A 57,671-nucleotide genomic window follows, 5' to 3' on the forward strand; every position below is an offset into this window, starting at 1 on the left:
CTGGGCAGTAAAGGTTTGGCAGCTTGCCAAAGCATCGGTTTAAACGTGATTGCCAGTGCAGTAAATTTGGGCGATACGCCTAAAATGGAATTGTTGCTGGGTCCGTTGACTGAAATTTTCCAACGCTACGAAAAACATGAATTAGATGTGATTCACTTGGTGTATTCCGGTTTCGTGAATACCATGCGCCAAGAGCCACGTATGGAAGTATTGCTGCCTATCGGTCAAAACGAGATTGAGCAAGTCAATCCCGATTCTCCATATGGTTGGGAATACCGTTATGAGCCGAGTCCTGTTGCTGTATTGGAATATCTGGTTCGCCGCTATTTAGAATCTGTGGTTTATCAAGCATTGGCTGATAACATGGCATCTGAACAAGCCGCGCGTATGGTAGCGATGAAAGCCGCTACCGACAACGCAGGCAATGCCATTAAAGAGCTGCGCTTGGTGTACAACAAATCGCGTCAAGCTGCGATTACCACAGAATTGTCAGAAATTGTTGCAGGTGCAGCGGCTGTTTAGGCCGTCTGAAACTGTACAGAAAATAGGATACGATAATGAGCCAAGGCAAAATCGTACAAATTATTGGTGCCGTAGTTGACGTGGAATTTCCACGCGATGCTATCCCGCACGTTTACGATGCCCTGAAATTGGACGAAACCGGTCTGACCCTGGAAGTGCAACAACTTTTGGGCGACGGCGTGGTACGTACCATTGCAATGGGTAGTTCAGACGGTTTAAAACGCGGTATGACCGTAAGCAATACCGGTTCTCCGATTGCTGTACCTGTGGGGCAGGCAACATTGGGCCGTATTATGGACGTATTGGGTAATCCAGTTGACGAAGCAGGTCCTGTGACTGCTGCTGAAACCCGCGCGATTCACCAGTCTGCACCTAAATTCGACGAGCTTTCAGCTGCAACCGAATTATTGGAAACCGGTATTAAAGTGATTGACTTGCTTTGTCCGTTTGCCAAAGGCGGTAAAGTAGGCTTGTTCGGTGGTGCCGGTGTGGGTAAAACCGTAAACATGATGGAATTGATCAACAACATCGCCAAAGCGCACAGCGGTTTGTCTGTGTTTGCCGGTGTAGGTGAGCGTACCCGTGAAGGTAACGACTTCTACCACGAGATGAAAGATTCCAACGTATTAGATAAAGTAGCCATGGTTTACGGCCAGATGAACGAACCTCCGGGTAACCGTTTGCGCGTTGCTTTGACCGGTTTGACTATGGCCGAATACTTCCGTGACGAAAAAGACGAAAACGGCAAAGGTCGTGACGTATTGTTCTTCGTAGACAATATCTACCGCTACACTTTGGCCGGTACCGAAGTATCTGCATTGTTGGGTCGTATGCCGTCTGCAGTAGGTTACCAACCGACTTTGGCTGAAGAAATGGGTCGTTTGCAAGAGCGTATTACCTCTACGCAAACCGGTTCGATTACTTCTATCCAAGCCGTTTACGTACCTGCGGATGACTTGACTGACCCGTCTCCGGCAACAACCTTTGCCCACTTGGATGCAACCGTGGTATTGAGCCGTGATATTGCTTCTTTGGGTATTTACCCTGCCGTTGACCCATTGGACTCTACTTCACGTCAATTGGATCCGATGGTATTGGGCCAAGAGCACTATGATGTTGCGCGCGGCGTTCAGTCTACTTTGCAAAAATACAAAGAATTGCGCGACATTATCGCCATTCTGGGTATGGACGAATTGTCTGACGAAGACAAACTGACTGTAATGCGTGCCCGTAAAATCCAACGCTTCTTGTCACAACCGTTCCACGTTGCTGAAGTATTTACCGGTTCTCCAGGTAAATATGTGGCATTGCGTGACACCATCGCCGGCTTTAAAGCCATCTTGAACGGTGAATACGACCACTTGCCGGAACAAGCGTTCTATATGGTGGGCGGCATCGAAGAAGCAGCCGAGAAAGCGAAAACCTTAAACTAAGGAGGCCGGCATGAGCATCATGCAAGTTGAAGTGGTCAGTAGCGAACAAAACATCTATTCAGGCGAAGCCAGCTTTGTGGTGGTTCCGACTGTACAAGGTGAGCTCGGTATTTACCCGCGACACGAGCCGATCATGAGTTTGGTACGTCCCGGTGCATTGCGTTTGACCGTGCCGGGTCAGGCTGAAGAAGTGTTGGTTGCTGTTTCCGGCGGTTTGTTGGAAGTGCAGCCTGAGAAAATTACCGTATTGGCAGACGTTGCTGTCCGCAGTGCGGAGATGGATCAGGAGCGTGCCGAGCAAGCTAAGAAAGCAGCGGAAGACCGTATTTCTAAGGCGCAAGACGATGAATCTTTGGCAAAAGCACATGCTGCTTTGGCCGCAGCCATCGCCCAGCTCAAAACCTTGGATTATCTTCGTTCGCAAAAAAACAAATAAGCATTTTTTGCTTCAAAAAAGCACGGTGGAAACCGTGCTTTTTTATTGCCTGGATGTTGATTGACTGTGTTCAGCAGGCAAGATATCAAACAGCGGCTTATTTTTACCGGATTATGGAATGGTCGGTTTAAGTAAATAATACAGCGTTGAAGCATGCTTATGCAAAGGGTGTGGGCTATTGCTGCCCTTTGTTATTTTTATTTTAAATGATTATATATAAATTTATTGGCCGCTTTGATCTAGGGCAATCAATCAAATATAAGGTTTGACATCTAGTGATATGGTTAAGAATGCCGATATGGCTTAGGTTTTGATCAAAGCCGGTATGTATATTACATACCGGCTTTTTGTTGGAGACAGTTATCGTGAGAGGCCGGCCGACAGAGTCATGTTACTTAATAGTTGTTAAAAAATCCGGTAAGGCGGATAAATTCGGCAAAATTGCTAAGTGAGGACTGGTGCGCAGTCTTTCTGCCGAATGTGCGCCGGTGGTGACCGCAATCGCCGGTGCGCCTGCGTTGGCGGCCATGTCCAAATCATGGGTGGTGTCACCAATAACCACGGTTTCAGACGGCATCAAACCGAGCTCGTCACATAATTTCAACACCATGTCCGGCGCGGGTTTCGACGGCTGTTCGCTGGCGCAGGTGGTGGCCAGCCAAAAGTCGGCTGTGCCGGTTTGGGCGATGGAATTGTCCAAACCCGTGCGGCCTTTACCGGTGGCCACGGCCAGCCAGTAGCCTTGTGCTTTCAGCGTTTCCAAGCAGGGGATGGCATCGGGGAACAAGGTCATGTTGCGGTTGTTCGGATTTAAGTGATGTGCGGCATAGGTTTCCATGATTTCTTCCTGCTGGCGCAAGTTCAAATCCGGTGCAAGATGGCGCACGATGGTCGGCAGGTTGTAGCCGATAAGTGGACGGATCTGGTCGGCTTCAGGCGCGGCGTGGCCGTTTACGGTAAAACTTTCCTGCACGGTGGCGATAATCGGCAGGGTAGTGTCGGCCAGCGTGCCGTCCCAATCGAAAATAACGAGTTTCGGTTTCATAATCGGTTCCTTTTTATTTTCAGACGGCCATGAAATCATGGGCAACAAGCATTTAAGGGATGGTGCAGAATGTTCAAGGCCGTCTGAAAAACCCATCCCATTTACTTATATTTTGGTACCGCGCGGCCATATAAACGGCCCAACAAACGGCATAACCGGCAGCATAATCAGGTCGCCGACAATGGCAAATGGCGTCAGAATAATTGTCGAGGCAAGACCTGTAGCAGTTAGCCCGACGTCACCTTTTTGGCTTTCAACACGGACGACTACCGGCGTTTCAAAACGGTATTCAGAAGGCAGAGGGGTCTTCATGGCGTATATTTTCCCTTGGGTGCCGTTATAGCATCGAGTGTAAAGCAGTTTTTGCTGTTGTGTGGCAGGGGTGGTGGCAAGTTTGAAGCCTAATTGGGTTAATACTGCCGTTTCACGTTTTTTTAATGCTGGATTGGTGTTCGGTTCAAAACGGTAAGCCAGACAGATACGCTCCTTGCCATCAACATGATCAGAATAGGCTGAAAAGGTATCAGGGTTTGAGATGTATGAGTATATCCCTAATTTTTTTGGGCGGTTTTCGCGATTGACCACTTCAAACTGTTTGCTCAATTCTGTTGTCCGTAAGACTTTGACCATCTCGTTGTCGGGCGTAATGTCGGTCACATAGGCCGTTTTTTCCGCCAGCATCACCAAGCGGTTGGGCGGCAGGTTTTTGCTGTCGGGTTTGGTGAAACCGAAAGAATAGATGTTTTCATCTGTGATGACGGTTTCAGGCACCGCGTCGATGTTCTCCAATGCGCGGTTGGTTAAGTAGCAGCCGGAAAGGGCAAATGTGGCCAATACAGCGACCGATAGCTTGGATAATGTGGATTTTTTCATGATGCGTCTCCTTTGTCGTGTTTGTTTTGTTCAGACGGCCTGATGCTGATTGTCCAACATCACGATAAATTGCGTCAATTCTTGCGGCAATTCGGCTTTTAAAACCAGCTTTTCGCCCGTGAGCGGATGGTCCAAATGCAGCTCGGATGCGTGCAGAAACATGCGTTTGAGGCCGAGCTTTTGCAGGCGTTTGTTGGCTTGGTAGTCGCCGTAGCGTTCGTCACCGGCGATGGGGCTGTGTTGCGACTGCATGTGCACGCGGATTTGGTGGGTGCGGCCGGTTTTGAGCGTGGCTTCAACCAAGGTCAGCGCAGATAGGCCGACTTGGTGCAGCAGGCCGTCTGAATAGCGTTTGAGCACTCGGAAAATGGTGTGCGCCGATTGGCCGTCGTCACTCACGCGCACCATTTTTTCGCCTTGTGCGCCGGTGTATTTGAATAATGACAGTTTGACGTGGAAACGGTCGTTGTTCAGACGGCCTACACCCAGTGCCAGATAGATTTTTTTCGGGTGGTCGTTGCGGATCATTTCGTGCAGTTTCACCAAGGCGCTGCGTTTTTTGGCAATCATGAGCAGGCCGCTGGTGTCTTTATCAAGGCGGTGCACCAATTCCAGATATTTGGCTTCGGGGCGTGCTTGGCGGATTTGTTCGATCACGCCGAAGCTCACGCCGCTGCCGCCGTGTACCGCCACGCCGGAAGGTTTGTTGATGACCAACAAGGCATCGTCTTCATAAACAATCTCGAATTCGCGGGCAGGGGCGGCGGTTGTGTTTTCAGACGGCCTTTGTTTTTCGGCAATGCGGATGGGTGGAATGCGCAAAATTTGGCCGGCTGCGATGCGGGTGTCGGGCTTGCAGCGCTTTTTATCCAGCCGCACTTCACCGGCGCGGATAATGCGGTGGATATGGCTTTTCGGCACGCCCTTGAGAATTTTTATCAGATAGTTATCAAGACGTTGGCCTGCTTCGTGTTCGCTAAGGGTGATTTGGCTGACTGAATCTTTGCGTATTGGGTGCATTTTCTCTATAATCCAAACATTCGTTTTCACCGTTTTGTAAACGGGCGCGCGGCATGAAGTTGCAGCCGCCGCTGCCGCAGGGAAAATCCCTTTCGGAAAACGGATTTACTGTTAAAAATAGATTTTATATTAAAAACGCACTCTACAAAGCATTTCCTTCTGTTTATGCACAGCCAGTAAACGGAAGAGCGTAATTAAGTTTGAATTGATTTGCCCATCTCACAGAGCATAAGACGAACGGATTTTCAGGGTTTTACCCCGCCGCGCAGCAATCTGAAGAATAACAACAGGCAAACGATGAAGAAGATGACGGCTACCTGATTTATGCGGCTTGATGATGTTCAATCCGCGCTTGATTTTAGGCCTGACATACTGAAAAGATGGTATACAGGCGGCGGTATCTTTTATTTTACGATACCGAATTGTTCTTTATGACCTTCTTTATCCGAACCCGACCGCACATGACCGTATTTTTTCAGACGGCATGAAACCTTGCGGAAATTCAACTCAAAAACTGATTACATCAGGACAAACAACCTGCTTACCAAGTTTTCAAGTAAGCAGCGTGTCCCGCCTCGTGAGTGCCAGCCGGCTGCGTGAGGCCGTCTGAAAAGACGGTGCAGCCCAACGAGGTTACTATCATGAAACGTATGTTATTTAATGCAACGCAAGCCGAAGAGCTGCGCGTTGCGATTGTCGATGGCCAAAATCTGTTGGATTTGGACATCGAAACGCTGGGCAAAGAACAGCGCAAGGGCAACATCTACAAAGGTGTGATTACCCGTATCGAGCCGTCGTTGGAAGCGTGTTTCGTTGATTACGGAACCGACCGACACGGCTTTTTGCCGTTTAAAGAAGTGTCGCGTTCGTATTTCCAAGATTACGAAGGCGGCCGCGCCCGCATTCAAGACGTGCTCAAAGAGGGCATGGAAGTCATCGTGCAGGTGGAAAAAGACGAGCGCGGCAACAAAGGCGCAGCCCTGACCACGTTCATCAGCTTGGCCGGACGCTATTTGGTGTTGATGTCGAACAATCCGCGCGGTGGCGGTGTATCGCGCCGTATCGAAGGCGAAGAGCGCGCCGAACTGAAAGCCGCTATGGCCGAATTGGACGTGCCGCGCGGCATGAGCCTGATTGCGCGCACCGCCGGCATCGGCCGCAGTGTGGAAGAATTGCAGTGGGATTTTGATTACCTGCTGAAACTGTGGCGCGCCATCGAAGAAGCAGGCGAAGCGCATAAAGATCCCTATTTGCTGTTTATGGAAAGCTCGCTGCTGATTCGTGCCATCCGCGATTACTACCGCCCCGACATCGGCGAGATTTTGGTCGACAATCAAGAAGTGCACGACCAAGTTTCTGAATTCATGAGCTATGTGATGCCGAACAACGTAGGCCGTCTGAAACTTTACGAAGACCACACGCCTTTGTTCTCGCGTTTCCAAATCGAACACCAAATCGAAAGCGCGTTCTCACGCAGCGTCAGCCTGCCGAGCGGCGGCGCGATTGTGATTGACCACACCGAAGCGCTGGTGTCGATTGACGTCAACTCCGCCCGCGCCACACGCGGTGCCGACATTGAAGACACTGCGTTTAAAACCAATATGGAAGCGGCCGAAGAAGTGGCGCGCCAAATGCGTTTGCGCGACTTGGGCGGTTTGGTGGTCATCGACTTCATCGACATGGAAAACCCGAAACATCAACGCGATGTCGAAAACGTGTTGCGTGACGCGCTGAAAAAAGACCGCGCCCGTGTGCAAATGGGCAAATTGTCGCGCTTTGGCCTGCTTGAATTGAGCCGCCAGCGTTTGAAACCGGCTTTGGGCGAAAGCAGCCATGTGGCTTGCCCGCGTTGTGCCGGTACCGGCGTGATTCGCGGCATCGAATCGACCGCGCTGCACGTGTTGCGCATCATTCAAGAAGAAGCCATGAAAGACAATACCGGCGAAGTGCATGCACAAGTGCCGGTGGATGTGGCGACCTTCCTGCTGAACGAAAAACGCGCCGAGCTGTTTGGCTTGGAAGAGCGTTTGGACGTATCTGTATTGCTGATTCCAAACATTCATCTGGAAAATCCGCACTACGAAATCAGCCGCATCCGCACCGATGATGTGGAAGAAGACGGTGAGCCGAGCTACAAACGCGTGGCCGAGCCAGCAGAAGACGAAAACGCCAAACCGTTTGGCAGCGAGCGCGCCAAAGCCGCCCGCCCTGAACCTGCGGTCAAAGGCGTGCAACACACCCAACCTGCGCCGACCGTAGCCGAGCAAAAACCGGCCACTTGGTGGGACAACTTCAAAGCGTGGTTGGGCAAAATCTTTGGTGGCGCAACGACTCCTGCCGAGCCTGAAAAACCGGCGGAAGAAAAAGCCGAAAAGCGCCAAGCCAACGGCAACCGCAACGGCAACAACAACCGCCGTCAGCAAAACCGCCGCCAAAACCCGCGCCGCAACAAGCGCGACGGCAGCAAGGTAGAAGTGCAAGAAGTCAGCGCCGAAGCCAAAGAAGCCAAAGCTGTTGACAGCAAAGCCGACAACAAGGCCGAAGCCAAAGCAGAAGGCAAGGACAACAACCGCAACCGCCGCGAGCGCAACCGTTCAAATAAAGAAGAACGCAACCAAGTAGCCGCCGCTCCAGTTGCCGCCCTGACCGATATGCCGTCTGAAACTGCCGAGCAAGCTGCACCGGCTGCCAACAAACGCAGTCGAAACAACCGCAATGCCAACAAAAACGTAGCCGTTGAAACCGCAGCAGAAAACGCCGTGGTTGAAAATGCTGCCGTAGAAAACGTGGCAGAGGTTGTTGAAACCGCACCGGCAACTGAAAAACAGCCGCGTGAGCGCAACAACCGCAATCAACGCGATCGCAACAACAACCGCAATCAGCGTGACCGCCGCAGCAGCAACAAAAAACGCAATATTCCGTCTGCCGAGAAAATCGAGCATTATCTGAATATCGCCGATTCAGCGGACAAAGTACGCTTTGCCGTGGCGCATGTGTTTGGTGAAACCGTGGCGCAAACGCCGGTAGCGATTGCCGTGCCGAGCGAGCCGGTGGCTGAAGCGGAAGACAACGCACCATTGGTGGTGGTGATTCCGGAGCCGGTTGAGGCCGAAGCCGTGACTTTCGCCATCGAAACTGAAGCGCCTGAAGCGGAAGCCATCCGTGTGGAAGAAAGCACCGATGACGAACGCGCCATGATCGATAACGCAGTCGGCAACGTAACCGCTGCCGTGACTTCCGTATTTGCGATTGAAGCGGCCGATGAGTTACTGCCGATGACTGCCGTGCCGGCTGAGCAAGAAGCTCAAGCCGTGGCGGTCATGGAAGACGAGCTGATTGCGGCCAAGGCTTCTAAAGAAGTTGAAGCGGCGGTGCAAGAAGTGGTGGTGAAAGAGCAGGCCGTAGCGGTAAAAGCTGCCGAAGCCATGCCCGCATTGGGTAACTTGGTGTTTGTCGAAACCAATCCTGATGCCGTTGCTGCCTTGGCTGCCCAAGAACAACCGGAACAAGAATACGGTTTGCGCCGCTCCGATGTGCCGAAAGTGGAAACTGAAAACGTTGAAGTTGAGATGATTTTGGTGGAAACCCGCAAAGATTAAGCAATCAATCTTGGTAAAAGCCCGATGGTGAACATCGGGCTTTTTTGTTTTTGATGATAGATCACAGGCCGAGACTTTTGCAAAACTGATGAATCATTAATAAAAACCAAAACTGCCGTCATTCTCACGCAGGTGTGAATCCATTTTTTTGAACATGACAAACTATTGAATAAAATAGGCTTATTAAATTCTGAGATGGATTCCCACCTGCGCGGGAATGACGTTGGTTTTGTATGTGCAAGCTTTATAAAACAATCAATATCGAATTTGCATGTCGTATTTTTACCATTTTTGATGTAAACACGCAGTCAACAGTTGTCAGGATAAATTGAGTAAATATAGAATATAATTATTATCATTTATTTAAAATTAGTTGATATTTGGGAGGAAAAATGTTCCGCCACAATTTAACCGCTGCAGCCGTGTTGGCTGCATTATCATCTGTTGCCTTTGCCGCCGAAACCGAGCAAGCGGTGGATTTGGAAACCGTGCATGTTTCCGGCCAGCGTTCTTATAATGCCATCGCAACCGAAAAAGACGACGAATACAGCTCATCGGCCGTGACCGTCGGCACCAAAATTCCGGCATCTTTGCGCGATATTCCGCAATCCATCAGCATTTTGACCGACCAGCAAATCAAAGACCGCGATGTCGATACCTTCGACCAACTGGCGCGCCAAACGCCGGGCATGCGCGTGTTGGCCAATGACGACGGCCGCTCTTCCGTGTATGCGCGCGGTTATGAATACAGCGAATATAATGTCGATGGTTTATCATCGCCGATGGCCAGTATTTACGGCACCATGCCCAATCTGTTTGCTTTCGACCGCGTGGAACTGATGCGCGGCCCGAGCGGCTTGTTCGACAGCAGCGGTGAAATGGGTGGGATTGTGAACTTGGTGCGTAAGCGTCCGACCAAAGATTTCCAAGCCCATGTCGGTGCGGGTGGCGGCACTAAAAAGCAATATAAAATCGAAGGCGATGTGTCAGGCCGTCTGAACGCTGACGGCAGCGTGCGCGGCCGTATCATGGCGCAAACATTCGGTTCTTCACCGAAATCGGCAGAAGACAACAACCATCACGAAACGGTTTACGCCGCGCTGGATTGGGACATCAACCCAAACACCACCTTCGGCTTGGGCTATCTTTATCAGCAGCGCCAAATCACACCCGACAACGGCTTGCCGACCTATACCGACAAAACCACTCTGCCGGTGACGCATGACGTGTTTGTCGGCGCGGATTGGAACGATTTCAACATGAAAAGCCATGATGTGTTTGCCGATTTGAAACATTATTTCGACAACGGCGGCTACGGCAAAATCGGCATGCGTTATGCCGACCGCAAATCAGATTCTAATTATGCCTTTGGTCTGAGCGGTGTCAATCCTGCCAATAATACGTTTAATGCCACCGGTTTGGGTTTGGAAGCCGAACAAAAAGCGTTTACCGTTGATGCCAGCTACAGCCAGCCGTTTGCATTGGGTGCGACGGCCAATGAATTTGTCGTCGGTATGGATTACAAAACCGTCGATTCAAGAACGGAGCGCGGCCAATACCACAACGGCACACCGCTTCGCCGCGGCATCGACTACCGCGATCTGTCGTCTATTGGCTATGAAGATGTTTTGGCGACCGCACGCAGCAACGGCAGCTTGAATCATATTATTTCAGACAACGAAACCCGCGAACTGGGCGCATACGGCAAAGTCGTGTTCCGCCCGATAACCGATTGGTCGCTGATTGCTGGCGGGCGTGTCGGTCATTACAAACAGGAAAACTCAGGTTACAACCGCAGCTTCTCCCGCAATACCCGCCAAATGGCGACATCAACTTCAGCTTCCCAAGGCAGTCAAACCAAATTCACCGGCTACTTAGGCACGGTATGGGATTTCTCCGACACCGGCAGCCTGTATGCCAGCTACTCAACCTTGTTCCGCCCGCAATCGGAAACCGGTGAAGACGGCACACCGCTGAAACCGCGCGAAGGCAATCAATTGGAAGTGGGCTACAAAGGCAGCTACCTGAACGACCGACTGAACACACGCGTGTCGCTGTATCGTTTGCAGGATAAAAATGCAGCGGCAACCGTTGCCGGTTCGAGCTATTCTCTGCCGCTGGCCAAACGCGTGATGCAGGGTGTGGAAACCGAAATCAGCGGCGCGATTACGCCGAAATGGAACATCCATGCCGGTTACAGCTATTTGAACAGCAAAATCAAAACGCCGTCTTACGCGTCAACCAGCGGTGATTTGTTCTTCCTGTTTATGCCGAAACACACGGTGAATTTGTGGACAACTTACAAACTCACGCCAAAATTGACCGTCGGCGGCGGAGTCAACGCGATGAGCAAGTTTGAGTCGAACCAAAACGTAAAAACCGGCGGCTATGCCACCTTTGACATGATGGCCGGGTATCAAGTGACGCCTAAATTGAAGGTGCAGGTCAATGCCGACAATATTTTCAACCGCAAATACTATACCCGTGTGGGTACGGCCGGTACATTTAACATCCCGGATGCCGAACGCAGCGTGATGGCGAATGTGCGCTATGATTTTTAATGTGTTGAAATAAACAAAGGCTGAGACCTTTGCAAAACTCATGAATCATTAATAAAAACCAAAACCGCCGTCCTTCCCGCGCAGGCGGGAATCCATCTCAGAATTTAAGAAGCCCATTTTATTCAATAGCTTGCCATATTCGAAAATGGATTCCCGCCTGCGCGGGAAGGACGGCGGTTTATGTATGCTGGCTTTTGAAGGAATTTTGCAAAGTCTCAGGCTGTCTGAAATTTCAGACAGCCTTTTGATTAAACTACTTGATTAAACGACAAATTCAGAAGGCTTAAATATCAGTTTCTAAATAAACCACTTGGGTTTGCAAGTATTCTTCCAAACCATGTTTGCCGTCGGCACCGCCGATGCCCGATTTTTTCCAACCGGCGTGGAAACCTTGCATGGCTTCAAAGTTTTCGCGGTTGATGTAGGTTTCACCGAATTGCAGGCGGCGGGTGACGTAGAAGGCTTCGTTTAAATTGGTGGTGTACACCGAGCTGGTGAGGCCGAATTCGCAATCATTGGCCAAACCGATGACTTCGTCCAGCGTTTCAAACGTTGCAATCGGCAATACTGGGCCGAAGGTTTCTTCTTTCATGATGTCCATGCTGTTGTCGACATTGGTTAGCACCGTCGGCTCGAAGAAGAAGCCTTTTCCTTCGGCGCGTTTGCCGCCACAAGCCAAAGTTGCGCCTTGCTGCACCGCGCGTTCGACTTTTTCGGCCACCGATTTTACCGCACGCTCTTCAATCAGCGGGCCCATTTCCAGCGCGCCGGTTTCTACTTCGGCCGGATTGCCAAAACGCACGCCCTGCATGGCGGCAATCATTTTTTCAGTAAACGCGTCTTTCACGCTGTTGTGCACATACACGCGCTCGGCGCAGTTGCAGATTTGGCCGGTGTTGCCCACGCGTGAAGCCAAAATCGATTTCACCGCCAAATCCAAATCCGCGTCTTTCAACACGATGGCAGGGGCTTTGCCGCCCAATTCCAGCGACACTTTGGTGATGTTTTGCGAGGCGGCTTCCATCACTTGGCGGCCGGCTTCAACCGAACCGGTCAGGCTCACCATATCGACTTGCGGATGCGCCGACAAGGCATTGCCGATTTCCGCGCCTGCACCGTTCACCACGTTGAACACGCCGGCAGGTAGGCCGACTGAATCGACGATTTCGGCAAAAATATGGCAGTTAATCGGGGTGACGCTGCTCGGTTTTACCACGATGGTGTTGCCGGTGACCAAAGCTGGACCCATTTTGCGGGCAATCAGGAAAAACGGGAAATTCCACGGCAAAATGCCGGCAATCACGCCCAGCGGACGCTTAAACAGCAAAATATTTTCGCGCGGACGGTCGCTTTGGATAATTTCGCCTTCGTAACGGCGCGCCCATTCGGCCTGATAATCCAGATAATCGGCGGTGAACATCACTTCCACGCGTGCCAAGTCTTTGGTTTTACCACCTTCAGCCACGATGGTATCGGTTAGCTCGTCGGCGCGCGCACGAATGCCGTCGGCGATTTTACGCAGATACGCGCCACGTTCAACCGCCGGTGTGCGTTCCCATTCGGTTTGCGCCAAACGTGCCGCCGCAACCGCACGGTCAACATCGGCCGCGCTGCCTTTCGGCTCTTTGGCAATCACTTCTTCGGTCGATGGGTTTAATACATCGCGCCATTGGCCTTGAAAATCGTTTTCAAAGCGGCCGTTGATGTACATCGCTAATTGTTTCATGCGTTTCTCCTGAGGTTGTAGTTGGATGTAATTAAAGTGTAGAAAATAATGCCGTCTGAAACAAGCAAAAAATGATGGCGGCTTGTCTGTAAGTGTTAATATTTTGATTTTAAACAAATCATTTGATGAGGCCGTCTGAAAACAAATCGCAGGTAAATCGTTTATAATAGAAATGGATTCGCCGTCACCACATTTTCAGACGGCCTGAATGAAACGAATAATAGAGGACAGTCAAAACATGGCAAAAGAGCAGTTAAATCCCATGATTCTGCCGGATTCAGACGGCAATTTCGGCAAACACGGCGGAAAAATCGGCCATCCCGAATTGGCCAAGGCTTTAGAAGAATTAAACACCGCGTTTCACAACATCATCGGCGATGAAGATTTCATCAACGAGATGAAACGCCTGCAGGCAACTTATGTCGGCCGCCCAAGCCCGATTTACCATGCCAAAAGCCTGTCGCAACGCGGCGCACAAATTTTCTTGAAACGCGAAGACTTAAACCACACTGGCGCTCACAAAATCAACCACTGCATCGGTGAAGCGTTGTTGGCGAAAAAAATGGGCAAAACCAAGGTCATTGCCGAAACCGGTGCAGGTCAGCACGGCGTGGCGCTGGCAACCGCTTCAGCTTTGGTCGGCTTGGAATGTGAAATCCACATGGGCGTGGTCGATATCGCCAAAGAGCATCCGAATGTGTCACGCATGAAGATTTTGGGCGCGAAAATCGTGCCGGTGTCTGCCGGTGCGGGCACGCTGAAAGAGGCGGTGGATTCGGCGTTTGAATCGTATTTGTCGCAAATGGATACGGCTATGTTTGCCATCGGCTCGGTGGTAGGCCCTGCGCCTTATCCGGAAATGGTGGCGTATTTCCAATCGATTGTCGGTCACGAAGCGCGCGAACAATTTGCCCAACAATACGGTGGCTTGCCCGATGAAGTGGTGGCCTGTGTGGGCGGCGGCTCAAATGCCATCGGCTTATTCAACGCCTTTATCGACGATGAATCGGTCAATCTGGTCGGTGTCGAACCTGCCGGCGAAGGTCTGGACAAACCCGGCCGCCATGCGGCAACCATGGCCAAAGGCACATTTGGCAACATTCAAGGCTTTAACTGCTATTATTTGCAAGAAGAAGACGGTACACCGGCCGCCGTGCATTCCATCGCATCCGGTTTAGATTATCCGGGCGTGGGGCCACAACACTGCCTGCTGAAAGACAATGGCCGCGGCCGCTATGAATGCGCCACCGACCAAGAATGTTTGGATGCGTTTTTAACCCTGTCGCGCGAAGAGGGCATTATTCCGGCGCTGGAGTCGTCCCACGCCATTGCCTACGCCTTGCGCCGCGCTGCCGAGCTCGATAGCAGCAAGCGACTGCTGGTGAATTTGTCCGGCCGCGGTGACAAAGACATTGATTATGTGTTGAGTAAAATCGAGGTTTAATGATAAGAATAGGCCGTCTGAAAGTATATTTTCAGACGGCCTCATCTCACCCAAATCCCCTAAGTCTAACCATCAGAGAAAGGAAAGATCATGAGCATTCTCACACGCACCGTCAGCTACACCGACAGCACCGGCACCACCCTGCAAAGTCATTTCGCCTATCCGGCACAAGGCGAAAAAGCCGCCGCCGTGTTGGTCGCCCCCGAATGGTGGGGCTTGAGCGAACACGCTAAAAACAGCGCCGAGCGTTTGGCCGAACAAGGTTATGCCGCACTGGCCACCGATTTATACGGCAATGCCATGCTCACCGGAGATGCCGCCGTGGCCGGTGAAAACATGATGAAGCTGGTGAATAATCCCGAGTTGCTGGCCGAGCGCACGCAACTGGCTTTAGATGCCTTAGTGGCACAAGCCGAAAGCGACGGCGAGCGCTTGGTGGCCATCGGTTTCTGCTTCGGCGGCCGCGTGGTATTGGAAGCCGCCCGCAATGGTGCGCCATTGAAAGCGGTGGCGAGCTTCCACGGCAATCTCACGCCTTCCAAACCGGCGGAAAAAGGCGCGATTAAAGGCGAATTGCTGATTGAACACGGTGAGCTGGATACCTTGGTGACCATGGAAGATGTTGAAGCCTTCCGCGCCGAAATGGAAGCCGCCGAAGCCCGTTTCCACATTGATGTGTTCCCCAATGCCAAACACGGCTTCACCAACCCGAAAGCCACCCACAACGGCGAGCGCAATGGTGTAGATTTAGGCTACCAGCAAGAAGCGGCTGAGCAATCATGGCAAAATATGCTGGATTTGTTCAAACGCGTGTTATAAAGTAATATTGATTTATAATATCAACAGGCCGTCTGAAATTAGGCGGCCTTATATCAAAAGGGAGAAACCAAATGAACAAAATCACATGGGCAGCGCTTGCGCTGACCTTAAGTGCGCCTGCTTGGGCGCAAACACCGGTGGAAATCGTGCATCGTTTTTATCCGAAAGTTTATCGGGCGCAAAGCTGTTTTGTGGCGCAGAAAGATGATGCTTTTTACTGCATGAAGCAGGTGAAAACCGAAGTGCGCGATACGGCTTCCGGCCGGCTGATGTATTTGCTGTTTGCCGGCGACCGATTTAATTTTGCCACCGGCAAACCCGACGGCAGCCATGTTGAGTTAGGGTTGGCCGGTATGTTTGTGCTGAAATTTTTATCGGGCAACGATTGGGAATTGGTGGCCGCCAAGCCCAAAGCTTCAGTGGGCTCGTTTGGCAACGCACCTTCCGCTGATTTGTGGACGTTTCACGAATTCGGCCCCGGTCGTTGGGGCTTTTTAACCGAGCATAGTGATATGCACCAAGGTCATGCCGGCAGCGCTTATGTTGTGTATGCCCACAACGGCAAGCGCATCAGCGAAAGCTGGTTCACCGCCAGCTACAACAATTTGGGTGCGTATGGCGATAATTGTGAAATGTATCGTGAGGAAGGCGCCAAAGCCATGCGTGAATGCCGCGCCAAATTGAGCGATCTTGAGAGCAAAATCAAAATCCGTCGCGATTTGCCCGCAACCAACGGCTTTTATCCGCTACAGCTGACATTATCCGGCTATGAAGGCCGCAAAACCTACCGCAATCAGGCTTATGTTTTGCCGTTTAATGCCAAGAAAAATCAATATCTCCAGCCGAAAAACTATCCTTTGCGCGACAAAGAATATTGATAGAGAATGTCTTCAGACGGCCGATCCATCTCTCAGGCCGTCTGAAAAAGATTCATGCAACTGTGCTAGTTCAATAAAGAGGAAAAACATGAAACGAGAAACCATCGCCCTGCATGCCGGCTATCATTCCGACCCGACCACCAAAGCTGCTGCCGTGCCGATTTACCAAACCACGTCGTACACCTTTGATGACACCCAACATGGCGCCGATTTGTTTAACTTGGCCGTGCCGGGTAACATCTATACCCGCATCATGAACCCGACCACTGCCGTGTTGGAAGAGCGTGTGGCCAAGCTCGAAGGCGGCATCGCCGCATTGGCCGTGGCCAGTGGTATGGCGGCGATTACCTATGCCGTGCAAACTTTAGTGGAGGCGGGCGACAATATCATCACCACCAAAACACTCTACGGCGGCACCTACAATTTCTTCGCCCACAGCCTGCCGCGCCAAGGCATCGAAGTGCGCTTTATCGATGCCGACAAGCCCGAGCAAATCGCCGCGCTGGCCGATGAGCGCACCAAGCTGGTGTATTGCGAATCCATCGGCAATCCGGCGATTAACGTGGTGGATATTAAAGCCTTTGCCGAAGCCGCCCACGCACAAGGTTTGCCGCTGATGGTGGATAATACCGTGCCGTCTCCGGCTTTGTTCCGCCCGATTGAACACGGTGCCGATATCGTGGTGCAATCGCTGACCAAATACATCGGCGGCCACGGCACCACCATCGGCGGCGCGATTATCGACGGCGGCCAATTCCAATGGGCCGGCAATCCGCGTTTCGACAAAATTTTCAACCAGCCCGATCCGTCTTACCACGGCGTGAACTACACCGAACACTTCGGCGCCGCAGCCTACATCGCCCGCGCCCGCGTGGTGCCGCTGCGCAACACCGGTGCCGCTTTGTCGCCGCAAAGCGCGTTTTTACTGCTGCAAGGCTTGGAAACGCTTGCCCTGCGCATGGAACGCCATTGCGAAAACACCGTGAAAGTGGCCGAATTCCTGCAAAACCACCCGCAAGTAGAATGGGTAAATTATCCTGCACTGGCCGACAGCCCGTATAAAGCCTTAATCGACCGCGACTACGGCGGCAAAGCTTCAGGCTTGCTCAGCTTCGGTATCAAAGGCGGCCGCGAAGCCGGTGCCAAATTCATCGATGCGCTGCAACTTTTCTTGCGCTTGGTAAACATCGGCGATGCCAAATCACTCGCCACCCATCCAGCCAGCACTACCCACCGCCAGTTAAACGATGAAGAACTTGCCGCCGCTGGTGTTGGTGTCGACATGGTGCGTTTGAGCGTGGGCATTGAGCATATCGACGATTTGCTGGCTGATTTATCGCAAGCGTTGGAAGCGGCGAAGTAATGTGTTGAATAAATAGTAGGCCGTCTGAAAAGCCATTACGGGTAGGGTGGGTGTGAACCCACCATGATGTTTAATCCGCAATGGTTGAAAGAGGGAATGGAAAAAGGTGGGTTGACACCCACCCTACCAAATCAAAAGGCCGTCTGAAAGCATAACTTTCAGACGGCCTTTCTATCGCTTATTTAATATCCTACTATTGCGCTTTACGCTTATCCCACCACGCAAACAGGTTGCCCAATACTGTGCCGGATACCGAGTGCCATACACAGGCGACGGCGGTAGCGACGGCAGCTTCGGCATTGGTCGGGAAGAATTTTGCACTCAAGCCCGTGGCCAAACCGGCGTTTTGCACGCCCACTTCAAGGGCCAGCGTGCGTTTTTTCGCCGTCGTCATGCCGAACAATGCGCCCGAGTAGAAGCCCAAGACATAGCCGACAATATTGTGTGCGGCAATCGCCAATACCATCACAAACGCTGATTCCATAAAGCGGTGGCCGTGTACTGCGGCCACGCCGCCGACAATGCAGGCAAAGGCCAGCACCGCTACCCCCGGCATAATCGCACGCACTTCGGCAAACCAGGCTTGGCGTTCAAACAGCATATTGCACACCGAACCGATCACCACCGGCAGCAGCGTCACCAATACCATGAATTTAAACATCGCCCAGCCGTCCATCTCGACAGTTTGTCCGACCAAATACATCATCCACAAAGGTGTCATCACCGGCGCCAACACAGTCGAAACCGTGGTCATGCCGACAGAAAACGCCACATCGCCTTTGGCCAAAAACGCCATGATGTTGGAAGATACCCCCCGGGGCAGGTGCCGACCAAAACCAAGCCCAAAGTCAGGCCGGGCGACAGGTTGAAGGCTTTGGCAATCGCCAGCGCCACCAGCGGCATAATGGTGTATTGAGCAATCGAGCCGACAAAAATATCAAACGGGCGTTGCGCCAAAATGCGGTAATCGGCTTTACCCAAGGTCATGCCCATGCCGAGCATGATGATGCCCAACACCAAAATTTGCGTGTCGCCCTTTACCCAGGCAAAGGTGGCCGGTTCGATAAAGGCGATGATGGAAGCCAAAATAATCACCGGTGCAGTAAACCGCGTCAGTTGGTGGCTGATGGCAGCAAAAATCGACATTTAGTTATCCTTATAATGAGAAAAAATCGGTAAGGCGGTTTTTAACAGATTTTTACTGTGTTTAGCAAATACATTACGGCCAAAATATGCGGCAAATAGGTAGATAAATGCGCATAATCTACTGTTTATTACCATAATATTTCATCAATCTATCAACGAAATCAGGCCGTCTGAAACATAATGGTTCAGACGGCCTTGCAATTGGCGTTTACAGGCTAATTTTTCAGATGGCCTGATAAAATTTACAGAGAAAAGTAGTAGAATGTAATTCATTATTGGTAATGCATAAGCATACCGCAACTGAAAAGGAGTGTTTTTATGAAAACCATCACTGCCGCCGCATTGGCCGCTTCGATTACCCTGTTGGCTGCCTGTGCCCAAAGTGGCAACAGCCACAGCCATCATCATCACGGTCACCACCATCACCATGCCGACATGAGTAAAGCCGTGACCTTTGAGTGCAACAACGGCATGACGGTCAATGTTGAAAACTTAGGTCAAGACAAAGTGAAACTCACTGTAGAAAACCGCAGCGCCGTATTGACCCAAGCTTCCGCTGCTTCGGGCGAACTTTACACCGGCACCACCGGCCTGTGGGGTACGGGCGCGGAATGGCACCAAAAAGGCAGCGAAGCCCACTTTGAATACACCGGCCTGCACGGTGCCAAAGGCGCAACCGCCTGCTACTTGCGCAAATAGTATTCTTACAGCATATATGCTTTAAAAGAACAGTTTAAAGGCCATCTGAATCCGATTCAGACGGCCTTAATTGATTTGGATTGGCATTACTTCTGGTCATTACCGGCCACATCGTTGACCACATCTTCCACAAATTGCTCGACCGGATTGATGCCCGACTGCTCACGCACGATTTGACGTTGCTCATCGGTCAACGGCTCATACACTTCCGTTGCCGCCCGCTCACGTGCTTCTTCACGCTTGCGGTCTTGCTCGTCAAAGCTCTCGTAGGGTTGCGGTTTGACTTGGCTCAAATCCACTTTATCGTCTTTAAACAAGCTCATGTCTCACTCCTTTGCAGTGTCGTTGGGATCAGGATTGAGTGTAAACACATAAGATTGGGGTGGCAAGTAAGGATGGGTAAAGGGATGATGCCGTCTGAAAATCATGCCGGGCGGCGGGCTTTCCTTGCGGCCCTATCTTCTTATTCCTCCAGCCCTAAGGGGCTTTGCGCATTTTCCACCAAGCGTTTATCCAACTGTTTGCCTGCTTTTACCCCCAGCAGGCGCAGTTTTTCAGCGCGGTTGACCAAGTTGCCGCGGCCTTCGGTAAGCTGTTTGTAGGCCGTCTGAAACTGGTTTTGCGCTTGCTCGAGGTTTTTGCCCACGCCGTCTAAAGTGGTGACAAAGCCGACAAACTTGTCATACAGCTTGCCGCCTTCTTCAGCAATCGCCAGCGCGTTTTGGTTTTGCTGTTCGTTGCGCCAGATATTGGCAACGGTGCGCAGGGTAGCGAGCAGGGTGCTGGGGCCGACCAGCATGATGCGTTTGTCGAAACATTCTTGAAACAGGTTGCCGTCGTGTTGCAGCGCGAGCAGGTAGGCCGGCTCGACCGGAATAAACATAAACACAAAATCCAGCGTGTTCACGCCTTCCAAATCGGTGTAATCCTTGCGCGACAAGGCTTTGATGTGGGTGCGGATGCTGGCGGTGTGGGCAGCCAGTTCGCGCGCGGCTTCATCGGGCTGCTGCGCCTGCACATAGCGCGTGTAGGCGGTGAGCGAGACTTTGGCATCAATGACGATTTGCTTGTTGTCGGGCAGATTGATTAACACATCAGGCTGCAGGCGACGGGTGCTGCCGTCTTCTTCTGTGCGCGTAGTGGCGGCTTGGATGATGTATTCGCGGCCTTTTTGCAGGCCGGAATTTTCCAGCACGGTTTCCAAAATCATTTCGCCCCAGTTGCCTTGCGTTTTGTTTCGCGTGCCGGTGAGCGCGTCGGTTAGCGCTTTGGCATCGTGGTGCAACTGGGCATTGAGGCTTTGCAGACGCTTGAGCTCGTTTTCCAAGGTCAGGCGCTCGCGGGCTTCTTTTTCGTAGGTGTTTTGTACCAGCTCGCTGAAGCCGTGAATACGCTCATTAAGCGGATGAAGTAGTTGACCCAAATGCTCGCGGTTTTGCTCAGTGAAGCGGCGGCTTTTTTCTTCGAGAATTTGGTTGGCAAGATTATGGAATTGATCGCTCAGGCTTTGGCGCGCTTCGGTCAGCAGCAGAAGCTTGTCGTCGGCGGCTTGACGTTCCTGCTCGATTTGGGTGTAGAGCCGCTCGTTGCGGATTTGCAGGTTTTGCACGGTTTGCTGCAAATCCTGATAATCCTGTTTCAGACGGCCTGCTTCGTCTTCGCGCTGCTGTAAATATTCGATTTGCTGGCAGGCGGCGGCAAAGCGGCTGTGCAGCTCTTGCATTTCGGTGTGCAAATCTTGAATTTCGCGGCGGCTGTCGGCCAGCTCGGCTTCGGTGTGGGTAAGCGCTTGCGTGGCAAACTCATGCTGCTGCGTGCGTTCGGCAAGCTGTTGGCGCAGCGCAAACTGCCGCGCTTGCGCGGCATGACGGGTAAAAAGCCATGCCATCAGCGCGCCCAGTAATAAAGCGGCCAGCGCGGTGGCAATCAGATAAAGGCTGAAATCGGACATATGAGGCCGTCTGAAAAAAAAGAATGATGAAACGCTGAACTATAGCATGTTTAAGGAAAGCTTTCAGACGGCCGAGACCTTTGCAAACGCCCCATCTTTGGCACATTTCTTCGTTATGCGCTGCTCGAAAGCTTGCCTATCTTTGTGATATGTCTGCGCTTTCTGTGTTTGCTTACTTCGAACTGTACTCAAATCTGGGGCTCTGCAAAGGTCTCGGATTAATTACTTCACCACATCCAGCAACACTTCCCGCAACCAACGATGCGCCATATCTTGTTCGGTGCGTTCGTGCCACGTCATCAACATAGTGAAACTTTCCACATCAATCGGCGGCGTTTGCAAATGCACATTCGGCAGCGTGCGGGCAAGGTGTTGCGGCAATACGGCGACCAAATCGGAATCCTGCAAAAGCTGGGGCAGCAGCGAAATATGGTTCACCGACACCATCACTTTCCGCTGCCTGCCGAGTTTGTGCAGCGCAATATCGGTGGCGCCGCTGAATTCGCCGCCGTTGTAAGAGAGCATGGCAAAGGGCAGGGCGCAGAATTGCTCCAGCGTAAGCGCGGTTTTGGCCATCGGATGGGTTTTGCTCATGGCGCATACATATTCTTCATGATACAACACGGTATGCGGCATATCCGCGCTGATATGCTGCTGGCTCACCAAAGCCAAATCGATTTTATTTTTTTCAAACAGGGTTTTGATGTTTTGCCCCTGCACCGGCAGCAACGCCACTTTCACATTCGGCGCCAAGCGGCGCAAGCGCAAAATCAAGGGCAGGGCGATAATTTGCTGCACATAATCCATCGCCGCGATGCGTAAAGTCATGTTCAGCTTTTCAGGCTCTAATTTTGGCGGCGACAGCATCGAGCCGACATCTTGCAACACTTTGCGTGCAATCTGCCCAAGCTCAAGCGCGCGGTCGGTGGGTTGCACACCGTGCTGCACGCGCACAAACAGCGGGTCGTTGAAACTCTCGCGCAAACGGTTGAGAATGCCGCTCATGGCAGGCTGCGTCACCGACAAGCGCACCGCCGCACGGCTGACATTGCATTCATCGAGTAGCACAACAAAGGCTTTGAGCAGGTTTAGATCCAGCGCTCGGATATCGGTCATATTATATTCCTACGGCTCTTTGCAAATCGGCAATCAATGCCCGTTGAAAGCCTTCGTCTTTGATAAAGTGTTTGTACAATTCCACTTCCTGCTGGCGGCGGTTGCTCATCACAGATTTGACAATATCGCTAAAAATTTCCATTTTTAATACAGGATCTTGGGTAACCAAATATTTGTTTTCATAATCCTGATGCCCTTTGACGCCAGCGACAACTGCCACAAAGCGAATTTTGCGTTCTTCGGGTGTATCGCCCCAGCCGCCAAACCATTTTTCATTAAAGAATTGAATAATTTGATCCAATTCATCTTTTTCACGGTCGTCATCATGCGTGCCGTGCATATTTTGGCTGCCGGGCGTGAACGTGCCTGTTTCCTCAGAAAGCCGGATATTGTGTTCATGTTCGGTCATCGCCAACGCATACGAACTCAAATCCACGTTTTGCAACAGCTCGTCAATCACATCTTCATCATCCGCAACATTCAATTTCGGAATCAGAAATTTATAAAACCAATAGCGTTTTTCCCATGCCACATTTTCAAAGGCAATAATGCTTGCCATTTGATTGTAAACTTTCACAAACTGTTTGGTTTTAATTTTAAAATCAACCTTTTGTTCCCGTTCCCAATCAAATTCAGAGTTGAACCTGTCGGCACAAATTTGATTGGTTGCTTGCAACATTTCCATGGTCGCACCGCCAAATAAACGCTCGGCAAACAAATCTAATTCACTCAATTCATATACGCCCGTTGCGTCCAATTCATTTTGCAAATCGTACAAAATATTGATGTCGGTTTCGCCTAATAATTCGGTTTGCGTGTAAAACGGTTCAAAGGCCGTCTGAATGGCTGTCACATCATTGAAAAAATCCAAAATAAACAAATCATCAGCCGATTTACCTAATTTAGGGCTGCTGCGGTTTAAGCGCGATAAGGCTTGCACACACAGCACGCCATCCAGCGGCTTATCCACATACATGGCGCAAAGTTTGGGCTGGTCGAAGCCTGTCAAATATTTATTGGCAACAATCAAAATGCGGTTTTCATCTTTATCAAATTCATCTTTGGTTTTGCTGTCATCAAAACCGTTGATTTGGCTTTCGGTGTATTCAATGCCGTTTACGGTTTTCTCACCGGAAAATGCAATCAACGCCTTAAACGGATTGCCTTTTTCCGCCAAAATTTTACAGACGGCCTGATGGTATTTAATCGCCATTTCAATATTCTGCGTGATAATCATGGCCTTGGCCTGATTTTTCAAACGTTTGGTTTTGACCACTCTGTCTAAAAAATGACTGACCATAATATCCGCTTTCACAGCAATGGAATGCTCGCTTTTTTCTACAAAAGATTTCAAACGCTGCTGGGCTTTTTTGCTGTCAAATTCAGGGTTTTCTTCAATGGTTTTATGAATTTCATAAAAGCTTTGATAAGTGGTGTAATTCTTTAACACATCTAAAATAAAACCCTCTTCAATCGCCTGTTTCATAGAGTATAAATGAAACGGCTTAAAAGTCGGCGGGGTGTCGGGGCTGCTGCTGTCGTGTCTTTCGCCGAATTTTTCCAGCGTGCTGTTTTTGGGCGTGGCGGTAAAGGCAAAATAAGATGCATTGTGGCGCATCTTGCGTGACTGCATGGCAGAAACGATTAAATCTTGGGCATCGCTTTCATGGTTCATGCCCATCACACGGTTCATGTTGTCATGTGCCGAGCCTGATTGGGAGCTGTGTGCCTCATCAATAATCACCGCAAATTTTTTGTCGGTCATATCGGCGATACCGTCCACAATAAACGGGAATTTTTGAATAGTGGTGATGATGATGCGTTTGCCGTTTTCCAAAGCAATTTTTAAATCGGATGATTTATCGGCGTGGGCGATGATGTTTTTCACGGTTGAAAAAGCACTGATATTGTCGCTGATTTGTTTGTCCAACACTTTTCTGTCGGTAACGACAATCACCGAATCAAATATCGGTTTTTCGCTGTTTTGGGCATAAATTTCAATCAAATGAAAGGCAAGCCAAGTGATGGAGTTTGATTTGCCCGAGCCCGCTGAATGCTGAATCAGATAGCGTTTGCCCACGCCGTGATCTGCCACATCAGATACAAGTTTTCGCACCACATCAAGCTGATGATAACGGGGAAAATACAATGTCGCCTTGCTCAAATCTTTTTTGCGTTTGTCGTCAAATTCAAGGCGGGCAAAATGCAAAATAATGCCGGCAATGCTGTCTTTTTGCAAAATTTCTTGCCACAAATAGGCCGTCTTAAAACCATTGGGGTTAATCGGATTTCCCTTGCCGTGATGATTGCCTTTGTTAAACGGCAAAAAGACGGTATTTGCCCCATTTAATTTGGTGGTCATAAACGCATTTTGGGTATCGACGGCAAAATGCACCAGCGTGCGGGCAGGGGCAAACAGCGTTTGTGTGATATCACGTTTGCAATATTGCTTTTGGCTGTCGGCATAAGTCTGCCCCGTCCATTCGTTTTTCAGTTCCATGGTGGCAAAAGGCAGGCCATTGACAAACACCGCCATATCCACCGTTTCATGGCTTTGCGTGGAAAACGGCACTTGGCGCATGATACTAAAGCGGTTTTTGGCGTAATTTTGAGCAACTTTTGCAGGGCTGTTGGCAAGCGGCGGCACAAAAAAACAAATCCAAATGCACATTGCCCACCTGCAAGCCATTTTTAAACAAATGCAATATTCCTTCTTTCTTGGCGATGTTATCCAGCCGGGTCAAAATCTTGGCTTGCCAGTCGCTGGGATTCAGGCGGATAAAGTCGTCCAATTTATCCTGCTGGCTGTCTGCCAAAAATGCCCAGAAATTCGGCTCATCAATAGCAAAACGGGCATTAAAACCGCTTGCGGCCGTCTGAAAAAAGCCGCTATCTAGCAAATCTTGTTCTATGGCGTCTTCAAAATGGATCTCTTTGGTGTGAAACATATTTTTGCTCCTAATCTTGAATGGCACAAATCAATTCATATTTGAGTGATACGTCATAGTCATCTTCATTTTCAATAATTGAAGTAACGAGTTTGCATAATAGTTCTTTGCCAATTTTGCCTTCAGCCAGCCAAACCACAATATTTTCCATTTCTAATACAAATTTTTTAACGCAATAATCATAACCATTTAATTTCAAAAAATAGGCACCAAGTACCAAACTAGACCGTTTATTGCCATCGCAAAAAGCATGTAATTTATTGATGGAATAAATTAAGTGTGTGAGTTTGTCTTCAAAAGTCGGATAATACCAATCGTTTTGAATGTGTTCTAACACGCTTTCCAATTTACCTGCACCATCAGGATAAACCCCTGTCAGTCCGCCAGAATGCGCAATAATCCAATCGTGTGTTTCTATGGCATGATGAACATCAAAATATAAAATTTCAATATCCATTTATCTGTCCTTTAATCGCTTTAATACCGCTAAGGTTTCAGGGTCGGATAATTGTTCTTGCAATGAACGACTTTTTTCTCCCAAAAATTTTTCAAAATCGCCTTGTGGTATGGCTTGAATGTACTGCTCTAATTTGTGGTGTAAAGCGTCTCTGAAACACAAATCACGGCTGGACATTTTAATTCTGGCATCAAGAATAAACGGCTCTAAAAACGGATTGTTTTCTGCTTCTTCTATCATTTTATCCAGTTCATTAGGTAGAATTTTCCGCCCTAAATTTTCTGATGTTTGTTTTAATTGCATTGCCAATCCTTTTTCAAAACTGGCAACAGCTGTTAAAACTTCGGTGTACATAGTATCTCGGACTTGGTCTTTTGCGCTTAATTTAAGAATTTGTTTATATTCTTTGGCATTTTCACGAAATATGGCTTGATAAATCTTATCGGTATAAATGCCGTACTTGTACTTGCCCATTTGCAGATAATCTCGCAATGCATCGGTAAACAATTTGCGATGGCTTTGCTCCGTGTAAGCCGACATCAGATAATTGCCATCTCGTTGATTGATGTATTTGGTATTTCCGCCTGCTTTTTTGGCGATGACATCAATGACCATATCCAACATTTTTGAACGGATGAACTTGGCTTTTTCGCTTTCTGTTACCAGCATTGCCAGATTTAAAACGGCACGAAAGCTGAAAATACCCAAAGATGGTGTTTTAGGGTTGATGTCTCCGACATTTGTGTCGGAGACATCTGTTAAGATGATGTTTTTTAAATATTTTCCCTTTAAAACTCGATACCCATTGCTTTGTAATTCATCTGCATAATCGGACAAATAACGCTCAATAGTACGAATATTAACTTCCAAAATTTGGGCAACTTGGGCTTTGGTAAAGACAGTTTCGCCCTCAAATTGCAATCCGCCCAACTGCAAATGATTTTGAAGTTCGCTGACGGCATAAGGGTTATTTAACACATTATTTCTGGCAACTAATGATGTGGTTAATTCGCTCATTGATTATCTCCAAAAATTGATTTTTTGTTTTCAGGCAGTCTGAACGCTGATTTTCCCCGTCACCACATCATTGATTAGGCTTTGCTGATATTCTTTTAACCGCTCTATTTGGGTTTGGTGGTGGGTGATAGCGGTGTCTATTTGGACGGTTTTTTTGTCTAAAAATTCGGCAATGGCGGTTTGTTCGGATAGTGGAGGGATTGGAATTTTGAAGTTTCTGTATTTACCCATTGATAAACTAGGCACCGCACCTTCATTCACAAACCAATCAAAATCAATTGCACAATGTAAATAATAGCCAAATAAATGGTCTATTTTTATAAATTCAATTCCAAGACAATTATTATCAATAATTGAATTCTCTAAAAGAATTTTTCTATGATTTTTTCTTAATGCTTCACCGATTTTTGCTGTAACTAAAGTACCTTTGGGAACTACATTCCATTTTTTTGATTTTGCTGTAATTTGAGTTACAGAATTATTCCATTGTTCAATAAATTTATTGCTATTCAATGAAAAATCACTAACTTTTAAAAAAGGAATAGAGCCATTATTTCCTTGTAACTCAATAGGGAATCCATTTCCAGAATGTTCAGTAATTACTCGTTTTAATGCTAAAACCTCCCAATGCTCTGGCATATCACCAAGCCATGCCACACCGCTATTTTTTAGTGGGGCGTTGGGGTTTAAGCCTTGTGTGACGGTTTGGTTGATGAGCGTTTGGCGGTATTCTTTTAGCCGTGCGATTTGCTCGGTTTTTAGGGCAATGGCTTTTTGAATTTGGGCGGTTTTTTTGTCCAAAAACTCGGCAATGGCGGTTTGTTCGGAAAGTGGGGGAATAGGGATTGGTAAATTTGCCAAAAAATCAGAATTGGCTCTTGGCATCTTTGTGCCATAAGTTGATGAATTAACCGTTGCAATAAAGTTCTGACAAATCATCAAATAAAACGCAAATTTATTAAAAATTTGCTGTGAAGTTTTATAAACTAAAAATTCTGTTGAACAAATACCAGCCATTTGCGCCAAATAAACTTTTGCCAAATAAGGGCGTAATTTTCCAAATAAGATGTCATTTTCATAAAAAACATTGGCAATTCCGTCTGCTTGTAAAATTGTTTCGGTTAATTCACCTGTATTTGAAACAATATTTTCCATTCCAAGATAACGTAAATCCGATTTTTGACTTTCAATTTTTTCTGTGCTTAATTGCAAAACAAACTTCAATTTCTTAACTTCCCAATGCTCCGGCACATCACCAAGCCATGCAATTTGGGTGGGTTTGGTGTGTTGGTAGGTGTTCATGTTGGACATTTTCCTTATATTTACGACTTGTTATTGCTATACACGCACGACATTCATTAAATGCTCAAAAGTATAACGTGCAGATTTTCTGCCAGAGGCTTCTTCGGTTAAGGTGAGAATGCCTTTTTCTTGCAATGCTTTGGTAAAACGGTTGGCTGTGGCGGTGGAAATGCCCGTTTCTTTGGATAAGGTACTGTTGCGAAAAACAGGATAGGTAAACACAAAATCCAATACCGCAAGAGAATGTTTGCTGGATAAAATATCGCTGAATTTGGTTTTCATGTCTTCGTATAAGGCACGAATGTTTTCTGCAATATTCAGATTGCGTTCAGATTGATGTTCTATCGCATTTAAAAAGAATATCGCCCATTCATTCCAGTCGCCTGTTTGGGAAACATTCCGCATTAAATCAATATAGCGGTTTTTATTTTCTTCTAAATAACCACTGATATAAAAATGCGGTGCAGAAAGGGTGTGTGCATTCCACAGCATCAATGTGATGAGCATTCGCCCTATTCTGCCGTTTCCATCTTGAAAAGGGTGCAGGGCTTCAAATTCCAAATGTGTTACTGCGGTTTTTAATAACACAGGGTCGGTATTTTGGTGGATATAATCAAATAAACGGTCTAAACCGCTTTCTAAATTTTCAGGGCTAATCGGCACAAACAAAATTTTGCGACTGAGCGTATCGGCAATATAGTTTTGCTCTTTTTTAAATTCCCCCGGAGATTTATTGGCTCCTCGTCCAAAAGAAAGCAGTTGCTGGTGCATGGTTTTAAGTAGCGATTTACTGAGCGGATAGCCCTCTTCCATCGCCTTTTGGGCATTTTTGAGTGTGCGCTGGTAAAGCACGGTTTCAATAATATCCGAGCGGACATCTGCACTGTATTCATCTTCGGGGTAGTCTGCTTCGTATTGCAAAATTTCATCCATTGTACTGACGGTGCCTTCCATGCGTGAGGAAATCACCGCTTCTTGGTTTCTTAACGGTGCAAGCAAAATTTCACTGTTGTGCATATTTTTCAACATTTGGTCATAACGGGCGATGGCATTGGTTGCCCCGAGTAATGCTGACAAAATTTGAGTTAAGTCTATCTTTTCTGGAGGGAACACGCTTTCAGGATAATATACCGCTTCGGAAAAATTGAGGTTTGCTGACATTTTGTTTCTCATATTTTGGTAATTTTGATTCACAAGATGGATTGTCGCTCATTGATGAGCAACAAGCAAGTTTGTTGCTCATTTTCTTATAAATATGATTAACAAACCTGTTTGTTAATCATTTGTGAGAAACAAAAGGCTTTGTTTCTCAACTATGGATATTTCTGATAAACAACTGATTGGATTTAACCCAAAATCTCGCCAATCAAGCCGTCTGCTTGGCGGTCTAATGCCAAAATATCGGCTTTGATTTCGTCCAGCGTGCGTAAGGCTTTGTGCTGGTAAAAGTATTTGTTAAAGCTAATCTCATAGCCGATTTTGACGCTGTCAATATCAATCCACGCTTCATCAATGTGCGGTTTGACTTCGTCAACAAAATAGCCGTGAATGTCTTGATTGAGCGGAATATTTTCACTGTCGGATAAGTCGCTGTTGGTTTCATAACAGACAAATTCGCCTTGTTTGCCGGTGGGGTAGTAGCCAAAATCGGGCAAATGCTTTTGATCGGTTTTGAGTTTACCTAATAATTGTGCCAATTCGTCTGCTGTAAAGGCGTGGATTTTGCTTACGACTTTTTCTGCACGTTCATCATAAACGCTAATGGCATTAAAAATCGCTTTTTTGTCGCTGGTAGAGAGTTTGATTTTGTGGTCTTTTAAAACTTTGTCCGCTTGTTTAGCAAAGGCGTTGTAATCCATAAAAATTGCATCGCCAAAATGGGCAAACAAAACTTCGGCAGCCTGAAGCTTTTCTTTGGCTTTTTGCCAAGTGTCGGCTTTTAGGATTTTGGCTTTGTTTTTGTTGTTGAGCGTGTAGCCGTTGTCGTCCGCCCAAGCGGTGAGTTCATCGGCAAAATTGGCTAAGTTTTCTGAATAAACATCATCGCCATGTTGGGTGTACAAAAACTGCATGGGTTCGGCAAGGGCTTTGTCAAAACGAAGTGGCAAAATGTTATCGGCGGTAAACTGCACTCGCTTGCGGTCGGGGCGTTGTATGGCAACTTTGTGATAACCAAAATCTTGATTATCAAACACTTGGCTTGCCAAGCCGTCTGTACGTTCTAGAGATTCGCACGACAGATAAATTTGTGTGATTCGGCTGATGTGTTCGGCGGTGAGTTCGCAATTTTTTCGCCCAGATTTTTACGCAATTTGGCGTACATCTCGCCTGCGTCAATAAGCTGAACTTTGCCTTGGCGGTGGGTGGGTTTGTTGTTGTTCAACAGCCAAATATAGGTGGTGATGCCTGTGTTGTAAAACAGGTTGTTGGGCAATTGGATAATGGCTTCTAGCAGGTCATTTTCAATCAAATATCGGCGGATATTGCTCTCTCCGCCGCCGGCATCGCCGGTAAACAGTGATGAGCCGTTATGCACGCTTGCGACACGGCTGCCTATGCCGTTGACGGATACGGGTTTCATTTTATTTGCCATTTCCATGAGAAACAGCAATTGCCCGTCTGAGGTGCGTGGCGTGGCATCGTATTCGCCCATTTCGCCCCAATAGTCGGCCAAATTCACTTTAAAACGGCGGTCTATGATGGTTTTGCCGTCTTTGATGTAGCGCTCATCCGATGACCAGCTTTTGCCGTAGGGCGGATTGGAGAGCATAAAATCAAAAAATTGTCCGCCAAACTCATCGCTTGCCAATGTGGAGCCGACACGGATATTGGCAGGGTTGTTGCCTTTAATCATCATGTCGGATTTACAGATAGCATAGGTCTCGTCATTGATTTCTTTGCCATACAGATAAATGGTGCGGCTGGTGTTGGCAAGAGGGTATTTTTGTTCAATGAAGTTTTGTGATTCGGTCAGCATACCGCCACTGCCGCAGGCGGGGTCATACACACTAATCACAGGCGGAATGTTTTGGCTGATGGGGTCAAAGACCAAGTGTGTCATCAGCTCAATCACTTCACGGGGCGTGAAATGTTCGCCCGCTTCTTCGTTGTTTTCTTCGTTGAATTTGCGAATGAGTTCTTCAAACACATAGCCCATGCCGAGGTTGGTTAAGGCCGGCAGCTTGTTGCCGTCCGGGTCTTGTCTGTCAAATGGGGTGAGGTTGATATAGGGTGAGACGAATTTTTCCAATACGGCCAGCAAAACGCCTTTGTTTGACATATGGGCGATTTGGCTGCGCAGATTAAAGCGGTTGATGATTTCTTGGACGTTGGGCGAAAAGCCGTTTAGGTATTCGTCAAAATTGTGCAGCAGGTATTGGGCGTTGTTGTTGGCGTTGTCTTTGAGCTGTGACAGTGTCCATTTTGATGTGTTGTAAAACACAAAACCACTGGCCCGTTGCAGATCCTCATCGGGGGCTTCTTCATCGCCCCAAAACGCCAATTCGTCCAAAACGGTCTGTTTGGTCGGCTCAAGCAGGCTGTCCAGTCGGCGTAATACTGTCATCGGCAAAATGACATCACGATATTTGCCGCGCACATAAACATCGCGCAAGTAATCATCAGCAATAGACCAAATAAAGGAAATCAGGCGGTTGTGGACGGTGTGGTTCATGGATAGTCTGCCAGGGTAAATTTTTGAAGAAGTAAGAGAATGGTGATAAAGCCAATGATATTAGATATATTGATATCGGTCTATCAGAATAATCAATTTGAAATGATACCATCGATTGCCTATGATGGCGGTGTTTTGAATCTTTTAGGAAAACCATCATGGCCAAATTCCGTAAGCTGCTCACTCCATACAGCCTAAAAAATCTTGAGCTCAAAAACCGCGTGGTGATGCCGCCGATGTGTCAATATTCTGCCACCGACGGTGTGCCGAACGATTGGCATTTTGTGCATTACACCAGCCGCGCCATCGGCGGTGTCGGTCTGATTATTGTGGAGATGACCAATGTTGCCCCTAATGGCCGTATTACGCCGAATTGCTTGGGCTTGTGGAATGATGAGCAACAACAGGCCTTTAAAAAGTTGGTTGACAGCGTGCACGCTCATGGTGCCAAAATCGGCATTCAAATCGCCCATGCCGGCCGCAAAGCGCAAGACGAGCCGAATGCCGTGGCGCCAAGCCCGATTCACTATGGCGAATTGGATTATGCCGGTCAAAACCTGATTACCCCGCGCGAGTTGACCACCCAAGAAGTCAAGGATTTGGTGCAAGCTTTCCAAGATTCGGTGAAACGTGCAGTCGCTGCCGGATTCGACACCATCGAGCTACACGGCGCACACGGCTATCTGATTCACCAATTCTATTCGCCAAAATCCAACCAGCGCAGCGATGAATACGGCCAAGACAAGATGCTGTTTGGCGAACAAGTTATCAAAGCCGCCCGTGAAGTGATGCCGTCTGAAATGCCGCTGATCGTGCGTATCTCGGCGCAAGAATACGGCGAAAACGGCTTTGACAGCGATTATGGTGTCGCAGTCGCCAAGCGCTTCTCTGAAGCCGGTGCCGATGTGTTCGACGTGAGCGGCGGCGGTGACGGCGTGCTGCATGCGGGTAATCATCCTGAATTTTATGCAGGCTACCAAGTGGATTTGGCGCGTAAAGTCAAACACGCCACCGGCAAACCGGTCATCGCCGTGGGTATGCTCGATGAGCCTGCCGTGGCCGATCATGTGCTTGGCGTGGGCGATGCTGATTTGGTCGCTATTGGCCGTGCGCTCTTGCGTGATCCGTATTGGGTGTTGAACGCACAACACCGCCAAAACGCCGCCGATGCCGCAGAAATGCAGTTTGTACCGCGCCAATACCAACGCGGCTTTATGTAATGTTCAGACGGCCTTGATTGGCCGTCACCATGATAAAACGATTTAAATTTGGAGTATCCAACCATGCAGTTTTTAAATAAAGAAGATGTATTAAACGCCTTTCATTACCGCGCATCTACCCGCTCGTATGACGGTAATAAAAAAATCCCTGCCGAAGATTTCAACTATATTTTGGAACTTGGCCGCTTAAGCCCAAGCTCAGTCGGCTCAGAGCCGTGGCAATTCTTGGTATTGCAAAATGCCGACTTGCGCCAAAAAATCAAACCTTACTGCTGGGGCATTCCAACTATGGAAACATCCAGCCACATTGTGGCGATTTTGGCGAAGAAAAACGCCCGCTACGACAGCGAATATTTTGCCGACATTATGGCGCGCCGCGGCTTGGAAGGTGAAGCCAAAGACAAAGCCATGGCGATTTATAAAAAATTCCAAGAACAAGACATCGCGATTTTGGACACCGAGCGCAGCCTATACGACTGGGCAAGCAAACAAACCTACATCGCACTGGCCAATATGATGACCGGTGCGGCGATGATCGGTGTGGACTCTTGCCTGATTGAAGGTTTTGCTTATAAAGAAGTGAACCAAATCTTGGCTGACGAAGGCTTGTTTGACCCGGCTGAATGGGAAGTGTCGGTGATGGTGACTTTCGGTTATCGCGATAAAGACATCAAGCCAAAAGCGCGTAAGACTTTTGAGCAGGTTGTGAAGTTTGTGGAGTAATCTAAAGCTGTGTAAGGCTGTCTGCATTGATTTCAGACGGCCTTCAATTTTTCTTTTTTATTTTGCGACATTGACATGAAACTATCCGCCTTAAGCCTTGTGCCGGTACGCGAAGGCCAAACCCACAAACAAGCCATTGACACCATGCTGCGTGAAGCCAAGCTCGCTGAAGAGCTGGGTTTTGAGCGTTACTGGATTGCCGAACACCACAACATCAAAGCCTATGCCAGCTCGGCCACGCAGATTTTGGTGTCGGAGATTCTGCACCATACCGACCGCATTAAAGCAGGCGCAGGCGGTGTGATGTTGCCCAATCATGCACCGCTGCTGGTTGCGGAGCAATATGGCACCTTGGCAACCCTGTATCCTAATCGTGTCGAGATTGGCTTGGGGCGGGCAAGGGGTACTGATCCTTTCACCGCGCGGGCGTTGCGCCGGCAAGCGACCAATCATGAACAAGACGTTGATGATTTGCAAAGCTATTTTGGTGTAGAGCAAGCTGGCGGGGTGAATGCCTTGCCGGGCGTGGGGACGGATGTGCCTTTATATGTTTTGGGCTCAAGCACCAACAGCGCCTATTACGCCGCCGCTAAAGGCTTGCCGTATGTGTTTGCCTCGCACTTTATGCCGATGGAGCAAAAGCAGGCGATTGCCATTTATCAGCAGAACTTCAGGCCGTCTGAACACTGCCAAACGCCTTATGTGATTTTGTGCCTGAATATTGCCGTGGCGGATACAGACGAAGAAGCGCACTACAACAACAGCACGCTGATTCAGCTGTTTTTGAATGAACAGCGCGGCATCAATATCCCGATTCAGCCGCCGGTGGCGCAGGTTGATTATGATTCGCCGAGCGAAGCGCGTTCGATTGACATGCAGACGGCAGGGATTTTCATCGGCAGCAAAGAAACCGCCGCCAAGCAATATGCCCAATTCTGCCAAGAATTTGTTGGCGTGGATGAAATCATGTGCACCGGCTATATCTGGGATGAAGCCAAAATGCACCACTCCTACCGGCTGTTTGCAGAAATTGTGGCCGAATACGAAGCAGGGCAACAGCGTAGCTAACTATCATCAAGCCTGATACCTAGCTATCACGATTATCAATTTCTAAGAATAAGAAAAACTTCTTATAATATGAATGTTTTAAATCCATCAGGAATCAAACCATGACTTACCCCACACAATCCTATGCCGCATTCAGCGCCACCACGCCACTGGCACCGCACAGCTTCGAGCGCCGCGATTTGCGTGAAGACGATGTATTGATTGATATTTTATACTGCGGCGTGTGCCACAGCGATTTGCACACCGCCCGCAACGACTGGGGCTTTACCCACACTTATCCGATTGTGCCCGGCCACGAAATCATCGGCCGCGTGACCCAAGTCGGCACCAATGCCAAGAAATTCAACATCGGCGATTTGGTCGGCGTGGGTTGCATGGTCGATTCCTGTCGCACCTGTTCGCCTTGCCAACACGGTTTGGAACAATACTGCGAAGCAGGCAACACCGGCACCTACGGCAGCCATGACCGCCATGACGGCACGCTGACCCAAGGCGGCTACAGCACCGCCGTGGTCGTGAGAGAAGATTTTGTGCTGAAAGTATCTGAAAGCTTGGATACCCAAGCCGTCGCGCCGCTGTTGTGCGCTGGTATCACCACTTACTCACCGCTGCGCCATTGGAACGTCGGCCAAGGCTCGAAAGTGGCCGTAGTCGGCTTGGGCGGCTTGGGTCACATGGCGGTGAAGTTGGCCAAAGCCATGGGCGCAGAAGTGACCTTGTTCACCCGTTCGCTGGGCAAATCTGATGACGCCTTCCGCTTGGGTGCCAGCCATGTCGTGCTATCAACCAACGAAGAACAAATGAAAGCCGTGGCCAACACCTTCGACTTAATCATCGACACCGTGCCGTACACCCACGATTTAAAACCATATGTACCAACCTTGGCACTCGACGGCACGCTGGTGCTGGTCGGCTTGGTCGGCGAATTGGAACAAACCATCAACACTGTGCCGATGATTATGGGTCGCCGCAGCATTTCCGCTTCTGTCATCGGCGGCATTGCCGAAACCCAAGAAATGCTTGATTTCTGTGCCGAGCACAACATTGTACCTGATGTGGAGATGATTAACATGCAAGACATCAACACCGCTTACGAGCGCATGGAAAAATCCGATGTGAAATATCGCTTTGTGATTGATATGGCGAGTTTGAAGGGCTGAAATTAGCCGCATCTAACAAACCATTAGGCAGCATTTCTGCTTAATGGTTTGTTTTGTTTTATGAAATTAAAGAATCAATGATTAGAAAAATTTTAAAATTTATTGTTGTGATATTGCTGGTGCTGCTATTGATTGTAGCTATTTTGGGCATCATGCTTTATCGCAACATCGGCGGGTTACCTGATGAGAGCCGATTTGCTGACTTGCCGTATTACAAAAACGGCCAATTTATCAATCTTTATACTGAAGATTTGCCTTCTTATCCCGAGCGGGCTACTGGGCAGGGCGGGTTTGTGCGTTATGATGGTTATACGCCGAAAGGGCGTTTGCCGATGGAGATGTTGGATAAAACCAGTTTCAGACAGCCTGAACAATTTGCTTATTATTGGCTGGGGCACGCTTCGGCGGTTTTGGAATTGGACGGGCAGCGTTTCTTAATCGACCCTGTGTTGGATAATGCCAATCCGCTGAATGCGCCTTTGGTTGCGCCGCGTTTCCAAGAAGCGCCGATTCAGCGCAAGGATTTGCCTGAAATTGATGTGGTGCTGATTTCGCACGATCATTACGACCATTTGGAAGCGGCGACCATGCGTTATTTGGCGGACAAGGCCAAGCGCTTTGTGGCGCCGTTGGGCGTGGGCGCACGATTAGAATCTTGGGGTGTGCCGTCTGAAAAGATTACCGAATTGGGTTGGGGTGATAGCACGCAAATTGGCAAAATCAAACTCACCGCCGAGCCGACGCAGCATTATTCTTCACGCTGGACTAATGACCGCAACAAAACGCTGTGGGCGTCTTTTGTCTTTGAGGGCAGCAGGCGGTTGTATTGGAGTGGGGATACGGGCTATGCGCAGCATTTTAGTGACATCGGCCAAAAATACGGCGGCTTCGACCTTGCGTTTATCGAAATCGATGCGGCCAATGCCGGCTGGCCAAAAACGCATATGTTTGCACACCAATCGGTGCAGGCGGCGTTGGATTTGAAGGCGCAAAAGATGGTGCCGATGCATTGGGGCGTGTTCAGCTTGGGGCGCAATCCGTGGTATGAATCGATTGATAATGCAGTGAAAAGTGCCAAAGCGCATGGCGTGGCGTTGGATGTGCCGAAAATGGGCGAGCGCTATGCCGATGGTTTTGTCGGCGAAGAATGGTGGACGGATAAGTCGTTGCGCCGTGAATAGTTGATGTTTTGGCATGATAAGGCCGTCTGAAAGTGTATTGCTTTCAGACGGCCTTTGCTTTACCAGTCTTCATTTTCAAAGCGTTCTGCCAAAAAATCCAGCAAGCTGCGCACGGCCAGCGGCAGGCGGTGGCGGGTGAGGTAGAGGGCGTAAAGCGAATAGACCGGTAGCGTCCAATCGGTGAGCACGGGTTTCAGACGGCCTTCGGTGAGATGCTCGTTGATCATGTATTTGGGCAACATGGCAATACCGCCGTTAGATAAGACACAATTGAGCAGGGCGTTACTGTCGTTGACGGAAAACGGGCTGGTCAATTCGAGCACGGTTTCTTTGCCGTCGCGGAAAAAGCGCCAGGTTTTTTGGTTGACGTTGGCATGTGCAAGGTAGCGGTGATGGGCTAAATCGTGCGGTGTGGCAGGCATGCCGTGGCGGGCAAGATAGTCGGGCGTGGCGACGATTAGGGAATGGATTTGATTGAGCCGCCGCGCGACCAGACCGAGTTCGACATTATTGGTAAAGCGCAAAGCCAAGTCGATGCGGCTTTCGATCAAATCGACTTTTTGATTGGAAAGCTGCAATTGGATATTGAGCTTGGGGTGGATATCCATAAAGTCTTGCAGCGCGCGCAAAAGATGCGTGCCGCCGAAAGATGGGTTGGCGGCGATGCGTAAGGTGCCACTCAATTCACCCGAGCGGGCGAGAAAATCCTGTTCGATGTCGTCGGTGAGGTCGGTCATTTTGCGGCAATATTCCAAGGCTTGCTCGCCCGCTTCGGTGAGCGACACCTTGCGCGTGGTGCGTTGTAATAATCGCGCTTTGAACCAGTCTTCCAGCAAGGCAACTGCGCGGCTGACCATGGGTTTGGACAAATCCAAACGCTCTGCGGTGGCGGTGAAGCTGCCGGTTTCGGCAACGGTTAAAAAGACTTTGATGGCTAAGATTCTGTCCATTTTATTCCTTTGTTTCATTATTTGAAACAATTATATTCAAAATAAGCACTTTTTCCTATTTTTTATTTCACTATAATGCACATCATCAAATGTCATGGAAATCAGGAAAATCAAATGAAAGTAAAAGCACTCTTAATCTCTACTGTATTGGCTGCGGCCGTATTGAGCGGTTGCCAACATACCAACGCTGCAACCCGCACCCATGCGGCGCAAACTGCCCAACAGCAACACGTTGAGCGCAACAAAGCCAACGCGTTGGCCTTCTATGAAATGGCGTTCAACCAGCATAAAGTTAAAGAAGCCACGGAACAATATGTCGGCGATGTGTATTTGCAGCACAACCCTGATGTGGCTGACGGCGGCCAAGCCTTTATCGATGCGTTTGTACCGTTCTTGAAAGCGCATCCGAAATCAAAAGCCGAAATCAAACGCGTGATGGCTGATGGTGATTTGGTGATGCTGCATGTACACAGCACCGTTGATGAAAAAGATCGTGGCGAAGCAGTGGTGGATATTTTCCGCTTTGATGAGCAAGGCAAAATCGTTGAGCATTGGGACGTGATTCAGCAAGTGCCGGAAAAAACCGCCAGCGGCCGTTCAATGTTCTAATTGAGTAAGGAATCAGCTATGAAAAAAATCGCAGTTATCGGCGCGACCGGCTATGTCGGCGCTGCCGTGGTGAAAGAGTTGGCCGCACGCGGTCATCAAGTGGTGTGCTTTGCCCGCAATGTGGATAAAGTTTGGCAAGCGGATAATGTGCAGGCCGTCGGTTTTGATGTGAACGCCAGCAATTTTGCCGATCAGTTGCAAGGCTTTGATGCGGTGGTGAGCGCGTTTAACCCGGGTTGGGACAATCCCAATATCGGCGCGGATTTTACCCGTGGCGCGAATGCCATTGTTGAAGCCGCCAAAGCCGCGCAAGTGCCGTATCTGCTGATTGTCGGCGGTGCAGGCAGCCTGTATGTGGCGCCGGATGTGCAAGTCATCGATACGCCTGATTTCCCGAAAGAAATTTATGACGGTGCCAATGCCGCCCGCCATTTGTTGAACGATTTGCGCGAGCGCCGCGATGTGAATTGGGCGTTTGTTTCACCGCCTGCCGCCTTGGGTGCAGACGGTGGCTTTAGCGAAGAGCGTTTGGGCGAATATCGCTTGGGCGGTGAAGCATTGCTGATGGCCGGAGACGAGCCTGCGGGCATTTCGGTGGCGGATTTGGCGGTAGCGATTGCAGATGATGCGGAAAACAAAGCGCATTTGTTCCAACGCTTTACCGTAGCCGCGAAGTAATCTGAGGCCGTCTGAATATTGTTTTCAGACGGCCTAAATCAGTAGGTCGGATACTTGTATCCGACATTGCTTTATGTGGCGCAATAGTGGTTTGATGCCGTAACATTGTCGGATTCAAGAGCCTGACCTACTTAGAGCGTTCAGACAGCCTGATTTTTTAGGCCGTCTGAAAATCAGTTTGCAGGCACTATTTTTTAATGTAAGAACGCATTTGATGAACAAAAAAAATTCCAAACTCTTTTTAGTTTTACTGCTGGCGGTACTTTCCGCTTTTGGCCCGTTTGTGGTGGACTTGTATCTGCCGGCATTGCCGCAACTGGCTGAATTTTTTGCAACTTCCGCATCGATGACGCAGCTGACACTGACAACGGCGATGGTGGGTTTGGCGCTGGGTCAGCTTTTGTTCGGCCCGATTAGCGACAAATTCGGCCGCAAAAAGCCGCTGCTGATTTCGCTCTTGATTTATATCGTCAGCACCGTGGCGATTGTGTTTTCACCCAATATCGAAACCATGATTGCCTTGCGGATTGTGCAGGGCTTGTCGTCTGCCGGCAGCGTGGTGATTTCGCGCGCGGTGGCGGCTGATTTGTATCAAGGGCGCGAGATGACGCAGTTTTTCGGGCTGTTGATGACGATTAACGGCTTGGCGCCGATTATTTCGCCGGTGTTGGGCAGCGTGTTGCTGGAATACATGAGCTGGAAGGGCATTTTTGCGTTTCTTACACTGATTGGCGTGGTGGTGGCAGCGTTCAGCTTACGCCTGCATGAAAGTCTGCCGCCGGAAAAACGCCAGCAGGGTTCGACTTTTGCCAGCTTTGCTTCGTTTGGCAGCATTCTGAAAAACCGCCGCTTTATGGGCTATGTGTGGATTGAAAGCCTGCTGTTTGGCGCGATGTTTGCCTATATCGCTGCGTCGCCGTTTATCCTGCAAAGCGTGTATGGCTTGTCGGCGTTTGCGTTTAGCTTGTGTTTTGCCGCCAACGGCGCGGCTTTGGTGATTGGTTCCAACCGCGGCGGCCGCTTGGCGGAACACACCGCTTTGCGCGTGGGCGTGTTTGGTTTTGTGTTGGCGGTGGCTTATACCGTGGCGGTGTTGCTGCTGCAAGCGCATTGGTTGTGGGTGGAAATCGGCTTTTTCGTTACGCTGCTGATGGTCGGTATCCCGTTACCGGCCTTGTCGTCATTGGCGATGGAAAGCGAACGCCGCTACTCCGGCGCGGCTTCTGCTATTTTGGGCTGTATGCCGTTTTTGTTGGGTGGCATCATTTCGCCGCTGGTGGGCTTGGGCGATATTTTCGTGGCAACCGCTATCGCCATGGCGGCATGTGCGGCTTTGGTGCTGCTGGTGTATCGCGGTGTGAAGTCGTATCAAGCGGCTTAAATAATCAAATCAATAAAGGCCGTCTGAAACAACAGTTTTCAGACGGCCTGTTTTACATGATATGAAAAACGTTTGATATTCGTCCGAAAATTGATGATAATTCAAAAATCATCAATTTTCGGACGAATTTTATGCGCACATTCCCGCCGAATGCTTTAGAGCAAATTGCTGAGCTGTCCACGCAAATGTTGGCTGGTTACGAACGTTTTGCTAAGGCGCACCATATCAGCAGCAACGAGCTGGATATTTTGTACACGCTTTGGGTCGAAGGCGCGTGCAGCCAAGCCAGGATTGCCGAAAAATGCTTGCTGGCAAAGCAGACGGTCAATACCCTGTGCAAAAAATATGAAGCACAAGGCTTGCTGACTGGGCATGTCAGTGAACAGGACAAGCGTGAAAAAGTGATGGCGCTAACCGAGCAAGGCCGCGCGTTTGCCGAGCCGATAGTGGGCGTATTGTTAACGCGGGAAAATTCGGCGGTAGCGGCATTTGGGCAGGCCAGAATTGATTTTTTATTGAGTGAGCTGCAGGCGCTGAAAAGTGTGGTAGAGACGAATTTGGAGCAAGATTCATGAGTTTATCGATTCAAAGCATACACCCGTTTTCGCCATATTTCGCCGATTTCAAGCGTTTGTATCAGGCTGTGTTTCCGGAAAAATCACGGTTTCCGGTGGCGCTGCTGGTCATCATGGCTTGGCGGCCTGATGTTGATTTTTGGGCGGTGTTGGATGAGGGGGAATTTGTCGGTTTTGTGTATTTGATTAACAATCAACAGGCAACTTTTGTGCTGTATCTGGCGGTGGACGAGCGGCAGCATTCCAAAGGCTACGGCTCGAAGATTTTGGCTTTGATTGAAGCCGAAAAAGCGGGCAAAACCATTGTGTTGGACATCGAAACGGTGGACAACACCGCCGCGCCCAATCACGCCCAACGGCTCAAACGTGAAGCGTTTTACCTGAAAAACGGTTTTGAAACCATGGATTTCCAGCTGCAAGACGGCGATGATTGCTTGGATGTGCTGTGTAAAAACGGGAGAATTGATGAAAAAGGCTACCATGCGTTGGTGACCAAGCCGGTGTTCGGGTTGGTGAATATTCGCACCATCAAACGTAAAATCAAACGGCAGTAAAATAGCTTGAGGCCGTCTGAAACAACAGTTTTCAGACGGCCTTTCTGCTGCCTGCCCCGCTTGAGATGGTGTATGATTGACCGTCTTCATTTTTTCTCTTTGGAAACATCATGCAGGATTTTCTAAGCTCGGTCGGGTTTGCCATGGGCGTGACGCTGCCGAGTCTGATGCTGCTCGGCATTGGCGTGTTGATTCGGCGCTTTGGGCTGATTGATACCGTGTTTATCGCGCAAGCATCGAAAGTGGTGTTTTATCTCGGCTTGCCACTGCTGATGTTTCACAATCTGATGCACGGCGAGATTCATTTGGGCGAACAGGCGGTGTTGCTTGGGGCGGCGGTGGCGGCGACGCTGGTGTGTTTTGTGTTGGCCGAGCTGTATGCGTGGAAGTGGGTGCCGGATGTGCGCGACAAAGGTGTGTTCGTGCAAGGCGTGTTTCGCGGCAACTTGGGCGCGATGGGCTTGGCGTATGTGTTGAACGCATATGGTGCGCCGGGCATTGCGGCGGGGGCGGTGTACACGGGGGCGATTACGCTGCTGTTTAATATTTTGGCGGTGATTGCGCTGAGCCGCGGGCAGGACGGTTCGCTGTGGTTGAAAATCCGCGATATGCTGAAAAAAATCTTCACCAATCCGCTGATTATCGGCATTTTGGCGGCGGCGGTATTGCAGATGGTGCACGTGATGCCGCCCAAACCGATCATGAAAGGCGTGGAATATGTGGCAGACTTGACCGTGCCGCTGGCCTTGATTTGTGCGGGTGCGGCGTTTGATTTCCGTTCACTGGCCAAATTGGGCGATATTTCGATGGTCGCCAGCATCGGGCGCTTGGTGGTGGCGCCGGTGATTGCGGTGTGTATTGGCGTGGCATTCGGTTTGCAGGGCATGGCTTTGGGTATTTTGTTTTTGATGACCGCCACGCCGCAGGCCGCCGCGGCTTATCCGATGGTAAAAGCCATGGGCGGCAACGATGTGGCTTGTGCCAATATCGCCAGCATCACCACACTCGGCTCGGGCTTGAGCGCGGCGGTAGGCATTGTGATTTTGCGCAGCTTGGGGTTGATGTAGAGAAAAGGTATTGTCTATTTGAACAGGCCGTCTGAAAGCAAATTGCTTTTCAGACGGCCTGAGACTTTTGCAAAACTCAATTTGAACCAAGAAAACTATGCCCGTCATTCCCGCGTAGGCGGGAATCCAGATTGATAGTTTTCAGGAATATTTAATTATTTCAGTAATTTTATGTTCTGGATTCCCGCTTACGCGGGAATGACGGTTTAAAGATTTCTGAAAATTAACGAGTTTTGCAAAGGTCTCAGCCTTTATATATGTTTAGCAAATGGCAATCGCTGTTATTGGTTTTTACTAAATTACATGGTTTGCACTGAATTTTATTTGAATATATCTTTTTGAAATTAAATATAAAATTTAATTTATCACAAAAGTGATACATAAATACAACGTCTGAATCGGTGTGAATTTCCATCCAGAAAGTTAATTTGTAACCGCACTGTAATAAAGACATCGGTGTCATTAAGGCAGACATCGGTGTCATTTTCAAAACTAAATATTAAATAATATAAATTAACGTAAACCACTATTTACGGATTATTTCTTTACGAAAAAAGTGTTAATTTTAATAATTAAAGCGGTATGATTCGTTCTGTCGGCAAAGCGTGCTGTTTTGTCGAAGTAGGAAATGTTGTTAAACAACATATTTAAATTAAATAAGGAAATAAATTACATGAAACACTTGATGACTTTAGCTGCTGCGTCTCTAATCGGTATGGCCGGTGTGACTGCTTCTGCTGCCATCGTTGCCCGCAATTTGGCGGACGCTGCTAAAAAATAATGATATTTTAAACATTCATCTGAAAACGTATCCGCTTCACCGTAAGCGAACCCCACAAACCACACTCGACAAGAAAAGAAGATTCCCTGCCGTCGCTCAACATGCGGCAGGATGACACTAGGAAAGGAAACAAGCATGAAAGAATTGATCAAATTGGCCGCCGCTTCATTAATCGGTATGTCAGGTTTGACTGTGAGCGCGACCAACGTGGCACACAACATGGCTGATGCCACTAAAAAATAAACAAAAGAATACGCAAATACAAGCGTTTTGGTGATAGAAAAGGCCGTCTGAATTTCAGACGGCCTTTTTATATTTAAGCGTGTAACAAGCGTTTGAGTTTTTTCAATTCCGCCCATGCCTGCGCTTTTAAATGGGTTTGGCGCAATAAACGTGCCGGATGGGGAATCACAAAATAAGGCCGTTCGCCGCACACGGCTTGCATGAGCGCGCGTTGGTTTTCGTGTTCAAAAATCTGCCCCAAAAACAATACCGCTTTGGCTTGCGATTGCGCCAATTCTTTGGCCAACTCATCAGCCGCCGCTTTAATTTGCGTATCGCTCGGATTGGCGTTGCTGATGGGGGCGGATTTTACCCAGCAGGTTTTGTGCGCCTGTTGCGGCTGCAAGTTAATTGCGGCCAGCATATTGTCGAGTAACACGCCCACGCTGCCGCTAAATAGTTGATTGGCGGCGCTGTCTTCCGTAGAAGGACAAATGCTGACAACCATGATTTCAGACGGCCTTACATCAATGTGTAAAGGCGGTAGGCCGTCTGAAACAAGGGTTTGGTTTTCTTGAGCCGTAGGGCTTTCGGCAGGGTTTTCGACATTGGCACGCAGTTGTGCCGGTGTGGTAGCGGGCGGCGCTATTGGCGCATGTTTCTTTTCGTTTACCAAGGCCGCCGCAGCCAAGCGGGCGTGATGGGCAGCAGGTGAGAGCGAGCGCACTGCTTCGGCAATTGGTTGCGCAGCCGCTTGCGGTCGGGCATTCGGCGCAGAACGCACGTTGCCGCCGGCCGTTTCAGACGGCCTGACGCGCGCTTGCTGATTGAGCCACATCGGCCCCAATCCCAGCGCTTCGTGCAAATGTAAATAGCGGCTGCTTAACATAGGAATCGTTTCAAAATATGCCGTCGTTTCAGACGGCCTTGTCCATCAACACCGCATCTTCGCGGCGGCCATCGGGCAGGGAGTAATAATCTCGGCGGCGGCCGCATTCGGCAAAACCGTATTTGCGGTAAAGCGTTTGCGCCGCTTGGTTACTGTCGCGCACTTCCAAAAACAAACGCGTGATGTGTTGCGCAGAGGCCGTCTGAAACCATTGCGTCAATAAGGCGGCGGCAATGCCTTGGCGGCGGAATTCGGGCGCGGTGGCAATCAGGTGCAGCTCCGATTCGTCGCACACACTTTGCCATACGATAAAGCCGCTGATGCAGCCGTCGGTTTCGTTCACCAAAACCGTTTCCGTGCGGCTTTCAATGGCCGATTCAAATTGTTTGGCCGACCATGGCGACGGATTGCTGAGTGCATCAATTTTTGCCAAAATAGCACAATCTGCCGAAGTTGCTGGTCGAATCATGCTTGGCTTTTCCGTTCAGCTTGTTCTTTTGCTGTCAGGGCAATTTTATTGCGTACATACAGCAATTCGGCTTGCGCCGCAACGGTGGCCGGATAGCGGCCGGACGCGGCAAGATTCAGGTAATCGGCGGCGGTCGGCATATCGGCCTCACCGTCAAACGGCGGTTGGTCGGCCAGCGTAAACGCATTGCCGATGCCGTCTGAACACACCATGCCGTCAGGTGCGGTGATTTCTGCGGATTTGCCGACTTGGTAGTCGCTCAAGCGGCGGTGGTTGGCGGTGTCGAACCAAGCGTAAAACACTTCACCCATGCGCGCATCGGTGGCCGCCAACACGCAAGGGCGGTCGGGGCGCTGGTAGGCCACGGCATCTAAGCAAGGTACGCCGATTAAAGGCGTGGCAAACGGTGTCGCCAAACCTTGCGCCACGCCGGTGCCGATGCGCAAGCCGGTGAACGCACCCGGGCCTTGTGCATACACAATCGCGCCCAAATCGGCGGCGCTGATGCCCGCTTTGGCAAACAACACGCCGATTTGCGGCAAAATCAGCTCGGATTGCTTGGTGCCGACCGCCTCATGATACACATGGGTTTGATCGCGGTGGCGCAGGGCGAGCGAGAGGTAGGAAGTGCTGGTGTCGATGGCCAACACAGGGCGGTTAAAATCAGCTTGCATGGTGGGTGCTTTACAGTTTTTTCAGACGGCATTATAGCATTGCTTGACTTATAATATCGCTTTTGAACATGCTTGAGGCCGTCTGAAAGATTCGGTGTGCAAGCGCTTTGGTTAATCATCAGATGGAACGGTTTGCGCTATGTATGTAGGACGTTTTGCCCCCAGCCCGACGGGTTTGCTGCACATCGGCTCGCTGCTGACGGCGCTGGCTTCGTATGCCGATGCCCGCGCGCACGGCGGCAAGTGGCTGGTGCGCATGGAAGATTTAGATCCGCCGCGCGAGATGGCTGGAGCAGCCGACCATATTTTGCGCACGCTGGAAGCTTTCGGCTTTGAGTGGGACGGCGAAGTGGCCTACCAAAGCCGCCGCCATCATTTATATGAAGACGCTTTAGGCCGTCTGAAAGACAAGGGTTTGGTGTATCCGTGTTATTGCAGCCGCAAGGATTGGCAGGCGGCGGCGGGCATGGGGGCGGATGGCTTTGTGTACAACGGCCGCTGTCGTGTGCCTGAACACAGGCCGTCTGAAAATGGTAAGCCGCCGGCTTGGCGCATTCGTGTGCCGGATGAAGTGATTGGTTTTGATGATGTGATTGTCGGCCATTATGCGCAGAATTTGGCGAGCGACATCGGCGATTTTGTGCTGCTGCGGGCAGATGGTTTTTGGGCGTATCAATTGGCGGTGGTGGTGGACGATGCCGAGCAGGGCATCACGCATATCGTGCGCGGGCAGGATTTGCTGGTGTCCACGCCGCGACAAATTTTTTTGCAATCTTCTCTTGGGTTTATGCAAACGAGCTATGCACATTTGCCGCTTTTGGTGAACCAATCGGGGCAAAAATGGTCTAAACAAACACTTGCGCCAGCGCTGGATGATTCGCAAGTCGAGTTATTGTTACGGCAGGTTTCGGCTTATCTAAGTCTGCCGTCTGCGCCGCAAATTGACCGTCCGCGCGATTTACTCGATTGGGCGGTGGCGCATTGGCAAATCGGCCGTGTGCCGCAGCAAGCGATATGCACCGAATGAGTTGGTATCGATGCGACAAGCTTTTTTGATCATGTATCGAACGGCTCTTTGCTTCAGATGAAACGTCGGTGATCAAATTCAGCCAAATAAAGAATGAAAGGATAAAACATGGCTTTAGAAGTGTATTTAGTGCGTCACGGCAAAACAGTTTTTAATCACGTCGGCCGTCTGCAGGGATGGAGTGATTCGCCATTGCTGCCGGAAGGAAAAGAAGTAGCGCGTGTATTGGGGCGGGCATTGCAAGGCAAAGTACATTTTGATGCCGCATTTTGCAGTGTCAGCCCACGTGCGGCTGACACGGCCAAAATCATTTTACAGGCGCAAGGTCAAGCAGATTTACCCTTGGGCGTGATTGAAGAAGTGCGTGAATATTGTTTTGGTGGTTTTGAAGGTGACTTGGTGCACAATGTGCATGCTCTGATTGCACAACATCGCGGATTCCCATCGGTAGAAGCATGGCTTGAGGCCTACCGGACCGGAACATACCACATGCTGGCTGAGACCGTGAGTGAGTTGGATCCATTAGGGCTGGCGGAAAATGAAGCCCGGTTCATGGGCCGTTTGAAACAAGGGTTGGATATTTTGCGGCAGAAGTCACCTGAGGCAGGCAAGGTGTTGCTGGTATCTCACGGTATGGCGATTACCGGAATATTAAAATCGATTGACCCACGGTCCACATTATATCAAAGTGTGGATAATGCGACTGTTTCACGGCTCCGGTTTGAGGACGGCCGGTGGACGGTGGAGTCTGTGGGGGCGGTTTTATAGAGTGTTTCATGTATGGCCCAAGTTTGGGGATAAAGCGCCGATCGAGCTGAGTTTTTGAAAAGGGCGGCCGGTGTATATTCTGACTATCAGAAAATGAACAAAAAGCTTGACAGTTAAGAAAGAGGCTACTATAATTCATAGCTTATCGGGTCGTTAGCTCAGTCGGTAGAGCAGCGGACTTTTAATCCGTTGGTCGAAGGTTCGAATCCTTCACGACCCACCAGATAAATTAAAAAAGCCATCGTTTTCGATGGCTTTTTTATTACAGGCAAAGTAAAAAGCTTCGGCCTTTCCAAATCTAAGCCATCAAAAAGCCGTCTGAAAAATGTTCAGACGGCTTTTTGATTATTTAATCTGACTGGTTTTATTCCACCACAATTTTCGGGAAACGGCTGCTGAAGTCTTTGCCTTTATCGGCAATAGATAAAGCCAGTTGGAACGCAGCGTCGGTGTAAATTTTTTCCACTTCGTCGTGGTTGTCTAATAACGCGGCTGCTTGGCCGTTGTCCATTGCTTCGCGCACCGGCAGGCTGAGCGGCAGCTGGCCGAGCAACGGCACATTCAGACGGCCTGCTAAGTCTTTGCCGCCTTCGGTGCCAAAAATCGCTTCGCTGTGGCCGCAGTTAGAGCAGATGTGTACCGACATGTTTTCCAACACACCGAAGATTGGGATATTCACTTTCTTGAACATATCCACCGCTTTACGCGCATCAATCAGGGCAATGTCTTGCGGCGTGGTTACGACCACGGCGCCGGTTACCGGAATTTTTTGCGACAGGGTTAATTGAATGTCGCCGGTGCCCGGTGGCAAATCGATAAACAGGTAATCCACATCGTCCCATTCGCTTTGGAACAATAATTGCTGCAAGGCTTGGCTCAACAATGGGCCGCGCCAAATCACGGCTTGGTCGGTATCCATCAGAAAGCCGATCGACATCACTTGAATGCCGCTTTCGGTGGTAATCGGCACCAGTTTTTCATTTTTGGTATCCGGTTTGCCGGCCGATACGCCCAGCATGGTTGGTTGGCTCGGGCCGTATAAATCGGCATCCAATACGCCAACGCGTGCGCCCATGCGTGCCATGGCGGTGGCCAAGTTGGCAGTGGTGGTGGATTTGCCCACGCCGCCTTTGCCGGAGCCGACAGCGATGATGTTTTTCACACCTTTGATGGTGGCCACACCCGGTTGCACTTTGTGTGTGCCGATCACGGTGTCGATGCTCAAATGAATGCCGGTATCGCCGGTGAAGCCGATGATGGCTTCCTGAATACGGTTGGCCAATTCATTGCCGATGTGCAAAACGGGATAGCCGAATTGCAACGTAATGTGCAGGCCGTTTGAATCATGGTTGACGCTTTTGACGGCATTTTCGCTGCCAAGCGTGCGTTGTGTGTGTGGAATGGCAACTGCCTGCAGGGCAGTCTGAATCTCTTGGATATTCATGAATCTCTCGGTATGAATGGAATGTGGTGGGGTTTACAATTGGGCTGATTACGCTAAATTCAAGCGCGCAATCGGCTCTGAATGTCTATGCGCATATTTTAACAGAGCAGGTTTGTTTGTGCTGGGAATCGAGATTCTTTCAGATGACCTTTAACCTATATTTATGCAGCAAGAAGTCGGATGGTAAGAAAAGTTAAGATGGCAGGCGGGCTTATTTTCTCAATATTACATTAATAAATTGAAATGTAGTCTTGTGTAATATGCTTTGTAAAGCTATGAAATATAGGCTTTGAGGGTTGGATTATCAGAAATGACTGTGTTATTGTAGAACCATGCATTCAGTTAACCCGAATCGGAATGCGGCATCAATTCAATATAAACAAAGTTGAGGAGACTCTTATGTTACATTATGCAATCGTCTTTTTTGTGATTTCGATTATTGCTGCGGTTTTAGGTTTCGGCGGTATTGCCGGTAGTGCTGCAGGTATTGCAAAAATCTTATTTGTCGGCTTTTTGATTTTGGCGGTATTGTCACTGATTTTTGGCCGTAAACGCTAACATAAAATGATAAAAAACCATTCAGCTGAATGGTTTTTTTATTTGTGCGGCAGAAACGGATGGGCTATCCGGTCCAATTATGAAAAATGCCGTCTGAAAGCTGTTCAGACGGCATTTTTTATCAGGATTTATTCTTGTTCGTCACCAACTACATCGGCAGGACGTGGCGCACGGGCATCGCTGCTTTTTTCTTTATGCTTCAACACAGCACGATCCAATTTGTCCATCAACACATCAATTGCGGCATACATGTCTTGTTCTACTGCTTCAACGTGCAAATCTTTACCGGCCAAGTGCAAGTCGGCTTCGGCTTTCTGATTTACTTTTTCAACCGAAAGGGTAATCGCCACAGAAATCACATTGGCAGCATGGCGGTTGATGCGCTCCAGTTTTTCAGATACGTAATTTTTAATCGCTTCGGTAACATCAAAATTCAGACCGGTAATTTTCAGGTTCATAATACAGCTCCTTCGGTGAGTCAATCCGCCAAGGCGGCGGACATAAAAATCTTGTGTTCAGCTAATCATCTGGGACGTGTAAAAGCATTCGCCACATTCGGTTTGCAAGCTTTTGCGCCTATTAACTGCGTATGCTTTTCTCGTTGCTTGAGGTCAGGCTTTCGTTTTGCTGCCGGTATTGTTGTCTGTCTGTAGAAATAGCGTAACGCAAATAAACGGTGCGGGCAAGCTAAATCTCGCCGGCGTGATGACAGTCATTACTTAAGGTGTTGGACTGCCTTGGGTTTTTGATCGTATTAATGGCGTGATGTTTGTTGTGCCGGTTTGTTAGGCGGTATGTGTATGGGTAGCAGAATACAGAAGGCCGTCTGAAAAACTGCTGCATTATATGCGCAGTTTTTCAGACGGCCTCTTTGGATAGTGGACACACAAGTGATGCGTCAGCCGGATCAGTATTTGAAGTTTTCGCCTAAGTAAACCGCACGCACTTTCTCGTCGTTGACCAAGTCGTCCGGCTTGCCCGAAGCTAATACCGTGCCTTCGCTGATGATGTAGGCGCGGTCACAAATGCTCAAGGTTTCACGCACGTTGTGGTCGGTAATCAACACGCCGATGCCGCGTGATTTGAGAAAGGCGATGATTTTTTGAATATCGATAACGGCCAAGGGATCCACACCGGCGAAAGGTTCGTCCAGCAGAATAAAACGCGGTTTCATTGCCAAAACACGGGCGATTTCCACGCGGCGGCGTTCACCGCCCGATAAAGACGGTGCAGGGTTGTGGCGCAGGCGCTCGATGTTCAAATCGGCCAATAATTTGTCGATTTCGCCATCGATGCCGCTTTTGTCTTTCATGCTGATTTCTAAGATGGCGCGGATGTTTTGCTCGACCGTCATTTTGCGGAAAATCGACGCTTCTTGCGGCAGATAGCCCACGCCCAAGCGTGCGCGTTCGTGAATCGGCAGGTGGCGCAATTCTTGGCCGTCGAGCGTGACGCTGCCGCCATCGGCAGCAATCAGGCCGACAATCATGTAGAAACTGGTAGTTTTGCCCGCGCCGTTGGGGCCGAGCAGGCCGACCACTTCGCCGCTTTCGATTTCAAGCGAGAAATCTTTCACGACTTGGCGTTTTTTGAAACTTTTTTGCAGGCCTTGGGCGACAAGGCGGCTGGCTGGTGCAGTCATAATCTGTTCTTTAAACGGAATCAAGGTGGGATAGGCCGTCTGAAAGCTTGGTTCAACCAATCATTCAGACGGCCTCAGCTTATTATTTGGTCGAAGTCGGTTGAATCACCACGCTCACGCGGCCGGATTTGGCCGGTGATTTCACGCCGGCTTGTTTCGAGCCGCCATGAATGGTATAGACTTCGGTGCGCATGTTGTAGGTAATCACCGCGCCTTGGGCGACATCGCCGCCGCGCTGCACTTTGGCATTGCCGGTGAGTTTCACTAAGCCGGTGGCCGAAGCGTATTCGACTTGGTTGCCTTGGCCGTTGACTGTACCTTTGTTGCCGTCAAGCTGCTGGCTGAAGCGTACGGGCGAGCCGTTGGCTTTCATCAGCTGGTCGCCTTTGTCGTTGCGCGACACGGTCACGTTGGCGGCATTGATGTTCAGCGTGCCTTGTTTGATGATGACGTTGCCGCTGAAAGTGGTGGTTTGGTTGGCTTGGTCGAGCGAGCCTTGGTCGGCTTCGATTTGAATCGGTTGGCGGCTGTCGCTTTGCAACGCGAAAGCAGGCGCACTGATCATCAGAGCAGACAATGCGGCGGCTTTAAAGATTTTTGGCATCATAAATCGTGGCTTTCACTTTTGATGAGAAATTGAGTAAACCTTTGGTGTGGTCGTACGTCATGCCGACTGAAGAGCCGTGGGACTGGCCGTAGGCAAATTCAACCGGATGCTCGGTTTGGGCAAACTGGGCTTGGGTGTCGACATGAATAAATTCGGTTTTGACTGTACCGGCAGGGTGGGTGCCGTCGGCCGGCTTGGTCAGCAATACTTCTTTTTGGAACACGGCAACGCGTGTATCGGTGTTATACAGGCCTTCTTTGCCTTCCACTTGATACGCCAGCTTGCCTTGCTGGTGTACATCCAGTTTAGGCATACGGAAATGCACGTCTTTACTGTTGGGCAATTGGAATGCTTGGGTAGCGGTGAAATGCTCTTGCAAATTACCTTCCTCGTCAAAACGCTTGCCTTCCATGCCACCCATCCAATATTGCGGCTCATCGGGATTGAGTTGCACTTCTTCCGTTTGAATCTCGCTGATGCGGCCGAGCCAAGCCGACAGGCCGCCGAGTGCGACGGCCAGAATCAAAGGAAAGGCCAGACCGTATTGCCATCTTATTTTCATTTAATATACTCGTCCAAAGCAGGTTGCAAGGTGCCTTGCGCCTGCATAATCAAATCGCACACTTCGCGCACCGCGCCTTTGCCGGCAGGGCGTTGGGTGATGTAGGCCGCGTGTTCGCGTGTGAACCAGTGCGCTTCAGGCACAGCTACCGGCAAACCGCAGCGCACCATCACCGGCAAATCGACCACATCATCGCCGACAAACGCGCATTCGTGCTCCGCCACGCCGGCTTGTTCGCGTAATTGGGCATAGGCCGCACGCTTATCGTGAATGCCTTTGAAATAGTAGGCAATGCCCAATTGCTGCACGCGGATGCCGATCGATGGCGCATCGCGGCCGGTAATAATGGCCGTCTGAACGCCGCTGGCTGCCAGCATTTTGATGCCGTGGCCGTCGAGGGTGTGGAAAGATTTGATTTCTTCACCAGTGTCGCGGATGTAAATATGGCCGTCGGTCAATACACCGTCCACGTCTAAAATCAATAATTTAATCGCGGCGGCGCGCTGTTGCAATTCTGGGGATAAGCTCTGCATGGCGGATTCCTTGTTCAGACGGCCTATTCTAGCATAAAGGCCGTCTGAAACGTTTTGGGGAGAATAAACGGTTGGTAAAGTTTTGCAGCCTTACACAATACGCGCCATCAGCAAATCATGCATATTGAGCGCGCCGATTAACAGGCCGTCTGAATCGGTCACTAAAAGACCGTTCACATGATTGGTCTGCATATGTTTCAAGGCTTCGGTGGCGAGCTTGTCGGCAGCGATGGTTTTCGGTTCGGTGTGCATGATGTCGTTGACGGTTAAGCCTTTGAAATCATCGCGTTGTTGGAATAGACGGCGTAAGTCGCCATCGGTGAACACGCCTTTCAGACGGCCTTCATCATCGGTCACGGCCAACATGCCCAAGCCTTTTTCGCTCATGCGCACAATCGCGTCTTTCAATAAAGTGCCGCACACGACTGCAGGCAGCTCGTCGCCGCCGTGCATAATGTCGGCCACGCGCAGCAGCAGACGTTTGCCCAAGCTGCCGGCAGGGTGGCTGAGCGCGAAATCATCGGGTGTGAACGCGCGCGCTTTCAGCAACACAATCGCCAAGGCATCGCCCAGCGCCATCACGGCGGTGGTGCTGGAAGTCGGCGCTAGTCCGAGCGGGCAGGCTTCTTTGGAGACCGAAGCCATAATGTGGATGTCGGCATGACGTGCCATGGTCGAAGTCGGGCGGGCGGTGATGCAGATTAAGGTCACGTTTTTGCGTTTCAAGGCCGGAATAATCGCCGCAATTTCATCGCTTTCGCCTGAATTTGACACTGCCATCACCACGTCGCCGTCGACAATCATGCCCAAATCGCCATGCGCCGCTTCCGCCGGATGGACGAAAAAAGCCGGTGTGCCGGTGGAGGCCATGGTAGCGGCCATTTTGCGGGCGATGTGACCCGATTTGCCCATGCCCATAATCACCACGCGGCCTTGGCAATGCAGCAAGGCTTCGGCGGCCTGAACAAAATGTTCGTCCAATTCATCGGCGATTTCGTGCAAGGCTTCCGCTTCGATATGCAGCACATCGCGCGCCCAAGGTAAGTAAGATTCGGTCGTTGTCATCATTGTGTCCGTCAAAGGGTGATACTGTTCAAAGGCTGGAAATCAAGGTATAGTGAAAATCCATCGGTTTTGCTATAAATATAAACCCGCTCAACAAAAAGGATTCAGAGATGACTATTTTATCGGACGTTAAAGCATTAGGCCAACAAATCTGGTTGGACAACTTATCCCGCTCGCTGGTGCAAAGCGGCGAATTGGCCGAAATGGCCAAGCAAGGCGTGTGCGGCGTGACTTCCAATCCGGCGATTTTCCAAAAAGCCTTTGCCGGCGACGAATTGTATGCCGATGAAGTGGCCGCTTTAAAAGCGCAGGATTTGAGCCCGAAAGAGCGTTATGAAACCTTAGCGATTGCCGATGTGCAGGCGGCTTGTGATGTGTTGCTGGCCGAACACGAATCTACCGGCGGCAAAACCGGTTTTGTCAGCTTGGAAGTGGCGCCGGAATTGGCAAAAGACGCCGCCGGCACCGTGGCCGAAGCCAAACGCTTACACGATGCCATCGGTCGCAAAAACGTGATGATTAAAGTGCCGACCACCGATGCCGGTGTGGAAGCGTTGGAGCAATTGGTTTCAGACGGCCTGTCAATTAACCTGACCTTGCTGTTTTCGCGTACGCAAACCCTGAAAGCTTACGCTGCTTACCAGCGTGGCATCGCCAAACGCGTGGCGGCCGGTTTGCCGGTTGACCATATTCAAGTGGTGGCCAGCTTCTTTATTTCGCGTGTGGATGCCGCTTTAGATGCGACCTTGCCAGACCATTTGAAAGGCAAAATCGCCATCGCCTTGGCCAAAGCCGCTTATCAAGATTGGGAACAATTCTTCAGCAGCGCCGAATTTACCGAATTGGCCGCCAAGGGAGCCAACCGCGTGCAATTATTGTGGGCTTCGACCGGCGTGAAAAATCCTGACTATCCGGATACTTTATACGTTGATAGCCTGATTGGCGCGCACACAGTGAATACTGTGCCGGATGCCACGCTGAAAGCCTTTGTTGATCACGGCACGGCCAAAGCCACGCTGACCGACAATACCGACGAAGCCTTGGCACAACTGGCCGAAGCGGAAAAACTCGGCGTCGATTTGGAAGCCTTGGCTACCCGTTTGCAGGAAGACGGTTTGAAACAGTTTGAAGAAGCTTTTGATAAACTGTTGGCACCGTTGGCTTAAAGTTTGATTGGAATACATAAGGCCGTCTGAAAGAATCATTTTCAGACGGCCTTATTGTTAATCGCTTTCCTGCACAATATGCAGTGATTCGGGGCGGTTTTCAAAACGGTTGAGTAAATCGGTAAACAACACCGGCGATTGCGCGTGTTCGCGCATCAAGGCTTCTGCCCGTGTGCTTTGGCGGCTGCAAAGTGCGCGCAAAATGGCATGGTGCTGCAAGTGGGCATAGAGCAGGCGTTTTTTCTCGCGCGGCATTTCGCGCCGGTCGATGACCAGCGATTGAATTGATGAAAACGGCAGGCTTTCGATTTTCGCCAAGGCCAGGCGAATGACCGGATTTTGCGAAGCATCAATCACCGCATCGTGAAACAACACATTGAATTTTTGATAAATTTCCACTTCTTCAATACCAAATACATCGCGCTCGAACACTGCATCCAGTTCGGCTAAACCTTGCTCGAGCAGGGCAACGGTTTCAGACGACATCCCCAGTTCCGCCGCCTGACGTGCCGCCAAACCTTCCAATGCGCCGCGCACTTCCAGTGCATTGAGAAAATCTGCCGAAGTGATTTTACGGGCGGTGTAGCCGCGTTTTGGCAGGCGTTCGACCAAGCCTTCCTGCTCCAAAATCTGCAAAGCCATGCGCACCGGCAAGCGCGACACGCCGAGCTTTTCCGCGGTCGGAATCTCGGTGATGCGCTCGCCCGGTTTGAGTTCGCCATCGGCAATCATTTCACGCAAGCGCACCAAAACCTGATGGTTGTGTTCCATAGTATTTCCTTTTTCAGACGGCCTGACTATCCGGCAACAGCCATTGCAGCAAACTTTGGCTGACGTTGTGCGGCGTTTCAAAAGGCGCCATATGACCGGCTTGTGGGAACACGACCAATTCGGCATGCGGTGCGATTTCCTGCATGGCGGTGTGCTGCGCGACCGGGCTCCACGCATCCAATTCACCAACGCCCAGCAGCAACGGGCAACGAATCTGACGCAACACCGCAGCCGCATCAGGGCGGTGAACCAGCGCGTGGATCTGCTTGGCAAAATCTTCAGGCGTAAAGCGCAACACCATCTCTGCCAGTGGCTGCACCATTTCCGGCTGCGTGCGGTGATGTTCGGCCAGCATCGGCAGCAGCCAATGCTCGATTAAGCGCGGCATGCCGTTTTCTTCGGCAGCTTGCACTAAGGCCGCGCGCTTTTCGGTTTCGCCTGCTTTCAGCGGATGGATACCGGTGTCGAGCAAAATCAGTTTTTCCACGCGTTGCGGTGCCAAGCGGCAGATTTCCAAGGCCACGCGTGCACCCATGGAATGTCCGGCCAGAATAAACGAATCCGAACCTTGCACCAAAACGTGTTCTGCCATCGCCGTCAAACTGTCAAAACCCTGAAAGCTGAACGTTTCCACATCAAAATAGGGTGCAAGGGCGGCGGCTTGGTGTTGCCAAACCGTGGCATCACACAATAAACCGCACAATAAATAGATTTTTTTCTTCATGATGAGTATCCATTAAATAGGCCGTCTGAAAGGCCGAAACGAAACGGTGATAAAACGGTTTCGTCTGCTGTTTCAGACGGCCTGAACGATACGCGATTATATCAAACCGGCTTGAGTTTTCTCAGTTTTAATACTGCCAAAATCGCCAAGGCAAACACCACCGCATTCAGGTAGAACAAGCTCACCGGCTGCCAACCGGCATCGAGCAGGAAACCGATAATCATCGGCGATACAATGCTGCCGACGCGGCCGAGCGTAATGGCGGTACCGACGCCGCGGGCGCGGTTGGCGGATTCGTAAAGTGTCGGTGCCACAGCGTACAAACCGGCCACCGAGCCGTTGGCAAAGCTGCCGAGAAAAAACGCCAAAGCCATGGCCAAAGTGAGCTGCGACAAGCTTTGGGCAAAGGTAAGCGTCAGCAGCGCGGTGAGCAGCAGGAACACGGCATGCACAGTTTTGATGTTGAAACGTGTGCCCAAGAAGCCGATTAACACCGCACCGAACATCGAGCCGATATTCATCCAAATACCGACGCTGATGCCTTGTTCGGCAGTCATGCCGGCGCCGGTCAAGAG

54 protein-coding genes, 1 tRNA gene and 1 pseudogene (2 of these 56 cut by a window edge) are annotated in these 57,671 nt (G+C 49.8%); 26 read left to right on the forward strand and 30 right to left on the reverse strand.

Features of this window, described 5'->3' with window-relative positions; all coding sequences use genetic code 11:
- The 3 genes in view from atpG to ACM67B_RS01155 are tightly spaced (at most 35 nt apart) and all read left to right on the forward strand, a layout consistent with a single transcriptional unit that may run on beyond the window.
- Positions 1-522, forward strand: the 3' portion of a protein-coding gene (gene atpG / locus ACM67B_RS01145; RefSeq protein ID WP_416189801.1) for a F0F1 ATP synthase subunit gamma. The gene continues 354 nt to the left of window position 1, outside the view; only the last 522 of its 876 coding nucleotides appear in the window; its start codon lies off the left edge, out of view; the stop codon is at positions 520-522.
- Between the two features lie 35 nt (positions 523-557).
- Positions 558-1,955, forward strand: a complete 1,398-nt coding sequence (atpD, locus tag ACM67B_RS01150; protein WP_095501773.1) for a F0F1 ATP synthase subunit beta — start codon at positions 558-560, stop codon at positions 1,953-1,955.
- A gap of 10 nt (positions 1,956-1,965) precedes the next feature.
- Positions 1,966-2,391: a F0F1 ATP synthase subunit epsilon gene (locus tag ACM67B_RS01155; RefSeq protein ID WP_165010966.1), complete on the forward strand. Its 426-nt coding sequence runs from the start codon at positions 1,966-1,968 to the stop codon at positions 2,389-2,391.
- Between the two features lie 391 nt (positions 2,392-2,782).
- On the opposite strand, the gene ACM67B_RS01160 is transcribed toward ACM67B_RS01155, so the two are convergent.
- The 3 genes from ACM67B_RS01160 to ACM67B_RS01170 form a co-directional block, all read right to left on the reverse strand.
- Positions 2,783-3,439, reverse strand: coding sequence for an HAD-IA family hydrolase (locus ACM67B_RS01160; RefSeq protein WP_416190489.1), 657 nt, complete (start codon positions 3,437-3,439; stop codon positions 2,783-2,785).
- 102 nt (positions 3,440-3,541) lie between these two features.
- Complete coding sequence (locus tag ACM67B_RS01165; RefSeq protein ID WP_416189802.1) at positions 3,542-4,309, reverse strand: hypothetical protein; 768 nt, start codon at positions 4,307-4,309, stop codon at positions 3,542-3,544.
- A 30-nt stretch (positions 4,310-4,339) separates the two neighbouring features.
- Complete coding sequence (locus ACM67B_RS01170; protein WP_416189803.1) at positions 4,340-5,329, reverse strand: RluA family pseudouridine synthase; 990 nt, start codon at positions 5,327-5,329, stop codon at positions 4,340-4,342.
- 641 nt (positions 5,330-5,970) lie between these two features.
- On the opposite strand from ACM67B_RS01170, the gene ACM67B_RS01175 reads away from it, so the two are divergent.
- Entirely contained in the window at positions 5,971-8,928 is a 2,958-nt protein-coding gene (locus ACM67B_RS01175) for an Rne/Rng family ribonuclease (protein ID WP_416189804.1), read from the forward strand.
- Between the two features lie 392 nt (positions 8,929-9,320).
- Positions 9,321-11,489 carry a TonB-dependent siderophore receptor gene (locus ACM67B_RS01180; protein ID WP_416189805.1) on the forward strand — a complete coding sequence of 723 codons (2,169 nt, stop codon included), beginning with the start codon at positions 9,321-9,323 and terminating at the stop codon, positions 11,487-11,489.
- A gap of 283 nt (positions 11,490-11,772) precedes the next feature.
- Here ACM67B_RS01180 and aldA read toward each other — a convergent pair whose 3' ends face one another.
- A complete protein-coding gene (gene aldA, locus ACM67B_RS01185) occupies positions 11,773-13,215 on the reverse strand; it encodes an aldehyde dehydrogenase (RefSeq protein ID WP_416189806.1) in 1,443 nt (480 codons plus the stop codon).
- Between the two features lie 238 nt (positions 13,216-13,453).
- Here aldA and trpB point away from each other — a divergent pair, with 238 nt between their 5' ends.
- The 4 genes from trpB to ACM67B_RS01205 all read left to right on the forward strand — a co-directional run bounded on the left by trpB (position 13,454) and on the right by ACM67B_RS01205 (position 17,719).
- Positions 13,454-14,659 carry a tryptophan synthase subunit beta gene (gene trpB / locus ACM67B_RS01190; RefSeq protein WP_095502514.1) on the forward strand — a complete coding sequence of 402 codons (1,206 nt, stop codon included), beginning with the start codon at positions 13,454-13,456 and terminating at the stop codon, positions 14,657-14,659.
- 90 nt (positions 14,660-14,749) lie between these two features.
- Positions 14,750-15,478 carry a dienelactone hydrolase family protein gene (locus ACM67B_RS01195; RefSeq protein WP_416189807.1) on the forward strand — a complete coding sequence of 243 codons (729 nt, stop codon included), beginning with the start codon at positions 14,750-14,752 and terminating at the stop codon, positions 15,476-15,478.
- 71 nt (positions 15,479-15,549) lie between these two features.
- Entirely contained in the window at positions 15,550-16,356 is an 807-nt protein-coding gene (locus ACM67B_RS01200; RefSeq protein ID WP_416189808.1) for a hypothetical protein, read from the forward strand.
- An 88-nt stretch (positions 16,357-16,444) separates the two neighbouring features.
- Complete coding sequence (locus tag ACM67B_RS01205) at positions 16,445-17,719, forward strand: O-acetylhomoserine aminocarboxypropyltransferase/cysteine synthase family protein (protein WP_416189809.1); 1,275 nt, start codon at positions 16,445-16,447, stop codon at positions 17,717-17,719.
- Positions 17,720-17,912: 193 nt separating this feature from the next.
- Here ACM67B_RS01205 and ACM67B_RS01210 read toward each other — a convergent pair.
- Positions 17,913-18,865 (reverse strand): annotated as a pseudogene (locus ACM67B_RS01210) (bile acid:sodium symporter family protein).
- A 318-nt stretch (positions 18,866-19,183) separates the two neighbouring features.
- Here ACM67B_RS01210 and ACM67B_RS01215 point away from each other — a divergent pair.
- A complete protein-coding gene (locus ACM67B_RS01215; protein WP_416189810.1) occupies positions 19,184-19,564 on the forward strand; it encodes an MliC family protein in 381 nt (126 codons plus the stop codon).
- An 86-nt stretch (positions 19,565-19,650) separates the two neighbouring features.
- Here the strand turns inward: ACM67B_RS01215 and ACM67B_RS01220 are convergent, their stop codons facing one another.
- From ACM67B_RS01220 to ACM67B_RS01270, 11 genes are all read right to left on the reverse strand, one after another.
- Positions 19,651-19,887, reverse strand: coding sequence for a cytochrome-c oxidase (locus ACM67B_RS01220; protein WP_416189811.1), 237 nt, complete (start codon positions 19,885-19,887; stop codon positions 19,651-19,653).
- 140 nt (positions 19,888-20,027) lie between these two features.
- A complete protein-coding gene (gene rmuC, locus ACM67B_RS01225) occupies positions 20,028-21,515 on the reverse strand; it encodes a DNA recombination protein RmuC (RefSeq protein WP_416189812.1) in 1,488 nt (495 codons plus the stop codon).
- A 222-nt stretch (positions 21,516-21,737) separates the two neighbouring features.
- Positions 21,738-22,631, reverse strand: a complete 894-nt coding sequence (locus ACM67B_RS01230) for a LysR family transcriptional regulator (protein WP_416189813.1) — start codon at positions 22,629-22,631, stop codon at positions 21,738-21,740.
- Position 22,632: 1 nt separating this feature from the next.
- Positions 22,633-25,278, reverse strand: coding sequence for a type I restriction endonuclease subunit R (locus ACM67B_RS01235; protein ID WP_416189814.1), 2,646 nt, complete (start codon positions 25,276-25,278; stop codon positions 22,633-22,635).
- Positions 25,217-25,579: a hypothetical protein gene (locus ACM67B_RS01240; RefSeq protein WP_416189815.1), complete on the reverse strand. Its 363-nt coding sequence runs from the start codon at positions 25,577-25,579 to the stop codon at positions 25,217-25,219. The genes ACM67B_RS01235 and ACM67B_RS01240 overlap by 62 nt, the downstream gene beginning before the upstream one ends.
- 10 nt (positions 25,580-25,589) lie before the next feature.
- Entirely contained in the window at positions 25,590-26,036 is a 447-nt protein-coding gene (locus ACM67B_RS01245) for a type II toxin-antitoxin system death-on-curing family toxin (protein WP_416189816.1), read from the reverse strand.
- The gene (locus ACM67B_RS01250; protein WP_416189817.1) at positions 26,037-27,053 is read right to left on the reverse strand and encodes a hypothetical protein; all 1,017 of its coding nucleotides are present in this window, start codon (positions 27,051-27,053) and stop codon (positions 26,037-26,039) included.
- Between the two features lie 30 nt (positions 27,054-27,083).
- A complete protein-coding gene (locus ACM67B_RS01255) occupies positions 27,084-28,355 on the reverse strand; it encodes a restriction endonuclease subunit S (protein ID WP_416189818.1) in 1,272 nt (423 codons plus the stop codon).
- Between the two features lie 36 nt (positions 28,356-28,391).
- Positions 28,392-29,516, reverse strand: coding sequence for a Fic family protein (locus ACM67B_RS01260; protein ID WP_416189819.1), 1,125 nt, complete (start codon positions 29,514-29,516; stop codon positions 28,392-28,394).
- 185 nt (positions 29,517-29,701) lie between these two features.
- Positions 29,702-30,550, reverse strand: a complete 849-nt coding sequence (locus tag ACM67B_RS01265; protein WP_416189820.1) for a hypothetical protein — start codon at positions 30,548-30,550, stop codon at positions 29,702-29,704.
- 26 nt (positions 30,551-30,576) lie between these two features.
- Positions 30,577-32,028 (reverse strand): type I restriction-modification system subunit M, encoded by a 1,452-nt coding sequence (locus ACM67B_RS01270; protein ID WP_416189821.1) that lies wholly within the window; start codon positions 32,026-32,028, stop codon positions 30,577-30,579.
- Positions 32,029-32,186: 158 nt separating this feature from the next.
- Here ACM67B_RS01270 and ACM67B_RS01275 point away from each other — a divergent pair, with 158 nt between their 5' ends.
- From ACM67B_RS01275 to ACM67B_RS01295, 5 genes are all read left to right on the forward strand, one after another.
- The gene (locus ACM67B_RS01275; RefSeq protein WP_416189822.1) at positions 32,187-33,248 is read left to right on the forward strand and encodes an NADH:flavin oxidoreductase/NADH oxidase; all 1,062 of its coding nucleotides are present in this window, start codon (positions 32,187-32,189) and stop codon (positions 33,246-33,248) included.
- A gap of 63 nt (positions 33,249-33,311) precedes the next feature.
- Positions 33,312-33,971 carry an NAD(P)H-dependent oxidoreductase gene (locus tag ACM67B_RS01280; protein WP_416189823.1) on the forward strand — a complete coding sequence of 220 codons (660 nt, stop codon included), beginning with the start codon at positions 33,312-33,314 and terminating at the stop codon, positions 33,969-33,971.
- Positions 33,972-34,046: 75 nt separating this feature from the next.
- Positions 34,047-35,039, forward strand: coding sequence for an LLM class flavin-dependent oxidoreductase (locus tag ACM67B_RS01285; RefSeq protein ID WP_416189824.1), 993 nt, complete (start codon positions 34,047-34,049; stop codon positions 35,037-35,039).
- 101 nt (positions 35,040-35,140) lie between these two features.
- Positions 35,141-36,199 carry an NAD(P)-dependent alcohol dehydrogenase gene (locus ACM67B_RS01290; protein WP_416189825.1) on the forward strand — a complete coding sequence of 353 codons (1,059 nt, stop codon included), beginning with the start codon at positions 35,141-35,143 and terminating at the stop codon, positions 36,197-36,199.
- Positions 36,200-36,276: 77 nt separating this feature from the next.
- Entirely contained in the window at positions 36,277-37,380 is a 1,104-nt protein-coding gene (locus ACM67B_RS01295) for an MBL fold metallo-hydrolase (protein WP_416189826.1), read from the forward strand.
- Positions 37,381-37,439: 59 nt separating this feature from the next.
- On the opposite strand, the gene ACM67B_RS01300 is transcribed toward ACM67B_RS01295, so the two are convergent.
- The gene (locus tag ACM67B_RS01300) at positions 37,440-38,330 is read right to left on the reverse strand and encodes a LysR family transcriptional regulator (protein WP_416189827.1); all 891 of its coding nucleotides are present in this window, start codon (positions 38,328-38,330) and stop codon (positions 37,440-37,442) included.
- Positions 38,331-38,444: 114 nt separating this feature from the next.
- On the opposite strand from ACM67B_RS01300, the gene ACM67B_RS01305 reads away from it, so the two are divergent.
- The 6 genes from ACM67B_RS01305 (at position 38,445) to ACM67B_RS01330 (ending at position 43,194) form a co-directional block, all read left to right on the forward strand.
- Entirely contained in the window at positions 38,445-38,939 is a 495-nt protein-coding gene (locus ACM67B_RS01305) for a nuclear transport factor 2 family protein (RefSeq protein WP_416189828.1), read from the forward strand.
- A gap of 18 nt (positions 38,940-38,957) precedes the next feature.
- Entirely contained in the window at positions 38,958-39,617 is a 660-nt protein-coding gene (locus ACM67B_RS01310) for an NAD(P)-dependent oxidoreductase (protein ID WP_416189829.1), read from the forward strand.
- Between the two features lie 214 nt (positions 39,618-39,831).
- On the forward strand, positions 39,832-40,998 hold the full coding sequence (locus ACM67B_RS01315) for a multidrug effflux MFS transporter (RefSeq protein ID WP_416189830.1): 1,167 nt from the start codon (positions 39,832-39,834) through the stop codon (positions 40,996-40,998).
- Positions 40,999-41,129: 131 nt separating this feature from the next.
- Positions 41,130-41,573, forward strand: coding sequence for a MarR family winged helix-turn-helix transcriptional regulator (locus tag ACM67B_RS01320; RefSeq protein ID WP_416189831.1), 444 nt, complete (start codon positions 41,130-41,132; stop codon positions 41,571-41,573).
- The gene (locus ACM67B_RS01325; RefSeq protein ID WP_416189832.1) at positions 41,570-42,127 is read left to right on the forward strand and encodes a GNAT family N-acetyltransferase; all 558 of its coding nucleotides are present in this window, start codon (positions 41,570-41,572) and stop codon (positions 42,125-42,127) included. The genes ACM67B_RS01320 and ACM67B_RS01325 overlap by 4 nt, the downstream gene beginning before the upstream one ends.
- A gap of 110 nt (positions 42,128-42,237) precedes the next feature.
- Complete coding sequence (locus tag ACM67B_RS01330; RefSeq protein ID WP_416189833.1) at positions 42,238-43,194, forward strand: AEC family transporter; 957 nt, start codon at positions 42,238-42,240, stop codon at positions 43,192-43,194.
- A 1,097-nt stretch (positions 43,195-44,291) separates the two neighbouring features.
- Here the strand turns inward: ACM67B_RS01330 and ACM67B_RS01335 are convergent.
- The 3 genes from ACM67B_RS01335 to tsaB are packed head-to-tail and all read right to left on the reverse strand — an operon-like array spanning position 44,292 to position 46,229.
- The gene (locus ACM67B_RS01335) at positions 44,292-45,086 is read right to left on the reverse strand and encodes a uracil-DNA glycosylase family protein (RefSeq protein ID WP_416189834.1); all 795 of its coding nucleotides are present in this window, start codon (positions 45,084-45,086) and stop codon (positions 44,292-44,294) included.
- 28 nt (positions 45,087-45,114) lie between these two features.
- Positions 45,115-45,555, reverse strand: a complete 441-nt coding sequence (rimI, locus tag ACM67B_RS01340; RefSeq protein WP_416189835.1) for a ribosomal protein S18-alanine N-acetyltransferase — start codon at positions 45,553-45,555, stop codon at positions 45,115-45,117.
- Positions 45,552-46,229 (reverse strand): tRNA (adenosine(37)-N6)-threonylcarbamoyltransferase complex dimerization subunit type 1 TsaB, encoded by a 678-nt coding sequence (gene tsaB, locus ACM67B_RS01345; RefSeq protein WP_416189836.1) that lies wholly within the window; start codon positions 46,227-46,229, stop codon positions 45,552-45,554. The genes rimI and tsaB overlap by 4 nt, the downstream gene beginning before the upstream one ends.
- Before the next feature lie 139 nt (positions 46,230-46,368).
- Here tsaB and gluQRS point away from each other — a divergent pair, with 139 nt between their 5' ends.
- The 3 genes from gluQRS (at position 46,369) to ACM67B_RS01360 (ending at position 48,247) form a co-directional block, all read left to right on the forward strand.
- Positions 46,369-47,256: a tRNA glutamyl-Q(34) synthetase GluQRS gene (gluQRS, locus tag ACM67B_RS01350; protein ID WP_416189837.1), complete on the forward strand. Its 888-nt coding sequence runs from the start codon at positions 46,369-46,371 to the stop codon at positions 47,254-47,256.
- A 108-nt stretch (positions 47,257-47,364) separates the two neighbouring features.
- Positions 47,365-48,024, forward strand: a complete 660-nt coding sequence (locus ACM67B_RS01355; RefSeq protein ID WP_416189838.1) for a histidine phosphatase family protein — start codon at positions 47,365-47,367, stop codon at positions 48,022-48,024.
- Positions 48,025-48,171: 147 nt separating this feature from the next.
- Positions 48,172-48,247 (forward strand) — tRNA-Lys (locus tag ACM67B_RS01360).
- Between the two features lie 141 nt (positions 48,248-48,388).
- On the opposite strand, the gene apbC is transcribed toward ACM67B_RS01360, so the two are convergent.
- On the reverse strand, positions 48,389-49,468 hold the full coding sequence (apbC, locus tag ACM67B_RS01365; protein WP_416189839.1) for an iron-sulfur cluster carrier protein ApbC: 1,080 nt from the start codon (positions 49,466-49,468) through the stop codon (positions 48,389-48,391).
- Positions 49,469-49,867: 399 nt separating this feature from the next.
- Between apbC and ACM67B_RS01370 the strand changes: the two genes are divergently transcribed.
- A complete protein-coding gene (locus ACM67B_RS01370) occupies positions 49,868-50,026 on the forward strand; it encodes a DUF1328 domain-containing protein (protein ID WP_095503741.1) in 159 nt (52 codons plus the stop codon).
- Positions 50,027-50,154: 128 nt separating this feature from the next.
- Here the strand turns inward: ACM67B_RS01370 and hpf are convergent, their stop codons facing one another.
- The 6 genes from hpf to ACM67B_RS01400 form a co-directional block, all read right to left on the reverse strand.
- Positions 50,155-50,484, reverse strand: coding sequence for a ribosome hibernation-promoting factor, HPF/YfiA family (gene hpf, locus ACM67B_RS01375; RefSeq protein WP_416189840.1), 330 nt, complete (start codon positions 50,482-50,484; stop codon positions 50,155-50,157).
- 449 nt (positions 50,485-50,933) lie between these two features.
- On the reverse strand, positions 50,934-51,668 hold the full coding sequence (gene lptB / locus ACM67B_RS01380; protein WP_416189841.1) for an LPS export ABC transporter ATP-binding protein: 735 nt from the start codon (positions 51,666-51,668) through the stop codon (positions 50,934-50,936).
- 82 nt (positions 51,669-51,750) lie between these two features.
- Positions 51,751-52,275 carry a lipopolysaccharide transport periplasmic protein LptA gene (gene lptA, locus ACM67B_RS01385; protein WP_095502392.1) on the reverse strand — a complete coding sequence of 175 codons (525 nt, stop codon included), beginning with the start codon at positions 52,273-52,275 and terminating at the stop codon, positions 51,751-51,753.
- On the reverse strand, positions 52,256-52,837 hold the full coding sequence (gene lptC, locus ACM67B_RS01390; RefSeq protein WP_416189842.1) for an LPS export ABC transporter periplasmic protein LptC: 582 nt from the start codon (positions 52,835-52,837) through the stop codon (positions 52,256-52,258). The genes lptA and lptC overlap by 20 nt, the downstream gene beginning before the upstream one ends.
- Positions 52,834-53,370: a KdsC family phosphatase gene (locus ACM67B_RS01395; RefSeq protein WP_416189843.1), complete on the reverse strand. Its 537-nt coding sequence runs from the start codon at positions 53,368-53,370 to the stop codon at positions 52,834-52,836. Before ACM67B_RS01395 ends, lptC begins: the two co-directional genes overlap by 4 nt.
- 90 nt (positions 53,371-53,460) lie before the next feature.
- On the reverse strand, positions 53,461-54,435 hold the full coding sequence (locus ACM67B_RS01400; protein ID WP_416190490.1) for a KpsF/GutQ family sugar-phosphate isomerase: 975 nt from the start codon (positions 54,433-54,435) through the stop codon (positions 53,461-53,463).
- Between the two features lie 110 nt (positions 54,436-54,545).
- Here ACM67B_RS01400 and tal point away from each other — a divergent pair, with 110 nt between their 5' ends.
- Complete coding sequence (tal, locus tag ACM67B_RS01405; protein WP_416189844.1) at positions 54,546-55,601, forward strand: transaldolase; 1,056 nt, start codon at positions 54,546-54,548, stop codon at positions 55,599-55,601.
- Between the two features lie 57 nt (positions 55,602-55,658).
- On the opposite strand, the gene ACM67B_RS01410 is transcribed toward tal, so the two are convergent.
- From ACM67B_RS01410 to ACM67B_RS01420, 3 genes are all read right to left on the reverse strand, one after another.
- Complete coding sequence (locus ACM67B_RS01410; RefSeq protein ID WP_416189845.1) at positions 55,659-56,372, reverse strand: GntR family transcriptional regulator; 714 nt, start codon at positions 56,370-56,372, stop codon at positions 55,659-55,661.
- Between the two features lie 13 nt (positions 56,373-56,385).
- A complete protein-coding gene (locus ACM67B_RS01415) occupies positions 56,386-57,096 on the reverse strand; it encodes an alpha/beta fold hydrolase (protein ID WP_416189846.1) in 711 nt (236 codons plus the stop codon).
- A 101-nt stretch (positions 57,097-57,197) separates the two neighbouring features.
- A protein-coding gene (locus tag ACM67B_RS01420) for an MFS transporter (RefSeq protein WP_416189847.1) crosses the window boundary here: on the reverse strand, positions 57,198-57,671 show its 3' end. It continues 837 nt past the right edge of the window; only the last 474 of its 1,311 coding nucleotides appear in the window; its start codon lies beyond the right edge, outside the window; the stop codon is at positions 57,198-57,200.

It is taken from the genome of Neisseria sp. CCUG17229 (assembly GCF_047839235.1).
GTDB lineage: Bacteria > Pseudomonadota > Gammaproteobacteria > Burkholderiales > Neisseriaceae > Neisseria > Neisseria brasiliensis.

Bases quoted from the DNA above. Each gene is read 5' to 3' on its own strand.
- ACM67B_RS01335 (WP_416189834.1), bottom strand. From the start codon at position 45,086: ATGTTAAGCAGCCGCTATTTACATTTGCACGAAGCGCTGGGATTGGGG.
- tal (WP_416189844.1), top strand. From the start codon at position 54,546: ATGACTATTTTATCGGACGTTAAAGCATTAGGCCAACAAATCTGGTTG.
- trpB (WP_095502514.1), top strand. From the start codon at position 13,454: ATGGCAAAAGAGCAGTTAAATCCCATGATTCTGCCGGATTCAGACGGC.
- ACM67B_RS01220 (WP_416189811.1), bottom strand. From the start codon at position 19,887: ATGAGCTTGTTTAAAGACGATAAAGTGGATTTGAGCCAAGTCAAACCG.
- ACM67B_RS01250 (WP_416189817.1), bottom strand. From the start codon at position 27,053: ATGAGCGAATTAACCACATCATTAGTTGCCAGAAATAATGTGTTAAAT.
- ACM67B_RS01155 (WP_165010966.1), top strand. From the start codon at position 1,966: ATGAGCATCATGCAAGTTGAAGTGGTCAGTAGCGAACAAAACATCTAT.
- lptB (WP_416189841.1), bottom strand. From the start codon at position 51,668: ATGACTGCACCAGCCAGCCGCCTTGTCGCCCAAGGCCTGCAAAAAAGT.
- ACM67B_RS01320 (WP_416189831.1), top strand. From the start codon at position 41,130: ATGCGCACATTCCCGCCGAATGCTTTAGAGCAAATTGCTGAGCTGTCC.
- apbC (WP_416189839.1), bottom strand. From the start codon at position 49,468: ATGAATATCCAAGAGATTCAGACTGCCCTGCAGGCAGTTGCCATTCCA.
- ACM67B_RS01260 (WP_416189819.1), bottom strand. From the start codon at position 29,516: ATGTCAGCAAACCTCAATTTTTCCGAAGCGGTATATTATCCTGAAAGC.
- ACM67B_RS01195 (WP_416189807.1), top strand. From the start codon at position 14,750: ATGAGCATTCTCACACGCACCGTCAGCTACACCGACAGCACCGGCACC.
- ACM67B_RS01205 (WP_416189809.1), top strand. From the start codon at position 16,445: ATGAAACGAGAAACCATCGCCCTGCATGCCGGCTATCATTCCGACCCG.
- ACM67B_RS01270 (WP_416189821.1), bottom strand. From the start codon at position 32,028: ATGAACCACACCGTCCACAACCGCCTGATTTCCTTTATTTGGTCTATT.
- ACM67B_RS01180 (WP_416189805.1), top strand. From the start codon at position 9,321: ATGTTCCGCCACAATTTAACCGCTGCAGCCGTGTTGGCTGCATTATCA.
- ACM67B_RS01315 (WP_416189830.1), top strand. From the start codon at position 39,832: ATGAACAAAAAAAATTCCAAACTCTTTTTAGTTTTACTGCTGGCGGTA.
- ACM67B_RS01230 (WP_416189813.1), bottom strand. From the start codon at position 22,631: ATGACCGATATCCGAGCGCTGGATCTAAACCTGCTCAAAGCCTTTGTT.
- ACM67B_RS01400 (WP_416190490.1), bottom strand. From the start codon at position 54,435: ATGACAACGACCGAATCTTACTTACCTTGGGCGCGCGATGTGCTGCAT.
- ACM67B_RS01290 (WP_416189825.1), top strand. From the start codon at position 35,141: ATGACTTACCCCACACAATCCTATGCCGCATTCAGCGCCACCACGCCA.
- ACM67B_RS01240 (WP_416189815.1), bottom strand. From the start codon at position 25,579: ATGTTTCACACCAAAGAGATCCATTTTGAAGACGCCATAGAACAAGAT.
- ACM67B_RS01280 (WP_416189823.1), top strand. From the start codon at position 33,312: ATGCAGTTTTTAAATAAAGAAGATGTATTAAACGCCTTTCATTACCGC.
- ACM67B_RS01215 (WP_416189810.1), top strand. From the start codon at position 19,184: ATGAAAACCATCACTGCCGCCGCATTGGCCGCTTCGATTACCCTGTTG.
- ACM67B_RS01285 (WP_416189824.1), top strand. From the start codon at position 34,047: ATGAAACTATCCGCCTTAAGCCTTGTGCCGGTACGCGAAGGCCAAACC.
- ACM67B_RS01295 (WP_416189826.1), top strand. From the start codon at position 36,277: ATGATTAGAAAAATTTTAAAATTTATTGTTGTGATATTGCTGGTGCTG.
- aldA (WP_416189806.1), bottom strand. From the start codon at position 13,215: ATGAAACAATTAGCGATGTACATCAACGGCCGCTTTGAAAACGATTTT.
- gluQRS (WP_416189837.1), top strand. From the start codon at position 46,369: ATGTATGTAGGACGTTTTGCCCCCAGCCCGACGGGTTTGCTGCACATC.
- ACM67B_RS01255 (WP_416189818.1), bottom strand. From the start codon at position 28,355: ATGAACACCTACCAACACACCAAACCCACCCAAATTGCATGGCTTGGT.
- ACM67B_RS01300 (WP_416189827.1), bottom strand. From the start codon at position 38,330: ATGGACAGAATCTTAGCCATCAAAGTCTTTTTAACCGTTGCCGAAACC.
- tsaB (WP_416189836.1), bottom strand. From the start codon at position 46,229: ATGCAAGCTGATTTTAACCGCCCTGTGTTGGCCATCGACACCAGCACT.
- ACM67B_RS01370 (WP_095503741.1), top strand. From the start codon at position 49,868: ATGTTACATTATGCAATCGTCTTTTTTGTGATTTCGATTATTGCTGCG.
- lptC (WP_416189842.1), bottom strand. From the start codon at position 52,837: ATGAAAATAAGATGGCAATACGGTCTGGCCTTTCCTTTGATTCTGGCC.
- lptA (WP_095502392.1), bottom strand. From the start codon at position 52,275: ATGATGCCAAAAATCTTTAAAGCCGCCGCATTGTCTGCTCTGATGATC.
- hpf (WP_416189840.1), bottom strand. From the start codon at position 50,484: ATGAACCTGAAAATTACCGGTCTGAATTTTGATGTTACCGAAGCGATT.
- atpD (WP_095501773.1), top strand. From the start codon at position 558: ATGAGCCAAGGCAAAATCGTACAAATTATTGGTGCCGTAGTTGACGTG.
- ACM67B_RS01165 (WP_416189802.1), bottom strand. From the start codon at position 4,309: ATGAAAAAATCCACATTATCCAAGCTATCGGTCGCTGTATTGGCCACA.
- ACM67B_RS01200 (WP_416189808.1), top strand. From the start codon at position 15,550: ATGAACAAAATCACATGGGCAGCGCTTGCGCTGACCTTAAGTGCGCCT.
- ACM67B_RS01245 (WP_416189816.1), bottom strand. From the start codon at position 26,036: ATGGATATTGAAATTTTATATTTTGATGTTCATCATGCCATAGAAACA.
- rimI (WP_416189835.1), bottom strand. From the start codon at position 45,555: ATGATTCGACCAGCAACTTCGGCAGATTGTGCTATTTTGGCAAAAATT.
- ACM67B_RS01310 (WP_416189829.1), top strand. From the start codon at position 38,958: ATGAAAAAAATCGCAGTTATCGGCGCGACCGGCTATGTCGGCGCTGCC.
- ACM67B_RS01410 (WP_416189845.1), bottom strand. From the start codon at position 56,372: ATGGAACACAACCATCAGGTTTTGGTGCGCTTGCGTGAAATGATTGCC.
- rmuC (WP_416189812.1), bottom strand. From the start codon at position 21,515: ATGTCCGATTTCAGCCTTTATCTGATTGCCACCGCGCTGGCCGCTTTA.
- ACM67B_RS01170 (WP_416189803.1), bottom strand. From the start codon at position 5,329: ATGCACCCAATACGCAAAGATTCAGTCAGCCAAATCACCCTTAGCGAA.
- ACM67B_RS01305 (WP_416189828.1), top strand. From the start codon at position 38,445: ATGAAAGTAAAAGCACTCTTAATCTCTACTGTATTGGCTGCGGCCGTA.
- ACM67B_RS01355 (WP_416189838.1), top strand. From the start codon at position 47,365: ATGGCTTTAGAAGTGTATTTAGTGCGTCACGGCAAAACAGTTTTTAAT.
- ACM67B_RS01275 (WP_416189822.1), top strand. From the start codon at position 32,187: ATGGCCAAATTCCGTAAGCTGCTCACTCCATACAGCCTAAAAAATCTT.
- ACM67B_RS01175 (WP_416189804.1), top strand. From the start codon at position 5,971: ATGAAACGTATGTTATTTAATGCAACGCAAGCCGAAGAGCTGCGCGTT.
- ACM67B_RS01330 (WP_416189833.1), top strand. From the start codon at position 42,238: ATGCAGGATTTTCTAAGCTCGGTCGGGTTTGCCATGGGCGTGACGCTG.
- ACM67B_RS01415 (WP_416189846.1), bottom strand. From the start codon at position 57,096: ATGAAGAAAAAAATCTATTTATTGTGCGGTTTATTGTGTGATGCCACG.
- ACM67B_RS01325 (WP_416189832.1), top strand. From the start codon at position 41,570: ATGAGTTTATCGATTCAAAGCATACACCCGTTTTCGCCATATTTCGCC.
- ACM67B_RS01395 (WP_416189843.1), bottom strand. From the start codon at position 53,370: ATGCAGAGCTTATCCCCAGAATTGCAACAGCGCGCCGCCGCGATTAAA.